Source organism: Azorhizobium sp. AG788, from assembly GCF_943371865.1.
Taxonomy (GTDB): domain Bacteria; phylum Pseudomonadota; class Alphaproteobacteria; order Rhizobiales; family Xanthobacteraceae; genus Azorhizobium.
Genome location: NZ_CALRWL010000001.1, coordinates 287,921 through 344,051, shown reverse-complemented (window position 1 = coordinate 344,051; position 56,131 = coordinate 287,921). Strand labels below are relative to the sequence as shown.

Sequence of the window (56,131 nt, the reverse complement as noted above, 5' to 3'; positions counted from 1 at the left end):
GTGCGCATGTGCCTGGCTCTACGCAACATGCCGGGGGTGGATGTGGCCTTCGCCGAGCGCGCGGACCTGGCGCCCTACGGCATTTCCGGCGTCCGCATTCCGCCGCTGGCCTGGGCCAAGGTGCGCTATGCCATCGATATCGATGGCTTCTCAGCCGCCTGGATGAACTTCTTTTCCCGCCTGCTGCTGGGCTGCTGCGTCATCAAGGTGACGTCGCCCTATGGCTTCCGGCAGTGGTTCTATGATGCCTTGGTGCCGTGGATCCATTATGTACCGGTGAAGGCCGATCTCTCCGACCTCGCGGACAAGATCGCCTGGTGCCGGGCCAATCCCGATGCCTGCCGCCAGATCGCCGAAGAGGGTCAGCGCTTTGCCCTGGCCCGCACGCCCGAAACGGAAACGCCCCTCACGCTCGCCCGCATCGACGCGGCCCTGGGCGCCCGCTCGGTAGTCGGCGCGACGGGCGCGGACCTGCGCGAGCAGCAATCCTGATCTGACGCCGGCCGCGCGGCGCCAGCCGAAGACCGGGAGCGGTCGGGGGGAGACGCGTCAGCCGAAGCTGCCAAGGCCGGGAAAGGTCTCCAGCAGCCAATAGCTCATGCTGGCGATGCCACCCGACAGGAAGCCGATGCCGGTCAGCACCAGCAGGGCACCGAGGATCTTCTCCATCAGCGGCAGCAGGCGGCGCATATGGGCCAGACTGTTGAGGAACGGTCGCACCGCCAGGGCCGCCAGGAGAAAGGGCACCCCAAGGCCGGCGGAATAGACGGCCAGCAGGCCCGCGCCCCGTGCCACCGTGGCCTCCGAGCCGGCGACCGCCAGGATCGCGCCCAGCACCGGCCCCAGGCACGGCGTCCAGCCAAAGGCGAACGCCAGACCCATCAGAAAGGCTCCCCACAGCCCCGTGGGTTCGCTCACGTGTGGCCGCGCCGTGCGCGACAACAGCGAAATCTTGAACACGCCGAGGAAGTTCAGCCCCATCAGGATGATGGCGATGCCGGCAATCACAGACAACGCATCAAGATGGGCGCGCAGCACGTTGCCGATGGCCGACGCCCCCGCCCCCAGCGCCACGAACACCACCGTGAAGCCGGCCACGAACAGCAGCGCGCCGAGAAACGCCCGCCGCGCCACCTTGCGCAGCGGCTGCGCATTGGCCAGATCCTCCAGCGTGGTGCCGCCGATGAAGCACAGATAGGGCGGGACCAGCGGCAACACGCATGGCGACAGGAAGCTGGCGAGGCCGGCGAGGAAGGCGGCGGGAAGGGAAACGTCGGCCATCTTGTCCTTGCAGGCGAGCGGCGGGGCCGGGTGGCCGGGCGAACGGTGCCCGCTTCATGACCCCAGACGGCCAAGCCGGCAAGCCCTGGCCATCATGGCTCCCTGCGTTGTGAAGCCGATCCCCTCCCGCCTCCTGCTCGGCATCCCATTCCCTCCATGGCATTTCCGGGCTAGAGCCGGATGAGAATGATCGGGACGCGCGCCACTATGGCGCTCCCTGGACCGCTCATGACGTCCTTCTGGCCGGGGCGCGTCGGTTCAACGGGCGGTCGCCATCGGCCGGGAGAGACTGGGATGCGCAATCTTCTCACCGATGTTCCCGGCCTCACCGTCGGCCATGCCACCGACCTGGTCCTGGGCTCCGGCGCCACCGTGGTGCTGTGCGATCCCCCCGCCGTGGCAGCGGTGGATGTACGCGGCGGCAGCCCCGGCACGCGGGAGACCGATCTGCTGGATCCATCCGCGTCCGTCGCCCATGTGGACGGCATCGTCCTGTCCGGCGGTTCGGCCTTCGGCCTCGACGCCGCATCGGGGGCCATGGCGTGGCTGGCCGCCCAAGGCCGCGGCTACAAGGTACGCTCCGTGCGGGTGCCCATCGTCCCATCCGCCATCCTGTTCGACCTGCTGAACGGCGGCCAGAAGGACTGGGGCACCGAGCCGCCCTATCGCGCGCTCGGCCTCGCGGCCGCACACGCCGCCAGCCGGGATTTCGCGCTGGGGAGCGTCGGCGCTGGCACCGGGGCCACCACCGCGCGGGTCAAAGGCGGGCTGGGGTCCGCATCGGCCCGATCGCCCTCCGGGCATATGGTGGGGGCGCTGGTAGCGGTGAATGCGGTGGGATGCCCGCTGCTCGGGCGGGGACCACATTTTCGGGCCGCGCCGTTTGAGCGCCACGCAGAGTTCGGCGGCCTCGGGCTGCCGGTGCCGCTGGCGGCGGACGCCGGCGCCATCCACGTCAAGGGCAGCGAGCCGCGCATGGCCACCACGCTCGCCGTCGTCGCCACCGATGCGATGCTCACCGGCGGCCAAGCCCGGCATTTCGCGGTGATGGCGCAGGACGGGCTTGCCATGTCCCTGTTTCCCGTTCACACGCCGCTGGACGGTGATTGCGTCTTCGCCCTCGCGACCGAACGGGTGCCCTTGGCTCACCCGTTGCCGGACCTGCTGGGCATCGGCGCGACGGCCGCACTGGTTCTGGCGCGGGCCGTTGCCCGCGCCATCTATGAAGCGACCACCCTTCCCTATGCCGGGGCGCAGCCGGCCTGGCGCGACGTTTTCGCGCCGCGCTGAGACCAACGTGCCGGCGCCTGCCCTTCCGCTTGACTGGAGCCCACCCATGACCGCCCTGCCCCCCGTTCAGAAACCGCGCCGCCGCACCGCAGAGGAAGGCGCGCTGGGAGGCTTGCTGGCGGTCATCTTCTGGGCAGCCTGCGGAATCACCGCGGTGCCACTGGCGGGCATGTTCACCTTGATCTCCGCCATGGGGACACAGGGTGCCTTCTCGGCCATCGCCGATTCCGTGTCCGGCTCCGCGCTCTCCACCCAGGTGCTGCGCCTCGGCCTGTTGCCGCAGGCGATGCTGTTCCTGTGGGCGGCGAGCTTCGTGGTCTTCACCATCCTGAAGTCCCGCCATGCCCTTCAAGTGGCACCGGGCCTGTTCATGGCCTGGGTGGCGGTGACGGCCTTCTGCCAGTTCTCCATTCGCTCGATGATCACCCCCGACGGGGCCACCTTGATGGATTTCACCGCGCTGCTGCCGGGCATCCTGGCGCAAGTGGTCGGCGCAGCGGCCTTCACGGCTTACATGCGTCAGGGGCACCGGCCGCGCTTCTATTTCGTGCGCTGAAGGGGATCGCGCTCAGGCGCGGGAAAAGCGGGTCGGCGCAAACGGGGCCGGATCAGTGAACGGGGTTGCGCCGGTCACCAGATCGGCCAGCAGCCGGCCCGAGACCGGCCCCAGCGTCAGGCCCCAATGGCTGTGGCCGAAATCCAGGAACACCCCCGGCAGGCCGGGCGCCGCGCCGATCATGGGCTTGGAGTCCGGGAATGCGGGCCGACAGCCGAGCCACGGAGCGGTCGCCACCACATCTCCCACCGGCAGGCGCTTGCGCACATGGGCGATGACGCGCCGGACCTGGATATCGGTCGGCGGATCCTCGCGCCGGGCGAACTCGATGCCGGTGGTGGCACGGATGCCCCCCTTGGTCCATTGCAGCGAAAAGCCCCCCGCCCGATCCACCACGGCGCGGGACAGGCCTTTGCCGGGCAGAGGCGCAAAATGCACGTGATAGCCACGTTTCACCGCCAGCGGCACGGGCGCCGGCAGGCGCAGCGGCTTCAGCACATCCAGGCTCCACGGCCCAAGCGCAACCACCACCACCTTGGCGTCCACCGGCCCTTCGGCGGTCTCCACGCGCCACGCCTCCCCTGAGCGACGCAGGCTGCGGGCATCACCGGTAAGCAGCAGGCCCCCACGGCTCTCGAACAGCGCCGCATAGGCTTTCACCAGGCCACCGGGATCGCTGACATTGTCGCAGTCGTGCCAGTGAACGCCGCCCGCGAGGCCGGGATTGAGCGCCGGCTCCAGCGCCTTGACTCCGGCGGGATCGAGCACCGTGTAGGCCACGCCCAATTCGTCCGCCAACCTGCGTTCCAGCGCCGTCGCGTCGAGATCCGCCTGACGGTCATAGACCTTCACCCATCCCGTGGGTGTAAGCAGCCCCATGGCACCCGCCGGCCCGGCCAGCGCGTGGTGCTCGGCGCGGGACAGCGCCATCAGCGGGCGCAGGTCGCGGCCGATGGACGCCTGCATGGCCGGCGCGGAGGCGCGGAAATAAGCGAGCAGCCAGGGGGCGAGCGCCGGCAGTGCGGCGAGGTTGTAATTGCTCTGGGCGGAAAGCTTGAGCGCGTGGGCGACGAGCGTTCCCAGGTTGCGGGGAAACGACACCGGCAACAGAGCCGAGCCCTCGATGACCCCCGCGTTGCCGAACGAGGTCCCCTCGCCCGGAGCTTGGCGGTCGATCAAGGCAACGGAGAGCCCGCGGGCCCGGAGATGCAGGGCGGCGGACGTTCCGACGATCCCAGCCCCGAGCACGATCGCATCGGTGCGCGCCATGATGTTCTCCCCGAAGGCGTCAGCCTGCCCCTTGGTCCCGGACACCAAGGGGCATTGGCCTCGATTTCAAAGCAATATCGATGCCGCCGCAGCAACGCTCAGGGCGGCAACCCGTCACGATGCGCCCGCACCGCCGCGGCGCCGACGAGAGATCAGTACCGCCACCACCACCGCCAGCATGGTCACTGCGAGGCCATACCAAGTCAGCGCATATTCCAGATGGCGATTGGGAAAGAGCAGGCGGGTCTCGCCCCCCTGGGGAAGGCCGCCGGGATTGGGGGTGGCGTCGGCATCGATCATGAACGGCGCTGCGCGCGACAGGCCACGCGCGGCGGCGATCGCGGCGGGATCGCGGCGATACCAAGCGTTGCGCGCGGCGTCATTGTCCGGCACGAAGCTGCTGGCTTCCTCGGCGAACCGCAGCAGCCCGGTAACGGTGACCTCTCCCGCCACCTGTCCTTCCTGGCGGGCTGCGGGATCGCGCTTGTCGGTGGGCACGAAGCCGCGATTGATCAGCACCGACGCCCCGTCGGGCAGCATCAGCGGGGTGATCACCGTAAAGCCCGGGCCTCGCAGAGGGCCATTGGGCTCGGACAGTACCGTATAGACCAGCGCTTCCTTGCTGTGGTCGAAGGTGCCGGTGACGCGCACATGGGCATATTCGTCACTGGCGCGGGTCAGCGCGGGCCATTGCCCCGACGGCGGCAAGGCGCGCGCGGGCGCATCGGCCCGCGCCTCCACCTGCTGGATCAGGTCCAGCTTCCAGGCACGGCGTTCCATCTGCCAGGACCCGAGCCCGACCAGGGCGGCAAAGGCCAGCAGCAATACGGCGATCGACAGAACCCGGCCCGCACCCAGCCCTCGCTCGCCTGCCGCAGGCGGCGCCGAGGGGCCCGGAGGCGGCACTTTATCCTGGCGTCGACTCATGGCCTGTCGGGGTGCTCAAGCCGGCCTTCAGCAGCCTTGTTGCGATATTGCAGCGCCACCAGGATGCCCTTGAACGGTCGCAGCAGGCCCAGCGTGACGATCAGGATGCCGGGAATCCAGAGCAGGGCGTGCAGCCAGAGCGGCGGTTCGAACTTCACCTCCACCCACAGCGCCAAGCCGACGATCAACGCCCCGCCGATGAGAATGACGAACACCGCGGGCCCGTCACCGGCATCAATAAAGCCATAGTCGAGCCCGCAGACCTCGCATTTGGGCGGCATGCCGAGGAAGCCCTTGAACAGCTTGCCCTTGCCGCAGCGCGGACAGCGGCACGCCAATCCGGCGGCAAACGGCGAGACCGGCGCCATATAGGGATCAAGGCTCATGGCGCCCTCCTGGGCAACTGGCTGCGACGAAGCGCAGATGGAAACGAAAAAGGGGCGGCTCACGCCGCCCCTCGGGTTGAGACCCAGCCCTCAATGCGCCGCGGCGGCGCCGGCGGAGGCCCAGACATAGATGAAGGCGAACAGGAACAGCCACACCACGTCCACGAAGTGCCAGTACCAGGCGGCAGCCTCGAAGCCGAAGTGCTTTTCCACCGTGAAGTCGCCCACATAGGCTCGGATCAGGCAGATGGCGAGGAAGATGGTGCCGACGATCACATGGAAGCCATGGAAGCCCGTCGCCATAAAGAAGGTAGCCCCGTAGATGTTGCCCGAGAAGGCAAAATGCACGTGCATGTATTCGTAGGCTTGGCAGGCGCTGAACAGCACGCCGAGCGCGATGGTGGACCACAAACCCCACTTCAGGCCCTGGCGATCGCCCTCCAGCATCGCATGGTGCGCCCAGGTCAGGGTGGTGGCCGAGGTCAACAGAATCAGGGTGTTGAGCAGAGGCAGGTGCCACGGCGACAGCGATTCGATGCCGCGCGGCGGCCAGGTTCCCCCGGTGAACTCGAATCGCGAGTAGTTGATCACTTCGTTGGCGAACAGGGCCGCGTCGAAGAACGCCCAGAACCAGGCAACGAAGAACATCACTTCCGAGGCGATGAACAGGATCGTCCCGTAGCGGAATGCGATCTGCACCACCTTGGTGTGAAAGCCGGTGCGGCTCTCGCGCACGATGTCCCGCCACCAGCCGAACATGGTGTAGAGGATGCCCAGCAGGCCGGCGGACATGGGCAGGGCAGAGCCGCCATGCATCCACAGCACCGCGCCGGCCGCCGCGATGAAGGCCGCGATGGAGCCGATGATCGGCCACGGGCTCGGATCGACCATATGGTAGTCGTGGTGCTTCGCGTGTCCCTCGGCCATCGCTCGCGGCCTCCCCTTCCAGCTCACAAAGTCCTAACCGGGCCATGCCGCCGCCGCAATGGCGCCAAATGTCCCGGCACGAATGCCTTCGGCCCGCGTCCGATCCGGATCTTCCGGCGCGGACGCGTCGCCTATAACTGTTTGCGTTCCACCGTTCCCGCCGGTTCGGCGGCGCGCGCCTGCGGCGCAGCCGGCGCCTTGGCCGGAAAGAACGTGTAGGACAGCGTAATGGTCTTCACGCCGGCCATCTCCGGGTCATCGGCAATGGCGGGATCAATGTAGAACACCACCGGCATGTCCACTTTCTCGCCGCCCTTCAGGGTCTGCTCGCTGAAACAGAAACACTGAAGCTTGACGAAATAGGCCCCTGCGGTGGACGGCATGACATTGTAGGTGGCGTTGGCAAAGGTGTCGGAGCCGCTGCGGTTTCCGGCAAAGTAATAGACCATCTTGGTCTCGCCGACCTTCACGTCCACCTTGGATTGCTCCGGCCGGAAGTCCCACGGCAAGCCCGGCGCCACATTGGCGTCAAACCGAACGGTGACGGTTCGATCCAGCACCTTGGCGGGCGCCGCTTCCCCAACCCGGGTGGCACCGCCGAAACCGGTCAGGCTGCAGAAGGCCGCATAGAGCGGCACCGCCGCATAAGTGACCCCGACCATGGCGCCGACAAAGGCCACGCAGCCCAGAACGATCAGCCCTTCGGACCGGCGCGACCGGCGCGGACGCGGGCGCGCCCGCCCGCTCAGCCCGTCGCCCTTTTCGCCGGCCGGCGGCTCAGTCTGCGCGCGCTCGTCCATGGGCATCCTCACAGCGGCCGGTTGAGAACGACGCCGGGGCCGAGCTTCACGATGGTGACCACGTAAAACAGGATCACCAGGAAACCAAGCACCGAGGCAATGGCGATGGAGCGCGCCCGGCGGCGGCGCAGTTGCTCCGGCGACAGAACCACGCCCTGGAGAGGGGCAGGCTTGCCCGGTGGGGTGGTCGGCGTGCCGGTGCGGGCGGTCGCCGCAGGCTTCGCCGAGCCGTTGACACGGGGGGCGGCGGGAGTTGCCTGGCGCGCCTTGGCACGGCTGGAACCTTGCGACTTGCGGGCCATGAGATCAGAACCCCGCGATGCCGGCCTGCGCCAGCACGGCTTCCGCCAGCAAGGTCGCAAACAGCACGAACAGATACAAAATAGAGAAGGCGAACAGCTTCTTGGCCGCCCGCACCGCCTCATCGCCGGTGCGGCGACGGTAGACATTGATGGCCAGGGCCAGCATCCCGAGACCCGTCACCGCGGAAATGACGCCGTAGGCGATGCCCGCGAAGCCGAGGAACACCGGCGACATGGCGAGGGGGACGAGCACAAGCGTGTAGAGCAGGATCTGGCGGCGGGTTTCATCCTGACCGGCGGTCACCGGCAACATGGGCACGCCGGCGCGGGCATAGTCATCGGCCCGGTAGAGGGCGAGCGCCCAGAAATGCGGCGGGGTCCAGAAGAAGATGATCGCCACCAGGAGCACGCTCTCCAGGCTCACGGTGCCGGAGGCTGCGGCCCAGGCGACCATGGGCGGCAAAGCGCCGGACAGCCCGCCGATCACGATGTTCTGCGCCGTCGAGCGCTTCAGCCACATGGTGTAGACAACCACGTAGAAGAAGATGGTGAAGGCCAGAAGGGCGCCGGCCAGCACATTCACCAGCAGGCCCAGCACCACCACCGAGAACGCCGCCAGCGTCATGCCGAAGGCGAAGGCCTCCTGCGCCGAGACCCGGCCGGCGGGAACGGGCCGGTTTCGGGTGCGGGTCATCACCGCGTCGATGTCCGCATCCCACCACATGTTCAGCGCGCCCGCCGCACCGGCGCCGACCGCGATGCACAGCAAGGCGGTGAAGGCGATCACCGGATGCACATGATCCGGCGCACGGACCAAGCCCACCAGCGCGGTGAAGATGACCAGCGACATCACCCGCGGCTTCAGCAGGGCAAGATAGTCGCGCGGGGATGCCAGCCCTCCGGGGGCTTCCGACGTCAGGCCCAGGGCCTGAGGCTCGTTCAATCCAACGCTCACATCGCTCACTGTTGCACCTTTGGGCTCTTGTCCTGCCCGTTTTGGGGCCTCTGACCCACCGTCGGGTCCGGCGCCTGCATGGGCCGATCTCGCGGAGGTCGTTCTGGCGGCAGTCGCACCGCTCGAAATGGCGCCGAAGCGGCGGGTGTCGCCGGCCCGGTCTGTGTGCTGCCGTCACCGGCGCGAGGCCGGTCCGCGAGGTGCCCTTGCGGGCTGGCCCTACAGAACCCGATCTCCGCGCCGCCTGAGCCCCCCAAGGCCCCTGTGTCGCTTTATCCTCCGCGGCGCCGTCGGCGTCGCATTAGTCTCACCCTGATCCCGGCCCTGGACCGGAGCGCACCCACACGGCACGAACTCCAGCAGGACCGAAACCAGCTCCGGCGCAACCTGAGCCGGTGAAAAGAGGGCCGGCGCGGAGGCCCGCGCCGGCCTTTAGACCGTCCGACGCCGGCCGATCACTTGATGCGCGGCAGCACCTCGAAGTGGTGGTACGGCGGCGGCGAAGGCAAAGTCCATTCCAGGGTGGTGGCGCCGACGCCCCACGGATTGTCGCCGGCCTTTTCCTTGCGGATGAAGGCGAGCGTCACGCCGGTGAGAAAGATCAGCACCGCGAAGCCGGAGATGTAGGAGCCGATGGACGAGACGTAGTTCCAGTGGGCGAACGCATCCGGATAGTCCGCATAGCGGCGCGGCATGCCGGCAAGGCCCAGGAAGTGCTGCGGGAAGAACACCATGTTCACCCCGATGAAGGTCAGCCAGAAGTGCAGCTTGCCCCAGAATTCCGGGATCATGTAGCCGAACATCTTCGGGAACCAGTAGTACCAGCCGGCGAAGATGGCGAACACGGCGCCCAGGGACAGCACGTAGTGGAAATGGGCCACCACGTAATAGGTGTCCTGCAGCGAGCGATCGATGCCCGCGTTCGACAGCACCACGCCGGTCACGCCGCCGACGGTGAACAGGAAGATGAAGGCGATGGCCCACAGCATGGGCACCTTGAACTGCAGCGAACCGCCCCACATGGTCGCGATCCAGGAGAACACCTTCACGCCCGTGGGAATGGCGATGATCATGGTGGCGGCCACGAAATAGGACTGCGTCGAGGCCGACAGACCCACCGTGTACATGTGATGCGCCCACACCACGAAGCCCAGCACGCCGATGGCGATCATGGCATAGGCCATGCCGAGATAACCGAAGACGGGCTTGCGGGAGAAGGTGGAGATGATGTGCGAGATGATGCCGAAGCCCGGCAGGATCAGGATGTACACCTCGGGGTGACCGAAGAACCAGAACAGGTGCTGGAACAGGATCGGATCGCCGCCGCCGGCGGGGTCGAAGAAGGTGGTGCCGAAATTGCGGTCCGTCAGCAGCATGGTGATGGCGCCAGCCAGGACGGGCAGCGACAGCAGCAGCAGGAAGGCGGTGATCAGCTGCGACCAGGCAAACAGCGGCATCTTGTGCAGCGTCATACCCGGGGCGCGCATGTTGAAAATGGTGGTGATGAGGTTGATGGCGCCAAGGACCGAGGACGCGCCGGCCAGATGCAGCGCGAAGATCAAGAGGTCCATGGCCGGACCGGGATGACCCAGCTTGGACGAGAGCGGCGGATAGATGGTCCAGCCGCCGCCGAAGCCGTTCGAGCCCGCTGCGCCTTCCACGAACAGCGACATGATCGCCAGGGCGAAGGCCGGGATCAGCAGCCAGAAGGCGATGTTGTTGATGCGCGGGAACGCCGTGTCCGGCGCGCCAATCATCAGCGGGATGAAGTAATTGCCGAAGCCGCCGATCAGCGCCGGCATCACCATGAAGAAGATCATGATCAGGCCGTGGCCGGTGGTGAACACGTTGAAGGTCTGCGGATTCTTGAAATACTGCAGGCCGGGTTCCATCAGCTCCATGCGGATGCCGATGGAGAGCGCGCCGCCCACGATCCCCGCCACGATGGCGAAGATCAGGTACATCACGCCGATGTCCTTGTTGTTGGTCGAGAAGACCCAGCGGCGCCAGCCGGTCGGCACGCCCTCTTCGTGGGCCCCGTAGAACGATCCCTCAGTGGCCATGGGTACGATCCTCAATCTCTTGGGCGCCGGCTCGGGGAGCAACGTCGCCTGCTCTTAGCTGTCGTTTCGGTGCGGCCCGCGTTCGGCGAAGCTGCAGGTTCAATGCGGACGCGCGCCCGGCGCGTCCCGTCGAATGGTCTGCGCGCGCTCAGCGAACGCCCGAGGCATCCGCAAGCTTGGCCGGCACCGCGGGAGCGTCGGCGAATTTCTGCTTGGCCTGGGCAATCCAGGCATCGAACTGCTCCTGGCTCACCACACGAACCGCCAGCGGCATGAAAGCGTGGTCACGGCCGCAAAGCTCGGAGCACTGGCCGTAATAGACCCCCTCCTTGGTGGCCTTGAACCAGGACTCGTTCAGGCGGCCGGGAATGGCGTCGATCTTCACGCCGAACGACGGCACGGCGAAGGAGTGGATCACGTCGGCGCCGGTCACATGAATCCGGACGATCTTGCCCACAGGAACGACCATCTCGTTGTCCACCGCCAGCAGGCGCGGCTGGCCGGGCTTCAGATCCTTCTCGCCGACCATCAGCGAATCAAAGCTGAAGCCGCCGTTGTCGGGATATTCATAGGACCAGTACCACTGGTGGCCGGTCACCTTCACGGTGAGCTCGGGCTCGGGAATGTTCAGTTCCAGATGCAGCAGGCGGAACGAGGGGATGGCGATGGCCACCAGGATCATCACCGGCACCACGGTCCACAGCACCTCGATCAGCGTGTTGTGGGTGGTGGTGGAGGGAACCGGGTTGGCCTTCTCGTTGAAGCGCACCATGACGATGGCCAGAAGCACCGTCACGAACAGCACGATCGCGGAGATGATGACCAGAACGAAGGTGTTGAAGGAGTGAATCCCTTCCATCACCGGGGTCGCGGCCTGCTGGAGGCCGATCTGCCAGTCGGAGGGCTGCCCCATGCCGGCATAGGCCGCGGCGCCCGACAGGCTCACGGCCGCCAACGCGACCACGGCGAGAGCTGCAGTGCGAGTGAAGGACATCATGTTAATCATCTCTCCCCGGGGCGGCGCCGCCGCCGGACGTTGTGTTTCAGCCCTTCCGGCCAAGACCGCCTCCATATTGCTGCTGCAGTATCGCGGCCACATGCCGGTCAAAATCCCGGCATCTGCAACGACTGCTGCTCACAAAAGACGCTTCGGCTGCATTCTTGATTTACATCAAACACAATTCCATCTGCCCCGCAATTAGCTCGGGGCCGCCTCCGATGCGACACAAAGTCGGATCGCCAGCGCGCGCCGACACTCACATCGCGGCCTCATTTCGAATCATTCCATAGTTCCCCAGCGTCGCCTGGGGCCTGCAGCCGCGTGCGCGGGGGAACGATATGGCGTCCGCATTCTTGACATGCACGGCGCGCCCCTTAAGCAAAGACCTGACATTCCCGCGCCCGCAGGCTCCCGGTCCTGCGCGCACGGCTGGAGCCTGTTCGATGATGCCCATGCTGTCCTTCTGCCGCTTCGCGACCCTGACCCGGCTGCGGGTGCGCGCCGCGCTGCCATTGGCGAGCCTGCTCGGAATCGTCCTCGGCCTCGGCATGGCGTCCCCGGCCGCAGCCCAGGGCGTGGTGAAGCAGACCTTCGGGGACTGGCAGATTCGCTGTGACACCCCCCCCGGCGCACAGAGTGAGCAGTGCGTGCTGCTGCAGAGCGTGCAGGCGGACGACCGGCCCAACGTCGGGCTCACGGTGATCATCCTGCGGACTGCGGACCAGAAAAGCCGCCTGCTGCGGGTGCTGGCGCCGCTCGGCGTGCTGCTGCCGTCAGGCCTCGGCCTGAAGATCGACGATGTGGATGTGGGCCGCGCCGGTTTCGTCCGCTGCCTGCCCAATGGCTGCGTTGCGGAAGTGGTGATGGACGATGCCCTGGTCAGCAAGCTGCGGACCGGCAAGCAAGCCACCTTCATTATCTTCCAAACCCCGGAGGAAGGGATTGGAATACCGCTTGGCCTCAATGGGTTTGGACCTGGGTTCGATACGCTGAAATAATCGCACCGGTCGGTATCGGCTCCTGCGGACTCAATGTGAAGTCGAGGCTTGGTTTGGCCACGCTTCATCGCCACAAGGCGCAGCATGAGCGGGGCCGCGCGGGGGGACTGGGTGCATGCACGGCGATGAACATACTCTTTTCATGGCTGCCCTCGCCTTCCTTGCCGCCGCGGTCATCTCCGTTCCGGTCGCCAAGCGCCTTGGCCTTTCGCCGGTTGTAGGGTACCTCGCATCAGGAATTGCCATCGGGCCTGCCGGTCTGAATGTGGCTGATCCCTCAACTGTGATCACCGTCGCCGAACTGGGCGTGGTGCTTCTGCTGTTCCTCATCGGCCTGGAACTGCAGCCCTCGCGGCTTCTGTCCATGGGGCGCTACATCTTCGGGCTTGGCACAGCGCAACTGCTGATTACCGGCGCGGTGATTGCCGGCGTCGCCTTTCTGCTCGGGTTTGGCTGGGCCGGTGCGATCGTCTCGGGCATGGCCCTGGCCATGTCGGCGACCTCCATTGCCCTGCAACTCCTATCCGAGCGCGGCGATCTCTCGTCTGGCTATGGCCAGCGCGCCTTCTCCATCCTGCTGTTCCAGGACATTGCCATCGTTCCGCTGCTGGCGCTGGTGCCGCTGCTGGCGCCGCCGAGCCAATCGGCGATCCCGCGCGATTCGACCGCCATCCTGCTCCAGGCCGCCGGCATGCTGGCGGCCGTCGGCGGCATCGTGGTCGCGGGCCGCTTCCTGCTTACACCTCTGTTCCGGCTGCTGGCCCGCTCCGGCGCACGGGAGGCCATGACCGCCGCGGCGCTGCTGGTGGTGCTCGGCGCCGCCGGAATCATGGCCTTCGCCGGCCTGTCCATGGCGCTGGGCGCCTTCCTCGCCGGCCTGCTGCTGTCGGAGAGCACCTTCCGCCATGAGCTGGAAGCCAATATCGACTCGTTCCGCGGCCTGCTGCTGGCGCTGTTCTTCATGGGCGTGGGCATGTCGCTGGATCTGGGCGTGGTGGTTCCGCACCTCGGACCGGTGCTGTCCGGCGCGCTGGTCATCACCCTGATCAAGTTTGCCGTGGTCTTCTTCCTGTACCGCGGCGACCATCGAGACCTGGCCGACGGACTGCGCGCCGGTGCGGTGCTGATGCCCGCGGGCGAGTTCGCCTTCGTGCTGTTCCCGCTGGCCTTCAGCAACGGCATCCTCAATCAGGAGCAGGCGGCGCTGCTGACCGCCACCGCCGCCATCACCATGATGATCGGGCCGCTGGCCTTCGCCGCCATCGAATATCTGCTGCCCCGCTTCAGCAAGGCCGCCCCCGAGCCGGAGCCCGACGATTTCACCGATGCCAACGGCACCGTTCTGGTGATCGGCTTCGGTCGGTTCGGGCAAGTGGTGTCGCAGTGCCTCCTGGCGGAGAATGTCGGCGTCACCATCATCGATAATGACGTGGAGATGATTCAGAGCGCCGGCCGGTTCGGCGTCCATATCTATTATGGCGACGGCACCCGGCTGGACGTCCTGCGCTCGGCTGGCGCGGAAACGGCGGAGATCATCGCCGTTTGTGTGGACGACAAGGACGCCGCCACCCGGATTGTCGAAATCGTGAAGGCCTCGATGCCGCAGGCGCGGCTGTTCGTGCGCAGCTTCGATCGGGTGCATTCCATGGACCTCTTGCGCAAGGGCGTGGACTTCGAGATGCGCGAGACGCTGGAATCGGCCTTTTCCTTCGGCACGCGCACGCTGGAATCCCTCGGCCTCGATCATGAGACCGCCCGCCAGCGGGTCGCCGACGTGCGCGAACGCGATCGCGCCCGCCTGATGCGGCAAATGGAAGAGGGCCTCTATGCGGGCCTGGACCTGGTCACCCCGCGCAAGGTGGAGCCCGAGCCGCTGACCGCGCCCGAAAAGCCGGCCCGCCCGCTCAACCCCGAGGCCCAGGACGTGCTCAGCCACGAGACCGAATTCTCCGGCTGAGAACCGTTTTTCGGTCCTCCGCGCCATCCGACAGTCCTCCCACCCAGCCGGCGCCACGTGTTGCCGGCGCCGTGAAGTCCGCTCCATGACCTCCCCCCAGGCGACGTTCGTTCACGGTTCGATCATGCGGCACGTGGCCGTGATGACGGCGACCGGCTCCATCGGGCTGGTGGCCGTATTTGTGGTGGACCTGCTCAACCTCTTCTACATCTCCCTGCTGGGCGAGGCGGAATTGGCCGCCGCCATCGGCTATGCCGGCTCCATCCTGTTCTTCACCACGTCGGTGACCATCGGCGTCATGATCGCCAGTTCCGCCACCGTCTCCCGCGCCCTTGGGGCAGGGAAATTGCGAACCGCGCGCCAGTTGGCCACCGCGGCGGTGGTGTTCATGACCGGCTGCACCTTGGCCCTGACCTTGGCCACCCTGCCGCTGATCGGCCCGATGCTGCAGCTCCTCGGCGCCACCGGGCGCACCGCGGACATTGCCGCCCGCTTCCTGTTCATCGTGACCCTGTCCACGCCGCTGCTGGGGCTCGGCATGGTGGCCTCGGGCCTTCTGCGGGCCACGGGCGATGCCAACCGTGCCATGTGGGTGACCCTGGGCGGCGGACTTTTGACCGCGGCGCTCGACCCGCTGCTGATCCTGGCGTTGGGGCTGGGCGTGGATGGTGCGGCCATCGTCAGCGTGCTGTCGCGCCTGTTCATGGCGGTGGCGGGGCTCTATTGGTGTGCCCGCCGTCATCGGCTGCTGGTCCGGCCCACCCTTGCGATGCTGGCCGAACAGGTGCGTCCCATCAGCGCCATCGCCATCCCGGCGATCCTGACCAATGTGGCCACCCCGGTGGGCAACGCCTATGTGACCTCGGCGCTGGCGCCCTATGGCGATGGGGCGGTGGCGGCCTGGGCTGTCATCGGGCGGATCATCCCGGTGGCCTTCGGCCCGCTGTTTGCGCTCACCGGCGCGGTCGGCCCGATCTTCGGGCAGAATATCGGTGCCGGGCGTTTTGATCGGCTGCGCACCACGCTGAAGGACAGCCTGCTCCTGACCCTCGCCTATGTGGGCACCGTATGGCTGATCCTCGCGCTGGGGCGCAACGGGATTTCCGCGGTGTTCGGGCTGACCGCCGAAGGCCAGGGGATCGTCGCCTTCTTCTGCCTATTCTCGGCCGGAAGCTTCATGTTTCTCGGCGCGCTGTTCGTCTCCAACGCCGCCTTCAACAATCTCGGGGCGCCTTTGCTCTCCACCGGCTTCAACTGGGGGCGGGCCACGTTGGGCACTTTTCCATTCGTCTGGGCCGGGGGGCGCCTGATGGGTCCGGACGGGGTGATTCTCGGCCAATCCCTGGGGGCGGTGGCGTTCGGGGTCGCCGCCATGGTGTCCGCCTTCGGCTTGATTGAAAAAATCAGCGCGCGGGGGGCCGCGGGGAATCAAGTCCCGGTCCCCCATCCCGGGCCGGCGGAAATGCCGCCTTTGTCCTCGCCGCAGGATGCCAGCGCCATCGATCCGTGATTTCGGCCAGACGATGGCGTACAGTCCGCCAGGGAGGCCATGCATGGATCAGTTCACACAATTGCTTCGAGGCGCACAAGGCGGGCACGGGGTCGAAAATCTCGCCAGCCTTTACGGCATCTCCGCTCAGCAGACACAGCGGGCCATGGAGGCCCTGATGCCCGCCTTCGCGGCGGCGATGCAACGCGCCATGCAGTCCCCCGACGGGATGGCCAATCTGACCGTGCTGATGATGAGCGGCCCCTATGGCGGCCTCTATGAGCACGCGCCCAGTGCGCCCGGCGAGCTGTCCAAGCCCGGCGCCACCGCCATGGATGCGGTCTTCGGCAGCCCGGAAGTGGCGCGCGCCGTCGCCGAGCACGCCGCCACCTCCTCCGGCCTCGCAACCGCCGTGGTCAATCAGGTGATGCCGTCATTCGCCACCTTGCTGCTGGGCGGCATGGCCAAGTCACTGGCCGCCTCCGGCGCCATGAGCCAGTTGCTGGCCGCCTCGCTGGCCCGGGCCAGTGGCCAGCCTTTGCCCACCGGCAATCCCTGGATCGATGCGTTGGGCAACTTCCTCACCCCTTCCAAGTCCAGCGCGCCGCAGAGCACGGGCAATCCCTGGATCGATTCTTTCGCCCAGATGATGGTGCAGTCGCCCTTCGGCCTGCGCGGCGCCGCCAGCAAGCCCGGCGCAAATCCGTGGCAGGCTTTGGCGGAATCCATCAGCGCGTCCATGTCCAACTTCCAGCTGCCGCAGCAGACTTGGGCCCCGCCGCAGCCGGCCCCCAAGCCGGTTCCAATGCCGCCGCCTCAGCCGCAGGCGCAGCTCGGGTTTGCCGGCCCCCTGCCCTTCCAGGACTATTTCGCGCAGTTGTTCGCCCAGGGCTTCCCCCCTGGCTACTCGCCGTTTGAAGCGGCCAAGAGCCAGGCGACGCCCACCGGTTTCTACCCGTTCGACTTCTGGAGCCAGATGCTGGACCGCAGTTCCGGCGGTGGTCGCGGCGGACCCAAGCGCTAGCCGTCGTCTTCAGCCGTCGGCGACAGTGGGCGGCGGGCAATAAAAAAGCCCGCACCGACAAAGCGGTGCGGGCAAGAAGGCGGTCCCGAGGGGCGTGACCGCCGATCAGTGGCGCGACGGCAAGCGCGTGGGGCTCGCCGGGGCCAGAAACCTGGGCCGCTCAGTCCGGCATGCGCCGCGCGGCCGCGCGGCTCCGCAGCAAATGGGCGGCGCGGCGTTCAACCGAGCGCGACACCAGGATCTGGGTCGGATCGGCCCATAAGGGTTGCGATGCGGCGTCCCGCAAATCGCTCCGATCAATGCCGATATCTTTCAGCATGTGATCATTGAGACTCCCCAGCAGGGCCAGCTCACGGCGATGGGCGAAAGCACGGCCGATGTTCATTACGGTACGCACACCAGCGCGCGCGGCATCGGCCACACGGTCGCCGAAGGGCACTGCAAAGACACTGCGGATCTCGCCGTAACTGCTCATATCGCTCTCCATCGCCGGGCGCCGGCCATCAATCCTCCAGGCCGCGGGTGGGGGCCACCCGATATCGCTGCGCCTCAGCTGCAGTTCCTTGTGCGGGATGCGAACAAATCAGACTAGCGAATGTTATTCATCCCAACTATCATCTCTCGTGATGATTTAAGGGAGTGCCCGGCATGACCATTCTGCTGGATACGGACCATCTACGGACCTTCGTGGCCATTGCGGAAACCGGCAGCTTCACCAAAGCCGCCGACGTGGTGCACAAGACGCAATCCGCCGTCTCCATGCAGATGAAGCGGCTGGAGGACCGGGTCGCGCGTCCCCTGTTCGCCCGCGACGGACGGGCGTCCCGCCTCACCCAGGACGGCGAGCGCCTGCTGGATTATGCCCGCCGCATCGTGAAGCTGAATCTGGAAGCGGTTTCGGTGTTCGCCGACGACATGCTGTCGGGCCGGGTGTGCCTCGGCGTTCCCGATGATTATGCCGACCGCTATCTGCCGGACATCATGGCGCGCTTCTCCCGCACCCATCCCTCGGTGGAACTCACCGTGGTGTGCGCGCCCAGCGCCACCTTGAACGAGCAGATCTCCACCGGCGCCATCGACCTGGCCATCATCACCGCCACCGACATCACCGGCCGCAATGCCCAGGTCATCCGCCGCGAGCGCCTGCTCTGGGTGGGATCGCTGCGCCATTCCGCCCATCTGGAGACCCCGACGCCCTTGGCCCTGGGCCAGCCCTCGTGCCAATGGCGCGATGTGGCGGTCACCCGCCTGAACAGCGCCGGACGGCCCCACCGCATCCTCTACTCCAGCCCCAACCACGGTGCGGTCTCGGCGGCGGTGTTGGCGGGTCTTGCGGTGTCGGTCTTTCCTGAATCCGCCCTGCGGCCCGGCATGCGTGTGCTGGGGCCGGCGGACGGTTTCCCACCCTTGCCGCCGTGCGATATCGGCCTGCTGCGCAACCGCCACGAGCCGTCCGTCCTGGCGGACGCCTTGGCCCAGCACATCATCCAGGGGCTCGACAACCTCACCGACGCCGACGCGGCGGAATAGGTCTCGCCTTAAGCAGGCCGGCCGGATGCGGCCGGGCGGCGCGGCGATGAGAGCACCACCAGATTGCCGGCCAGGACCAGCACCACGCCTCCGGCGGCAAGCCAGGTCCATTGATAGCCCTCGAACAGGGTCGAGATGGCGAGCGCAACGATGGGGAACATCACCGTGCCATAGCCCGCGCGGCTGGCGCCGATGCGGCGAATGAGCTGCAGATAGACGGCAAAACCCAGCAGCGTCGGAACGGCCACCAGATAGCCCAGGGCAGCGAGATAGCGCACCTCCCACTCCACCTGGAACTGTGCACCGCTGACCAGCGCCGCGGTCACCAGGATCACCAGGCCGTAAGCCATGCCCCAGGCCGTGGCGGAGGTGAGCGGCAAGCCCCGCGCCGCCACCACTGCGGTGGTGAGGCTCCCCAGGGAAAACAGCAGCGTCCCCGCAAAGGCCAACGCCAGGCCGACGCCAATCTCCGAGCCGAGGCCGGCCCGCACCACCTGTGGGCCAAAGATCAGCGCCACCCCGGCAATGCCCAGGACGGCACCGCACAGCACCCGGGTGCTGATCCGCGTGCCCAGCAGCACGGCGGAGCACAGAGGGATGAATACCGACGCCAGGGAGAACAGCACCGACATCACGCCGGACTGGAGGTAGTAGCCCACATGGTAGAAGGCGAGAAAGTTCAGCGAAAACAACGTCGCGCCAAGGATCACGAAGAGCAGGTGCGCGCGGACCGGAAAGCGCAGGCGTCCCCCGCTGATGGCTACGGCGGCGAACATCAGCGTCGCGCCCAAGGCAAACCGCCACACCGCCGACACCTCCGGCGCGACGACGCCCAATTGCAGGCGCATGGGAAGCCAGCCGCTGCCCCAGATCAGAACCGTGGCCGCATAGAGCGCGCCGTCCATCGGCCCGAGCGCCGTAGCGGAAGTGGAAGCAGGCTGGGCCATGGGGGAATCCGAACGGGAAGGCCCCCGTCAGTGCCCCCTGCGGCGCGCCGCGTCCATGGCGGGCACCGCAGACGCGCGGCGCGAGCCATGCACATGGCACATGGCGCGAAAGCCGCGCCGGAGCTCCCGCTTTTCAGCCTCGCGCAGCAGGGCAGGCGCGCAGGCCCCTGCCCCATTGCGCCGGTGAGACTCAGTAAGCGAGCTCTTCGAACGCCGGCTCCACCGAGCCTTCCCAGGCGCCGTGGAAGCGCTCCAGCAGGCATTCGGCCGGTGTCCGGCCGCTGGCCACCACCTCGTCGATGGGGGCGAGGAAACGGGTCTCGTCGCGTCCCTGGCTGTCGAGGCGGCGGCGGCGGGCCAGACCCGCACGGGACAAGGCCAGCACATCCCGCGCGATCTCATGCACGCTGCGCCCGGCGATCTGCGCCTTGAGGCCGAGACGGGGCACATCGTCCCGCAAGGCCTGGCGCTGTTCGGCGGTCCAATCCTTGGCCAATTGCCACGCGTCATCCATGCTCTGGCGGTCGTAGAGCAAGCCGACCCAGAATGCCGGCAGCGCACAGAGCTTGGCCCACGGGCCGGCGTCGGCGCCGCGCATCTCCAGATAGCGCTTCAGCCGCACTTCCGGGAAGATGGTGGAGAGGTGGTTGATCCAGTCTGCCAAAGTGGCGGTCTCGCCCGGCGCTGCCGGATGGCGGCCGGCCATCAAGTCGCGGAACGAGGAGCCGGAGACATCGATATAGCCCTCGCCGCGCTTGAGGAAATACATCGGCACATCCAGCGCATAGTCCACATAGCGCTCGAAGCCCATGCCGTCTTCGAAGGCAAAGGGCAGCATGCCGGACCGGGCGTTGTCGGTGTCGCGCCAGATCTCCGAGCGGAACGAGAGAAAGCCGTTGGGCTTGCCCTCGGTGAAGGGGGAGTTGGCAAACAGCGCGGTGGCAATGGGCTGGAGCGCGAGGCTGACCCGCAGCTTCTCCACCATGTCCGCCTCGGATGAGAAATCCAGGTTCACCTGCACGGTGCAGGTGCGGAACATCATGTCGAGGCCCAGCTTGCCGACCTTGGGCATGTAGCCGGACATGATCTTGTAGCGGCCCTTCGGCATCACCGGGGTTTCCGCCCGGGTCCACTTCGGACTCATGCCGATGCCCAGGAAGCCGATGCCCAAGGGCTCGGCCACATTGCGCACCTGCGTCAGATGGGTGTTCAGCTCGGAACAGGTCTCGTGGATCGAGGCCAGAGGTGCACCGGACAATTCGAATTGCCCACCGGGCTCCAGCGAGATGGCGCCGCCGCCGCGCGGATCGGACAGGCCGATGATGGTCGTGCCTTCGAGAATCGGCTCCCAGGCCAGCACGTCGCGCATGCCTTCCAGGATGGCGCGGATGCCCTTGTCGCCATCATAGGGAACCGGCTCGTGCCGCCCCAAGGTGAAGGGAATCTTCTCGTGTTCCGTGCCGATGAGAAAGGCTGAGTCCGGCTTGTTGCCGGCCTCCAGATAGGCAACCAATTCATCGCGCGAGCGAATGGGAGTGGCGTCCGTGGTATCGCGGGCCATGCAAGCGTAATCCCCGTGCCCATCGGCAGGCGGGCAAGGCCACGGCCCGCCCCTCCCTGCCGAACTCCTGATGTATAAGCAGGCTTGGCTAGCGCCCACTCACCGGCCAGCCTCCCGCCAGCCAAGACAGCGGCCCCGCGCTGAAGGGAGGGCCGCACCTGGGAGAGGATCGGGCGATCCCTCCCGGCGCGGTTCGGCGCAAGGCGCGAGAACATACACGCCGCGCGGGCGACCGCAAACTGAACCCGCCAGCCCCTGCAATGATACCATCAACGCGCGCAATGGGACTTCGGCCGGGCGAGCGCGAACACCAGCACCGTCAACGGGGTTGCCAGCAGGAGCCCGATGGGGCCCAGCAAGGTTCCAAACGCCACCACGGCAAACAGCGTGACCGCCGCGGGGAGCGACACCATCTCCTGCTGCAACATGGGGGAGATGAAATTGCTCTCCACCTGCTGCACCACCACGAACAGGATCAAGGTGTACAGGGTCTGATCGAGGCCGACCGTCAGCGCCAGCAACAGCGCCGGGATCGCGGCCATCACCGGACCGACCATGGGCACGAATTCCGCCAGCCCCGCAAACAGGCCCAGCGCCAACGCCGCCGGAATGCCCAAGAAGGCAAGGCCGATGCCGCTCAACAGACCCACCACCACCATGGCGATGAGCTGCGCCTTGAGGAAGCAGCGCAGGGCCTCGGCCACATCGTCCAGCCGGGCGGAGGCGTCAGCCCGACGCTCTTCGGGAAAGAGCGAGAGCAGCCCGTCGCGATACATGTGCGGCTGGACGGCGAAATAGAGCCCCCCCACCACCACCAGGAACACCCCAAGCAGCGCGTTGGCGACATTGGCCGTGACGCCCCGCACCGCCGACAACACCGTGGCGCCGGACGGTGCCGAGGCTTCAGCCCGACGCATCAGGTCGTCCATCATCCCGCGCAGGTGGAATTCATCCTGGAAGGTCTGCCAAGCGGAGGGCAAGCGATGGAACAGCTCGGTCACCTGGGCGGAGATGATGTTGCCGAACAGATAGAACACCGCCCCGAGCAATCCGGCGACGGACAGGCAGACGATGACCAGGGCCGCCTTGGGCGGGCATCCGGTATAGCGCACCACCGCGCTCGCGGCCCCATGCAGGCCCACGGCCACCAGGATCGCGGCAAACACCAGCAACAATACGTCGGAAATCACCCACGCTGCCGCGAACAGCGCCACGACAGCGCAGGCGATGGCAACGATGCGGGCCACGGTCCTGTCAGTGAGCATGAATGGCATCCCGGTCTGCGGCCAGGTCCCGGCACCTGACGCGCTGTCCCGCATAGCATGCCCATTCCCGGCGGACACCCGCCCCTCTTGCCACGCAGGGCGCAAGAACCGGACGCCCGCGGCGAACATACGCCTGCTGTGACGCCCCCACTGCCCTGCGGGAGCGGAAGCTGGGCCGAGCGGCAAGATGCCGCCGGACCGCCTGCTTCTAGCGCTCTGCCGCCTTCTTCTTCTCTTCTTCCACCAGTTCCTTCTTCGACAGCTTGCCCACCAGGGTGCGAGGCAACTGGTCGCGGATCTCCACCTCTTTGGGCATCTCCACCTTGGAGACCTGGGTGGTGAGGAAGCTGCGCAGTTCCTCCGGCGTCGCCTTGATGCCCACCTTCAGCGTCACGAACGCTTTCGGCGCTTGGCCGCGATAAGGATCGGGCACGGCGATCACCACCGCCTCCGCCACGGCGGGATGCTGGTACAAGGCCTCCTCGATCACCCGCGGATAGACATTGTAGCCGCCGCACAGGATCACGTCCTTGATGCGATCCACCAGGAACAGATAGCCGTCCGCATCCAGATAGCCGACGTCGCCGGTGCGGAATGCGCCGTCCACGAAGGTGGCGGCGGTGTCCTCCGGCCGCTGCCAATAGCCCGCCATGACCTGGGGGCCGCGGGCACAGACCTCGCCCTTCTGCCCTTGGGGCATGATCTGGCGAGGATCGTCAAGGCTGCGGATCTCCAAGATGGTGCCGGGAACCGCGGTGCCCACCGACCCATCCTTGATCACCCCCATCGGCGGATTTGCGGTCAGCACCGGCGAGGTTTCGCTGAGGCCGTAGCCTTCCACCAGCTTGCAGCCGGTCAGGATCTCGAACTGATGGCGCACCTCCATGGGCAGCGGGGCGCCGCCGGAGATGCACAGCTTGAGCGACGACAAATCATGCTTGGCGGTCTCGGGGGAATTGTTGATGGCGCCATAGATGGTCGGCACGCCGGGGAACATGGTGGCGCGGGTGCTGGCCACGGTCTTCAGCACGTCGTTGAGCTGGAACCGCGGCACCAGGATGATCTCGCCGCCGATGGCGATGGGAATGTTCATCACTGTGGTCATGGCAAACACATGGAACAGCGGCAGCACGCCGATCACCCGCTCCTGCCCGATGGCGAGGCAGTGGACATGGTCGATCACCTGATGGGCATTGGCCGCCAGATTCGCATGGCTCAGCATCGCCCCCTTGGGAACGCCGGTGGTGCCGCCGGTATATTGCAGCACCGCAATGTCCCGCTCCGGGTCCACCGCCACCGGGCGCAGGGCGGGCGCATCGGCCAGCAGGGCCTTGAAGGTGATGTGGCGGCCGTCCGCGGCGTCATAGACCGCTTGGTCCTTGCGCTTGAACAGCGTGAACAGCAGCCCCTTCAGCGGCGAGAGAATGCCGGCGAACGGGCACACGATGATGCGGGACAGGCCGGCGTCCGCGGCCACCGCCGCCACGCGTGAATGGATGATCTTGAGATCGGGCACCACCATGATGGTGGTGCCGGAATCGCGGATCTGATGGCTCAGCTCCCGCTCCACATAGAGCGGCGAGAAGTTCACCACCGTGCCGCCCGCCTTCAGGATGGCGAAGTAGAAGATGACGGAATACGGCGTATTGGGCAGGCAGAGGCCCACGCGGGTGCCCTTGGTGACGCCCAGGCGCTGCAGCCCGGCGGCGCTACGCGCCACCAGGTCGCCCAATTGGGCGTAAGTCCAGCGCCGGCCGAGGAAATTCATCGCCGGCAAGGCACCGTGCGCGATGACGCTGGTGTCCAAGAGATCGGTCAAGGGGCCGGTGGAGACGGCCGTCGTGTCGACGCGATGCAGCATCGAAATCCTCCCTTGCCAGCGCGTCGAGGCGCCGGCGTTCCGGGTCGGCCACTCTTTGGCAGCTCGCCCTTTGACGGCGTACGCCCGCATGCGCGCAGGCGGGCATTCCGTCGTGTCCCGTGGCGCACCTGAGGGGCGCCACGGCGCGATCATGGGCGCGGATTGTGCCGAAACCCCGGCGGCGGTCGGCGCCGCCGGGTTGAGCTTTACTTCACGATGAGCGCGGTCTTGGGCAGGGGCGCGTCGAACTTGTAGCGCACCGCCATGGAGACGATGTCCACATAGCCATTGTTCACTTCCGCCACCAGGGTGCCGCGCAGCGCATTGGCCGGATCGGCCGGGCTCAAGTTGATGCTGCCACTCTGGCCGAAGATGTGCGTATAAGCGAAGTCCAGGCTCAGCTGTTCGGTCCAGGCGTAAGTCGCGCCCACCGAGAGCCAAGTCCGGTTGGTGTCCGGCAGGCGGGGATTACGCACTTCGTCGGTGACCGGCGAGATTTCGTAGCCAAGACCGGCGCGCAGGGCCAGCTTGGCATCCCATTGATACTCGACGCCGCCGGAGAAGAACCAGCCGTCGCGCCAGCCCAGATCCAGCACCGAGGCGTTCGCCCCGGTGGGCACCACCACCAATTGCTGCAATTGCGACCAGTTGGTCCATTCCACCGTGCCCAGCAAGGTCCACTGCGGGGTGAGCTTGGAGCGGAAGGAGGCGGTGACCTGATCGGGCAGCGTGATGCCCGCATTGGCCGGCAGCAACTGGATGGCGGTGGCCGAGGAATTCAGGATGGTGACCTGACCCTTCAGATTCTGGTCGATGGAGGTGCGATAGCCGACGCCGACCGTGGTGCCCGGCATCAGCGTGAACAGGGCGCCAACGCTGAATCCCAGGCCGATGTCGTCGCCATCCACCTGGCCGCTGCCATAGGCGATGCCCTGGGTGCTGACGCCATTGATCTGGCCCTGGGTCAGGCGGGCATCCATATAGTTGACGGAGACGCCGCCGCCAATGGTCAGCCAGTCATTGACCTTATAGGCCACGTTGCCCTGGACGTTGACGTCATAGATCCGGCTATAGCAGCCATAATAGCGGCCGGACCAGTTGCAGGGCGCATCCGTCACCAGGCCGAAGGGGGCGTTGACCGACACGCCCACGGCGATCCGATCCCACGCATAGCTCACGTAAGCCGCTGGCACCGCAGCATTATCCACGATATCGGAAACGCCGTAGGTGCCGAGGTTGGCGCCGGTGATCGGGCCGGTCGCCCGCTGCACGTCGATGGAAGCATGGGGGGCGATGTAAGTGACATTGCCTTCCACCTGCATGCCCGGCACGAAGCTGAGGGCGGCCGGGTTCCAGTACATGGAAGCGAGGCCCGCGCCGCCGGCGGCGGAGCCGGCGAACGAGGAGCCTTGGTAGTAGGCACTTTGCTCGCGCAGGCCGAAACCGCCCGCCTGGGCGCTTCCGGCACAGGCAAGGGCCAGAGCGGGCAGAACGAGTGCCGGCGCAGTTCGCCGCAGACCATGGCGCAGGATCATCAAAAGCCCCCCCCAACAAGCGTTTCCCGGGCATCCATTATTGTGCATTGCACCTAATGGTGTGGCAGATGCCCTATACGTCATCTAGCATGCTGATCCTGTGACGTCGGTCAACCACCCAGCCGCATCTGCGCCACAGTTTATACTGCAAATTTCCCTCTGTTGCGCGAATGCAACGCATTTTAGTACAAATCCCGGACCCAGCAACCACACCGGCCGGCGCTCCCATAGGTTTTGTATCAGACATGATACGACACTTCGTCCCAACTGTTCTCCGATAGCTGGCCATTGAGTCTATTATTGCATCGCACAAACCCTAGGTGCCCTGCAGCACTAAATAGTCGGCAATGCGATTAGTGCCATGACGCACCCCGCCGCCCCCTTGAAGGCGAGGGCAAAGCATGTATCCTAAGAGCCGAGACATGACGTATAGGTCAACAGATGGCACTCGACAGCGACCCGGCCCACCACGGACTCACCGACACCTTCTTCTCGGTGACCGAACTGGCTCGCGATCTCGCGATCACCCCGCGCACCATTCGCTTCTATGAGGACAAGGGGCTGATCGCGCCGCGCCGGGCGGGCAACATCCGCGTCTACACCAAGCGCGACCGCGCCCGCATGGTGCTGATCCTGCGCGGCAAGCGCCTGGGCTTCAGCCTGCGCGAGATCAAGGAATATCTCGATCTCTACGATGTGGACCCCACCCAGGCCGAGCAGATCCGCCTGCTGCTGAAGAAGGTGCGCACCCGCCTCGACATGCTGGAGGACCAGCGCCTCGCCTTGGAGGAGAGCCTCCTGGAACTGAAGGAGATCGAGGAGCAGACCCTCGCCGCTCTGGCCCTGGCGGAGGCCAGCCTGGCCCCCGAGAAGAAGGCCGCCGGCAAGAAAGGCGCCCGCTAGCACGCGCTCGCTGAACCGGCCCCGGCCCCCGCCCGCCTTGGCGCGGTCCCCATGCGGGGCCGGCGCAGGGGCAGCGGCAGGCTCCAGGGGCCGCCCCGGCAGGCAAGGCCTCCCAACCGGCTCCGCGTCACCGGCGCGGAGACCGACCTCACAAGAACACCGACCCAACAAGAACAACACCGACGGAAATCGCAGGAGAGCCCATGTCCAACGTCGTCATCGCGGGCTACGCCCGTTCGCCCTTCACCCCCGCCAAGAAGGGCGATCTCGCCCGGGTGCGGCCCGATGATCTGGCCGCCCAGGTGGTGCGCGATCTGATCGCCCGCACCAAGGTGGCCCCTGAGGACATCGAAGACCTCATCGTCGGCTGCGCCTTTCCCGAAGCTGAGCAGGGGTTCAACGTCGCCCGCCTCATCGGCATGATCGCCGAGCTGCCGAACTCGGTGGCCGGCGTCACGGTGAACCGCTTCTGCGGCTCCTCCATGCAGGCCGTCCACATGGCCGCCGGGCAGATCCTGCTTGGCGCCGGCGATGTGTTCGTGTGCGCCGGCATCGAGAGCATGAGCCGCGTGCCCATGACCGGCTTCAATCCGATGCCGAACCCGGCCCTCTACGCCGCCAACAAGGCCGCCTATATGGGCATGGGCGACACCGCTGAGAATGTCGCCAGCAAATGGCAGATCACCCGCGCCGATCAGGAAGCCTTTGCGCTGGAGAGCCATCGCAAGGCCGCCAAGGCGCAGGCGGACGGCAAGTTCACGGATGAGATCGTGCCGATCCGCATCAATGGCAAGAGCGTCAGCGCCGACGGCTGCATCCGGCCTGAGACCACCGCCGCCGACCTCGCCGGCCTGAAGCCCGCCTTCGACCAGAACGGCACCGTGACCGCCGGCACCTCCTCCCCGCTCACCGACGGCGCCTCCGCCGTGCTGGTGTGCTCGGAAGCCTATGCGGAAAAGCATGGGCTTGAGGTGCTCGCCCGCCTGCGCGGCGTGGCGGTGGCCGGCTGCGCGCCGGAGATCATGGGCATCGGCCCGGTGGAAGCCACCCGCAAGGCGCTGGCCCGCGCCGGCATCACCATCGACGACATCGACGTGGTGGAACTGAACGAGGCCTTCTCCTCCCAGGCGCTGGCCTGCGCCCGCGACCTCAACATCCGCACCGAGACCCTGAACATCGACGGCGGCGCTTTGGCGCTGGGCCATCCGCTCGGCGCCACCGGCGCGCGCATCGTCGGCAAGGCCGCGAGCCTGCTGAAGCGCGAGGGCGGGCGCTATGCGCTGGCCACCCAGTGCATCGGCGGCGGCCAGGGCATCGCCACCATCCTCGAGCGCGTCTGAGCGGAGGCCGTCATGACTGAGATCAAGAAGGCCGCCGTCATCGGCGCCGGCGTCATGGGCGCGGGCATCGCCGCCCACATCGCCAATGCGGGCGTGGAGGTGCTGCTGCTGGACATCGTGCCGGAGGCCGCCAAGGCCAATGGCGCCGGCCGCAGTGTCATCGCCCAGACCGCGGTGGAGAAGCTGTTGAAGGCGGATCCCGCCGCCTTCATGTCGAAGCGCGCCGCCAAGCTGGTGACGCCGGGCAATATCGAGGACGACCTCGAAAAACTGGCCGACTGCGACTGGATCGTGGAAGCGGTCGTCGAGCGCCTCGACATCAAGCAGGCGCTCTATGCCAAGATCGACGCCGTGCGCAAGCCGGGCACGGCGGTGTCGTCCAACACCTCCACCATCCCGCTGGCGGACCTGACCAAGGGCCTGTCCGACGCCTTCCGCCGCGATTTCCTCATCACCCATTTCTTCAATCCGCCCCGCTACATGCGGCTGCTGGAAATCGTCTCCAGCCCGGAGACCGACGCCGCCACAGTGGACCGGGTGGCGCGCTTCGCCGATGTGAAGCTGGGCAAGACCGTGGTGCGCTGCAAGGACACGCCGGGCTTCATCGCCAATCGCCTCGGCACCTATTGGATGCAATTGGCGGTGGGTCAGGCGTTCGAGCAGGGCCTCACCGTGGAAGAAGCCGATGCGGTGATGGGACGCCCGTTCGGCATTCCCAAGACCGGCGTGTTCGGCCTGTTGGATCTGGTGGGCCTTGACCTCATGCCCCACGTCCAGGGCAGCCTGGAACGGGCCCTGCCCAAGGACGACCCGTTCCACGCCACCGTGCGCGATGTGCCCCTGATCAAGACCATGATCGAGACCGGCTATACCGGGCGCAAGGGCAAGGGCGGCTTCTATCGCCTCAACCGCGACCATGGCGGCAAGGTGAAGGAGAGCATCGACCTTTCCACCGGCCAGTATCGGGCGCAGGAAAAGGCGGTTCTGCCGGAGGTGGATGCCGCCTCCAAGCATCCCAAGGCCCTGCTGGCCGCCAACACCCCGGCCGGGCGCTATGCCGCCAACGTCGTCGCCCGCACCTTGGCCTATGCGGCAGTGCTGGTGCCCGATGCGGCGGACGACGTGGTGGCCATCGATGAGGCCATGCGCCTCGGCTACAATTGGAAGTGGGGTCCGTTCGAGCTGATCGACCGCATCGGCGCCGGGGCGGTGGTGGAGATCCTCACCGCGGCGGGCGAGGCGGTGCCGCCGTTCCTGGCCCAGGGCAAGCCGTTCTACCGGGTGGAGAATGGCCGCCGGCAGTATCTGGACCTGGACGGCACCTATCGCGACATCGTCCGCCCCGAGGGCGTGCTGCTGCTGTCCGACATCAAGCTCGCCTCCGAGCCGGTGCTGAAGAATGGTTCCGCTGCGGTGTGGGACATTGGCGACGGCGTGCTGTGCTTCGAGTTCACCTCCAAGTCCAATTCCCTGGACGAGGGCATCATCTCGCTCTTGGGCAAGACCTCGAAGCTGGTGAAGGACAAGTACAAGGCCCTCGTCATCTATAATGAGGGCAGCAACTTCTCCGTGGGTGCCAATCTCGGCCTCGCGCTGTTCGCCTGCAACATCGCCGCGTTCGGCGAGGTGGAGAAACTGGTGGCCGGCGGCCAGCAGGCCTATCAGGCGCTCAAATACGCCCCCTTCCCCGTGGTGTCGGCGCCCGCCGGCATGGCGCTGGGCGGCGGCTGCGAGATCCTGCTGCACTCCTCCGCCGTGCAGGCCCATGCGGAAAGCTATATCGGCCTGGTGGAATGCGGCGTCGGCGTGCTGCCCGGCTGGGGCGGCTGCAAGGAAATGCTCACCCGCTGGCAGACCGATCCCAGTCTGCCCAAGGGGCCGATGCCGGCCCCTTCCAAGGTGTTCGAGACCGTGAGCACCGCCACCGTGTCGAAATCCGCCGCCGAGGCCAAGGAACTGCACTTCCTGCGCCCCACCGACGGCATCACCATGAACCGCGACCGCCTGCTGGCGGATGCCAAGGCGAAAGCCCTGGCGCTGGTGGAGAACTACGCCCCGCCCAAGCCGCAGGATCTCACTTTGCCCGGCCCGTCCGGCCGGGTGGCGCTGGAGATGGCGGCGGAGAGCTTCGCCAAGCGCGGCATCGCCACCAAGCATGATCTGGTGGTGGCGGCGGCCTTGGCGGAAGTGCTCACCGGCGGCGGCGCCGACCATACGGTGCCGGTGACGGAAGCGCAGGTGCTGGAGCTGGAACGGGCTGGCTTCATGAAGCTCATCCGCACCAACGCCACCTTGGCCCGGATCGAAGCGATCCTGGAAACCGGACGGCCATTGCGGAACTAGCACGACGCTCCCCCTCCCCCCCTTGCGGGGGAGGGTTGGGGTGGGGGGTGAAACGCCCTCCCCCCAGACCGCGGACAGGATGACGAGACCGGCGGCAGGCACCGCCCACCACAGACCGGGCACCGGGCGGCGGCCGTTTCACCCCCCTCCCTGCCCTCCCCCGCAAGGGGGGAGGGTCGCGAACGGTGAACTTGGCGCTTCATCGGTCGGCGGGAGAGGGAAACCGCCGCGCAAAGAATATCCTCCCCCGGGCGCGGGAGAGGATCGGGAGGGAAACGGCGCAGCGGGCCTGCCCGCGAACCGGGGGCGGTTCGTCGTTTCTCTCCCAGCCCTCTTCCCCGTGCGGGGGAGAGGGGCGATACCGAGGCATAGGATTCGGCCTGCGCGCTCCCAAAGACGCCTGGCCCTAGAGGGATTATTCTGGCGAACGCCAGGCGATCAAGATCAAGACGACACGGGAGACGACCATGCAGACCTATCAGCCGCCGCTGCGCGACATGCGCTTCGTGCTCCACGAACTGCACGGCAGCGACAATCTCAAGGACATGAAGGGCCTGGAGGAGATTACCCCGGACCTCATCGACGCCGTGCTGGAAGAAGCCGGCAAGCTGGTCACCGAGGTGCTGGCGCCGCTCAATGCGGTAGGCGACAGCGAAGGCTGCAAATATGAGAATGGCGTTGTGCGCACGCCCACCGGCTTCAAGGACGCCTATGCCACCTATGTGGAGGGCGGCTGGAACGGCATCGCCTGCGATCCCGAATGGGGCGGCCAGGGCCTGCCCGCCAGCGTGACCAAGTTCGTCGAAGAGATGATGTGCTCGGCCAATCTCTCGTTCGGCCTCTATCCCGGCCTCACCCATGGCGCCTATCAGGCCCTCAACAGCCATGCGCCGCAGGAGCTGAAGGAGCGCTTCCTGCCCAAGATGGTGGAGGGCATCTGGTCCGGCACCATGTGCCTCACCGAGCCCCATTGCGGCACGGATCTCGGCCTGTTGCGCACCAAGGCCGAGCCCCAGGGCGACGGCAGCTACAAGATCACCGGCTCGAAGATCTTCATCTCCGCCGGCGAGCATGATCTGACCGAGAACATCATCCATCTGGTGCTCGCCCGCCTGCCGGACGCGCCCAAGGGGGTGAAGGGCATCTCCTTGTTCCTGGTGCCGAAATTCCTGCCGAAGGAAGACGGCACCCCCGGCGCGCGCAATGGCGTGCTGTGCACCGGCATTGAGCACAAGATGGGCCTGAACGGTTCGGCCACCTGCCAGCTCTCGCTGGAAGAGGCCACCGGCTGGCTGGTGGGCGAGCCCCACAAGGGCATGCGCGCCATGTTCACCATGATGAATTCCGAGCGCCTGTCGGTGGGCACGCAGGGCCTCGGCATCGGCGAAGCGGCCTATCAGAGCGCGGTGTCTTACGCCAAGGAGCGGCTGCAGGGCCGGGCGCTGACCGGGGCGAAATATCCCGACAAGCCCGCCGATCCCATCATCGTCCATCCGGACGTGCGGCGCTCGCTCATGACCATGCGGGCTTATAACGAAGGCTGCCGGGCGCTGTCGGGCTGGGTGGCGCGCAATCTGGATCTGATGGAGCGCTCCAACGATCCCGACGAGCGGCAGAATGCGGAGGACTTCACCGCGCTGATGACCCCCATCGTCAAATCGCTGTTCACGGATCTCGGCTTCACCAACGCCTCGCTGGGGGTGCAGGTCTATGGCGGCCATGGCTACATCCGCGACCATGGGGTGGAGCAATATGTGCGCGATGCCCGCATCGCCATGATCTATGAGGGCACCAACGGCGTGCAGGCCCTCGATCTGGTGGGCCGCAAACTGCCCGCCCACATGGGCCGCTATCTGCGCAGCTTCTTCCATCCGGTGCTGGCCTATATCGATGCCAAGCTCGATGACGAGAATCTCGGGCCTTTGGTCGGCCCGCTGGGCAAGGCGTTCGGCGCCCTGCAACTGGCCACCGGCCATATCGCCGAGAAGGGGATGAAGGACCCGGACGAGGCCGGTGCCGCGGCCACCGATTATCTGCGCCTGTTCGGCCTGGTGGCCCTTGGCTACATGTGGGTGCGCATGGCCGAGATCGCTTATGCCAAGCGGGCGGAGGCCAATGGGGACGCGGCCTTCTACGAGGCCAAGATCGTCACCGCCCGCTTCTTCATCGATCGCCTGCTGCCGGAAGTCGCCGGCCTGTGGGGCTCCATCAAGGCCGGCAAGTCGGCCATGATGGCGCTCGACGACGCGGCCTTCTGAGGCCGCAGGCGCCACGGCGCGCATGTCCCCCGCCGCGCCCGGCGATCCGGGCGCGGCTTCTCCTTTACGCGGATTGATCCATGGCCGACCTCGCCACCCTGATCGACAATCTCACCGATCGCGCCGACACGCTCGCCAGCCTCGGCCACACGGTGCGGTTCGAACTGACCGACACCAAGGAAGCCATCCTGCTGGACGCCACCGGCCCCGCCGTCACCGTCACCGAAAGCAGCGCCGAGGCCGATGCGGTGCTCAAGCTCTCCACAGACACGCTGGACAAGCTGATCTCCGGCAAGATCGGGCCGATGCTGGCCTTCTCCACCGGCCGGCTGCGCATCGAAGGCTCCCAGGGCGTGGCGCTGAAGCTGGCGGGCCTGCTGGACCAATAGCCCAGCGATCCGCGGCGGCACTTATATTATCTGCGATGACGATCGCCTTGAGAAGAAGGCGGGATGCCCGGCGCCACCTCATCGTGGGTCGGCTTGACGCACGACCCGCCGAGCCCGCAGCGCCCACGGTCAAGGCAATCCGCGCGACGTTTCTCCTTCCGACGGCCATGGACTGTGCTCCCGGAAGGGCCAAAATGTGCAGATCGTCGAACGGCAGGTGGGGGTGAGCTGCGGGCGGCGCGTGGGGCATTTCTCCGCCCGCAGCTCGGGTTCCCCGTCCGTCCCGAGCTTGACGATGCACCCGGGAAAGACGGAGCCGTGTATTCGGCGACCAGGTGGCCTGCCCGCCGGGCGTGTGATCGATCTGCTGTTAATCCTTCGGCTTATTCAGATAAGCCAGCGTGAATTGCTGAAGATATTGGCCTTCACGACCCAGCCTTGCCGCTGAAGTTGGCGTTTTGCCAGATCAGAAATTCCTCCAGATACCCATATTTCCCGATTGGGCGCCCCTCCGCCATTGCCACGCGGTGCCTCACCGAGACTTGAGAGCTGACTTGCATTCGGCGGGGTCCAGAAGAGTTGGTCCGACGTCAGGAGAGCAATCTTCTTGCTATCACCGAACGAAAAAATCGGAATGCCGTGAACGATTTCTGCATGGGCAACAGGCCCACTCCCAAACGGCTGCGCCGACAGATAGCTCAAAGTCTGCAATGCGAAGAACGCATCGTGCCTCGTTGGACTCTCTGCGATGAAGGCGACAATATTTTCAAGACCAGCCACACCGGACAAGCCGGTGAGGTATCCAACGGCGAGCGTTCTTTCGGTTGGAGTCAGTTTATCGCTCAAGAGGAATTTCTTGATTGTCGAATCAGAAATGTTCAGCTTTTGGAGCCTCTCCCGATTGACTGCCGAGATTTCGTCCGGCGCCATATCGATGGTCTGCGTCGTAAAGGAATCGACAAATCCAATACCGGAAATGACTGTGCCGGCCCCGCCGGAAACAAAGCCCAAGGCGCGTTTGACACTGAATGTGCCGGTCGCGGAATAGGACGCCATTTTGGTCAGCTCATTGGAGAGCGGGACAAAATGTGTGTAGGGGTCGACGTTGAGCGCCTGCGCAAGACGCCGTTTCTCTTTTTGTCTATCGACAAGTTTGTCAATCAGATCCTCGTCTTCCCGGCTCGGCTGCCATTTCTCCGGTTTGCCTAGGGTCGTGACGAATTCGCCCGCTTTCGAAAAGCCGCGTTGCACGGATTTGGCTTGACGTTCGACATTTGCGTAGGTTGCCTTCGAGGCTCCGGCGGGATTCGTGACCGCCGTAAAGACGCCCTTTACCGGACCGGTAACGGCATCGCCGGCTCCATGCACGAATTCCGCTGTCGGCGAATATGCCTTGAGGGCCTCCAGAGCGGTCAATTCCTGAATGTGTTTGCGTGCGAGAGCATCGCCGGTTACCGTATAATTGCCGCGCTCCGTTTCAAACGTGTAGATATTATACCGCCCGTTGCTTACTACGGTTGGATTTACCTTATAATTTGGTCCGACTTGAGAGTTCCCCAGCAGGGCGGAGGCGCTCCCGTCTTTCGGTTGCTCGCCCCTGGAGCCTGCCTTGGCAGATGTCGATTCCGCACCTTGCGCCGCTTCGGATTGATAGTCGAAGAACGGCTCCTGGCTGCCCTTGCTGGCACACCCCGCGAGAAAAAGCAGAAATGCAATCGATCCGAACATTCTGGGTCTTGTCACCCCAACAGACGGTCTCGGACCAAACCCAGCAAAAGCTCTCTCATGCGTCAGTTCTGTCACGCTGAATCTCCGTTGGTGTCGAGACGAGCACATTGCCCCCCCCCCCGCAGCGACACGGATGAACTCGCTTGAAGGCGAAGGTCTCGCTCGGAACTTGCGCCGGGTGCGAAACGCTATTGGCTGGCAGCAACGACGTCGCGCGGCTCGAAATGTCCTCGGCGAACGCGCAAGCGCGCCCGGCGTAGAGATGTTGCCGCGTCGTCGCGTACGAGGTTCATGCACCCTCGGATGTTCGAACACTGCCAAGCCTTGTCTGCGAGCCCATTGCAGCGCGGCTCATTCCGCGCTGAGGTGTCGTGCACCTTGCGCAACAAGATGCAATACCGCATCTTATATGCAGGGGCGACTGCCCGCGTCAATAAGATTCACGTCCGCATCTTATTGAAGAGGATAGAGACGAACGTCATGGAAATGCAGAGGCGATGACGAAGGCCGAACGACGTCGTGGCGCCGAGCTCGAAGAGGCGGTGCTCGACGCTGCCTGGACGGAACTCGCGGAATTCGGGTACACCGGCTTCACCCTGGAAGGGGTCGCCAAGCGGGCCGGTACAAGCCGACCCGTCCTGGCTCGACGCTGGCCCAGCCGAATTGCGTTGGCCACGGCCGCGATGGCGCACTGCATCGCGGCCAATGCGATCAGCGTACCTGATCTGAAGAGTGTTCGAGACGAGTTCGCCTATCTGCTCCGGCAATGGTCGAACCGGGGCGTACCGCTGCTGCTGCGTCTCTTTCTCGAGATGAACGCGGAACTTTCGAAAAATGATTGCAGCCTCGCCAATGTCCGAGAGGAGATTCGCAGACGTGTCGCTGGCAGGGACCTCGTCGCCCAAATCCTGGAGCGGGGGGTCGCGCGAGGCGAAATCGATGCAAAAAAGATCACGCCACGCATCGCAGCTTTGCCGGCAGACCTGATGCGACACGAGGTCATCATGACATCCAAGCCAATCTCGGACCCCGTCATCGCCGAGATCCTGGACGAGATCTTCCTGCCTCTCGTGACCGCGCGGAGGTAGTCGTGAGATACTATGCTTCCGACACGGGCAGCGGCTGCTGGGCCTTGTGCGCGGCGATCCATTTGTGGATCTCGCGCACATGCTCGCTTTCTTCCTCCACGAACTCCTTGGCCAGGACCTTGATTTCCGGGTCCGTCGTGGTGTCCAGAATGCCGCGATAATAGTCCAGGCTGGCCTGCTCGGCGTCGCGGGCGATCTCCAGCGCCTGCTCGCGGCCGATGAACGGATCGGCGGCCCAGATCGCCGCCGCCTCCGGGCTCTCCAGATCCGGCCACAGATACTCGTCCGCCTTCAGGGCGGGAATGTCGCGATACTGGGAGCGCGCCCGGGCATCGGCCAGATGCAGGCGGGAGTAATGCGACAGCCGCCGGAACAGCGACGCCACCTCGCGATTGCCGCAGCTCTGCATCACATCGGCCAGCTCGCCGAAGCGCAGCGCTGCCTCCTCCTCAAGCTTGACCGCATAGGCCAGGAAGTATTCGACCGTATCCACGCGTCACCTTGCCAGATCGAGTGAGGTTGAATGCGCCGGGCGAGGACGAGACCTCCCGCGGCGCGCCATGGGGATCCATGCGGCCAGATCCATGCGGTCGGGCCGCGCCGGGGCTCAGGCGTCGGCGCCGGCCTCTTCATAGTGGATGATCATTTCCTCTTCCCGCACGATGAACTGGCAGGCAAGGCGGAACGGCGGCGCAACGTCGTTGACCTCCGCATCCTTGATCTGGTCGCGGGTGATCTTGCCGAGATCGCGCAGCTTCGACTTCTCCCGGTCGGTCAGGGCAATGGCCATGCGCGGCTGGCCGACCACATATTCGATCTGGATCAGGCACGAGCCGCATTCGCCTTCCTGGCACTCATAGGCGATCTTCACGCCATTGGCGCGCGCCACGGCCAATACCGTACTTGTATCGCCCGCGACGGCATAGACACGCTTATCTTTCACCGTCGGCGACCTGAATGTCACGATGGGCATCTCTCTTCTCCGTATACTTGTCGATATCTCTTCGAAACACTTCGGTTTCGAACACGACCGTTGCCATCGCAACAGAATTCTACATTCATGTCTGGTTAGAGACATGCGATGTCGGATCGTTTTGCGACATTATTACTTGAGCAAAAAGCGTGCCACTGCATACATCTCCCCGGCCCCACCCGCCAATGCGGCGGCACGCGGGCAGGCAAGGATCGGTGAGGTTGTGCTCCAACGATGGCAGCGCGGCAGATACCGACGCCTCATCATGGCACTGCTCAGGCTTTTCTGTAACAGACCCCAAGTCCGGTGACACAAAATCTCAATATATGGAAGCTATGCTTACGCTAAGATCATGTTACCAGCGGCATCAGCATCTGCACATCTGCCTTCCCTTGAGTTGCCGTGATCCAACCCTGTTTGTTAATGTGTGCAATCGCGCACGGGGGCCTGGAAAATGGACGGCAGGATGATACAGTGCCGCCGTGGTGACGAACCCCAATGTCCCCTTTGGAGAGTTCTATGAGATCAGCGATTTTCGGGGCGCTTTTGGCGGCGGTTTGCGCCGTCGGCGGCGCCAGCGCCCAGACGGCCAAGCCGGCTGGAAACATGGAAGAAATGAAGCCGGCCAACTGGCTGTTCGTCCAGGTGGCGGATTCCGTGGTGGTGGATGAGAAGACCATCACCCTGAAGGGCGTCGCCCCGCAGACCCTGATGTTCGCCGACCGCCCCGAGCGCATGACGGGCGATGCCCCGACCGCGAACTTCGTGAAGTTCTGGAACACCGGCAAGGACAGCTTCCAGAAGGACGCCCCCAACGCCACCCTGGCGGTGACTGTGGACGGCAAGCCGGCGACCGCGGTGGTCGAGCTGACCAATCCGGTGATCACCGGCGACACGCTGACCTACAATTACAAGGTGCTGAGCGACGACAAGCCCATGTCCGGCACCAATGCCAGCCTGTTCATCGACTGGTGGTACGGCTACGGCCCCTATTGGCATCCGGGTGGATGCTGGCGCGGCCCCTACGGTGGCCTGCACTGCCGTCCCGGCTGGTGATCACCGGCTGATCTCACCGCGGCCTTCGCTGCGGTCCCAAACAAAAAGCCCCGCCCGGCTGAGCCGTGGCGGGGTTTTCTTTGCCCTGGCCAGTGTACCGGCCCGGTCAAGCCGGACCGGACGCGAGCCGCCCTCAGGCGACGGTCAGGCCCACGTCCACATTGCCGCGGGTGGCGTTGGAATAGGGGCACACCTGATGCGCCTTGGCCACCAGCTCTTCCGCCTGCGCCCGCTCGATGCCGGGCAGCGAGATCTGAAGCGCCGCGGTGATGCCGAAGCCGCCCTCGGCGCGGGGGCCGATGCCGATGGTGGCGGTGACGGTGGTCTCGGCCGGGATGCGGACCTTTTCCTGGCCGCCCACGAACTTCAGCGCGCCGAGGAAGCAGGCGGAATAGCCCGCCGCGAACAGCTGCTCGGGATTGGTGCCCTCGCCGCCGGCGCCGCCGAGTTCCTTCGGGGTGGCCAGCTTGACGTCCAGAACCCCGTCCTGGGTGACGGAGCGGCCATCGCGGCCCCCGGTGGCAGTGGCCTGGGTGGTGTATTTCACATCAACGGACATCTCGAACTTCCTCCGTTTGAACCGGCTTGCGCAGCCCTTGTCGCCGCGCTCGCACCGGCCTCGCTCCGTGGCGAGTGACGCTCTTTTAGCGCGCAATTAAATTGTGTCAAATCTTTTTATCGAACGCCTTGTCCGGAGGCGGTCGGCGGGGCGCGGCGGCCGAAACGGGGGGCAGGCCCACAGACCCCGCTGGCGTCCCGCGCCCACGAGCTTGTAAAGATACCTCCATGGGAGGAGCGATCATGGATGCACCGGTTCTTATCGTTGGCGCCGGCCCTGTCGGGCTGGCATTGGCCGCCGAACTGGCGCGCCATGGGGTTCGCGCCCGCATCATCGACAAATTGCCGGCGCCGTCGCCCTACTGCCGCGCCATCGGCGTCACCCCGCGCTCGCTCGAACTGTTCGAGGACATGGGCGTGGCGCGGGAGATGATCGATGCCGGCCTGTGGATCGAGGGCATGCGGATGCTGCTGCCGGGACAGCCGCCCCGCGACCTGCGGCGCGACCTGTCCGATCTGCCCTATGCCGCGCTCGGCGTGCCCCAAAACGAGACCGAGCGCGTCCTGACCGCCCATCTCGCCCAGTTCGGCGTGACGCCGGAACGGGGCGTCACGCTGCTGGATCTGGCGGAGAGTGAAAGCGGGCTGAAGGTCGTGCTCGAAGGGCCGGACGGCCGGGAAACGGTATTCCCCCGCTTCGTGGTCGGATGCGATGGGGCGCACAGCGCGGTGCGCAAGGCCGTGGGCATCGCCTTTGAAGGGGAGGCGTGGCCTTATGACTTCATGCTCGGCGACGTGTCCATCGCCTGGGACGTGCCGCGCGGCCTTGCGGTGTTCGCGGTGCATCCGATGGACGATGCGCCACCGGATCTGTTCGTGGCCGTGCCCCTGCCCGAACGGGGGCGCTACCGCGTCTCCGCCATGGCGCCCGCGCACCTGGCGTCACCCGCCGGCGGCGGCACCGGTCACGGCATCCAGGAGGACCGGGCCGGCGCCGGGCTTGCGGACCTTCAGGCGGTGGCCGACCGGCTGCTGCCGGAGCCGGCACCGCTCAGCGACATGCGGTGGTCGTCCATCTTCCGGATCTCCATGCGGCTGGCCGCGCGCTATCGAGCCGGCGCTGTGTTCATCGCCGGCGACGCCTGCCACATCCACCCGCCGACCGGCGGCCAGGGCATGAATACCGGCGTACAGGACGCCTATAATCTCGCCTGGAAGCTGGCCCTGGTGGTGAAAGGCGCCGCGGAGCCGGGCCTGCTGGACAGCTATGAGGCCGAGCGGCGCCCGATCGCGGAGGCGGTCATCGCCCGCACCACCGAGGAGAGCCTGAATTTCGGCAAGCGCGGCGCCGGCGACCGCCTGGCCGATACCCAGATCCGCGTGACCTATCGCGGCGGGCCGCTCTCGCCCGCAGCCGAGGGCGCGCTTTGCGCCGGCGACCGGGTGCCGGACGTCCAGGGCCTGCGCCGGCATGGGCTGGGCTTCGATGTCCGGCTCTTCGACGTGCTCAAGGGTACGGGCTTCGTGCTGCTGGTGCCCGTGCGGGAGACGACGGCCGCCGTGGAAGCCCTGGCCGGCGACCTGCACCGGCGCTGGCCGCACCAGATCCGCGTCGTGGCCGTGGTCTCGGACGGCGCGCCGGAGGATGAACCGCCGGGCGTCGAAGTGCTGATCGACACCACCGGCGCCTTTGGCAAAGCGTTCGGCGATGCGCAGGCGTGGCTTGTGCGACCGGACAATTATCTGGGCTGGAGCGGTCCCGCCGCGGACGCGGCGACGTCCGTGCCACACTATCTCCGTGAGGCGATCGGACTGATATAAGCCGCGCCCCGCCGCGCGGGGACAGGCGCCGACGTCGCAATCGACCATGCGCAATGGGCAATGCGCAATCGGCGATATGCCGTTCGATGTCCTTGCCGGTGCGCCGGTCCTCGAAGTGGATCCCGATCGGCCCGAAACCGGCTCGCAGCCCCTGCGCTCGTCTCGCGAACGAGGTCGTGCGCCGGGTCACCCCCTTCCCTATGGAGAGAGGCGTCCGCGAGGCCTGCGCCACCGCCGCCGAACTATTCGCGCCCGCAATTTCTCGCCCCCAAGGGCCGGCTCCCCCAACGTGACCCCCTTGCCTCGCAAATTGTTTCGGCACACCAGTTTGCCATCGCCCTGCGCCACCGCCCGTCGGCCAGGACAATCGAGAGGCCAACAATGCCCCCAGCCCAATCCAAAGCCCTGACCGTGCTGCGCGTGACCAGCGGCAATTTCATCGAGATGTTCGATTTCTTCCTGTTCGGCTTCTACGCCACCTATATCGCCGCAGCCTTCTTCCCCGTGGCCAATCCCTTCGCCTCTTTGATGCTCACCTTCGGCACCTTCGGCGCCGGCTTCCTCATGCGCCCGCTGGGGGCGCTGGTGCTGGGGGCCTATGTGGACCGGATCGGCCGGCGCAAGGGCCTGATCCTGACGCTCGCCATCATGTCCTGCGGCACCCTGCTCATCGCCTTCGTGCCCGGCTATGCCACCATCGGGCTGGCGGCGCCGATCCTGGTATTGATCGGCCGCTTGCTGCAGGGCTTTTCCGCCGGCGTGGAGTTGGGCGGGGTCTCGGTCTATCTGGCAGAGATGGCCACCCCCGGCCACAAGGGCTTCTATGTGAGCTGGCAGTCCGGCAGCCAGCAGGTGGCGATCATCGTCGCCGCCGCCCTCGGCTTTTTCCTCAGCGAGTGGATGGCGCCCTCGGTGGTGGCCGCCTGGGGCTGGCGCATCCCCTTCTTCATCGGTTGCGCGATCGTGCCGCTGCTGTTCATCCTGCGCCGCTCGCTGGAGGAAACCCCGGAATTCCTGGCCCGCGCCCATCGCCCCAGCACCGGCGAGATCTTCCGCTCCATGGCCACCAACTGGCGGCTGGTGGGTGCCGGCATGCTGCTGGTGGTGATGACCACCGTGTCCTTCTACATGATCACGGTCTACACCCCCACCTTCGGCCGCGCGGTGCTCAAGCTCTCCTCCGCCGATGCGCTGATCGTCACCTTCTGCGTCGGCGTGTCCAATCTGTTCTGGCTGCCGGTGATGGGGGCGGTCTCAGACCGCATCGGCCGTCGCCCGGTGCTGCTCACCTTCGCCGCTCTGACCCTGCTGACCTCCTACCCGGCCCTGGCCTGGCTGGTGGTGGACCCCACCTTCGGCAAGATGCTGGCGGTGCTGCTGTGGCTGTCCTTCCTCTATGCCAGCTACAATGGCGCCATGGTGGTGGCCCTCACCGAGATCATGCCCGCCAGCGTGCGCACCTCCGGCTTCTCTTTGGCCTATAGCCTCGCCACCGCTTTGTTCGGCGGCTTCACCCCGGCGGTGTCCACCTGGCTGATCGAAGCCACCGGCGACAAGGCGGCGCCGGGCTTCTGGCTCAGCTTCGCCGCCGCCTGCGGCCTGCTGGCCACGCTCATTCTCTACGCCCGCCATCGGGACGGCACCGCCATGGCCACCGAGCACTGAGCTTCGGTTCAAAATGGCCGGCCGCGCGTCACGCCGCGCGGTCGGCGCCTGCCAAAGCATCGGTGCGCACCGGGCGATTGGTGGCGATGGACTGGCACACCGCCTCCAGCACCGCGATGTTCCCCACCCTTTGCGCATCGGTGAACATATAGGGCGCCCCGGTCGCGATGGCGGCGGCGAACGCCTCCAGATTGGCGCGCACGGTATCGACCCAGGCATAGGTCTGAACGTCGCAGCGGCCATCGCGATATTGCACGGTGAGCGTGGTAGGCCCTGGCGTATCCGGATGGGTCTCGTTGCGCATCTCCACGAACGCCTCCGAGCCGAACACCCGCATGGCGATATAGAGCGGCGTCACCAGCACCGCATTGAGAAATCCCGTCGCCCCCGAGGCGAAGCGGGTGTTCACCGACACCACATCCCCATTGGCCCGGCCCGAGACCCCGTGCACCGTGGTGGCATAGACCTCGTCGATGGGACCGAACAGATCAAGGAAGCCGTCGGTCAAGTGAATGCCCATGGCGGTCATGCCGGCGGCGGGGGCATCCACCGGCGAGGCCCGCCAGTCGTTCAGCGGCACCGCCGCCAGCTTGTCATGGCTGAAATTGGCTTCCACATGCAGGAAGGTGCCCAGCGCCCCGGCCTGGAGCAGGCGGCGCACCTCGCCCATGGCCGGCTCATAGCGCCGCTCATGGCCGATGCCCAGCACCACGCCCGCCGCCCGGCAGGCGGCCACCGAGCGTTCCGCATCCGCCCGGTTGAGCGCCAGCGGCTTCTCGCAGAACACGTGCTTGCCCGCCGCCGCCAGCTCCAGCACCTGCCGGGTGTGCAGCGAATGGGGGGTGCACAGGATCACCGCATCGATGGCGGGATCCTTCACCACATCCGCCCAATGGGTGGTGAAGGCCAGCCCGTGCTCGGCGGCGAAGGCGGCATGGGCGTCCGATGTCTCCACCGCCGTGACGATCTGCAGGGCGTGTGCGCCCTGCATCCGTCGCACCATGTGTTTTCCCCACCAGCCCAGGCCGGCGATTGCGGCGCGCACCATGCGTTGTCCTCCTGTTCGGCCCTGTGCCGGGCCTTGGGTTCCAGGGACACGCCCCCGCGCGACCAGCGCGTCAGGCGTGTCCCGGATCGATGCCGGCCGAAGGCGCGGGCGTGGCAACGGTCTCCGGCAGCGCCGCCGGAGCCCAGAAGGCGCCGGTGCTGAAAATCAGCGGCTCACCGTCGCGATGGGTCACCCGCATCACCCGGCCGAGGAAGATCATGTGATCGCCCGCCGCGATCACCTGCTCGGTGCGGCATTCGAACCGGGCCAGCGCGTCGGCGATGAGCGGGCAGCCATCGAGGCCCGGGGTGTGGGCGATGGGCGCGAACTTGTCCGCGGCCGGGGTGGCGAAGTGGCGGCACAGCGGGGCCTGGTGCGTGCCCAGCACATTCACCGCGAACACGCCGGAGGCCACGAAGCTCTCCAGCGACGGCGCATTGCCCTTCAGGCTCCACAGCACCAAAGGCGGATCCAGCGATACCGAGGAGAAGGAATTGGCGGTCAGCCCCTCCAGCTTGCCGCCGGGGCCGCGGGTGGTGATGATGGTGACGCCGGTGGCGAACCGGCCCAGCGCGCGGCGAAAGTGTCGAGGATCCTCGGGCTGGTCGAAGTCGATCACATGCTCGCTCATGACCGCACTTTAGGGTGCCGGCCCCTGCGGCAGAAATGATATGATCTGCTCATCGGCATCAGGATTCATGATTGCGCCCCATGCATGATCTCGCCCCATGATCGAAAGCCTGCGCGATATTCGCCTGTTCGTGGCCGCCTATGAGGCGCGGTCCTTCACCGCCGCGGCGGAGCGCGAGAATGCCACCCAGTCCGGCGTCTCCCAGCACATCCGCAAGATCGAGGACCGCTTCGGCGTGCGCCTGTTCGCCCGCAGCGGCGGCGCCGTCTCGCCCACCCCTGCGGGCGACAGCTATTACCGCGCCTGCATCGAAGTCTTGCGGGTCAATGAGGCCGCCAATCGGGCGGTGATGAGCTATGGCACCGGCCTCGATGGCGAGATGGTGGTGGGCCTCATGCCCACCATGACCCGCAGCGTGCTCGCCCCGGCCTTGGCCACCTTCGTCGCCGCCCATCCCAATGTGGTGGTACGGATCGTGGAATCCTTCTCCGGCCCCCTCACCCAGCAGGTGCAGGCGGGGGATCTGGATTTTGCCATCGTGCCGCTCACCGCCGGCACCATCGGCCTGCGCAGCCGGCGCTTTGCCCGCACGCCCGAAGTGCTGGTGGCCGATGCGGCCCGCGGCCTGCCGCACATGATGCCGCTGCGCCTCGCCGATCTCGGCCCGCTGAAGATCGTGGTGCCCAGCCGCCAGAACGCCCGCCGCGCCCATCTGGAGGGCTATTTCGCCGCCAATGGGGTGCAGGTGGAGCGCTTGCTGGAGCTGGACGCCATGCTGGGCGCCCTGGACTTCGTGGCCCGCACCGACTTCGTGGCGGTGGTGCCCGGCCTGATGATGGCCACGGACGCCGCTTTGCCCGCCCCGCGCCGCCTGACCATCCACCCCCTGGCTGATCCGCCCCTGGCCATCGATCTGGTGTTGATCGAGCCCGCCCGCCGCACGCTCTCCCCCGCCGCCGCCGCGTTCCTGAGCGTGCTGGAGCAGGAGGCCCACGCCCATGACGCGGTGTGGCCGGTGCTGGAACAGCCGGCGGCCTGAGCCGCGGCTCAGCCGGGCGGCGGCGCCAGTGCCAGCACCGCGTCGAACAGCGCCTGCACCTGCGCCGCGCTCACATTGCGGGTGATGAACACCAGCCGGCTGCGCCGGTCGGCATCGGGCCAGGCGGTCAATTCCTCGGGCCGGGCGGCCAGATGGCGCACGAAATGCGCCGCCACCGGGCCGGCGCAGCCTTCCACATGCACCAGCCCCTTGACCCGCAGCACGTCGTCGCCGCGCAGGGCCAGCAGCGTCTCCATCACCTGGAGGAACACTTCCCAGCGGAACGGCGTATCAAAGCTCAGCACGAAGCTCTGGCACGACACGGCATCGGGACCAACGGCGGCCGGCGCGGCGCGAAACCCACGCGCACCGCCCGCGGCCACGGGCGCCAGCCAGGCCAATGGATCGGCGCGGAGATTTGAGGCCTCCAGAATCTCCGCGCCGGGATTGAGCGCGGCCACGTGCGCGCGCACCCGCGCCACCTGGGCCTCGGAGGCCAGCTCGGTCTTCGACAGCACGATGCGGTCGGCCAGCACCACCTGCTCGATCCATTCCGGCGGGGCCTGGCCATCCAGCGCCAGCACGCAATCCACCACCGTGACCAAAGCGCTGACCGCATAATGGCCACTGAGCGCGCGATCACCGGCCAGGAGCTGCAACACCGGGCCGGGATCGGACAGGCCGGAGGTCTCCACGATCACCCGATCGAACGGCGGCACCGCGCCGGTCTCGCGCTCCGCATAGAGATTGCGCAGCACCCGCTGCAGGTCGCTGCGGGCGGCGCAGCACATGCAGCCATTGCCGATGAGGCGCACATCCTCCGCGCTGGTGCGCAGCAGCACGTCATCCACGCCCAGTTCGGCAAATTCATTGACGATGACCGCGGTGCGCGCCGCATCGGGAGAGGCGAGCGCGGCGCGGATCAGGCCGGTCTTGCCGGCGCCGAGAAAGCCGGTGACCACCGTGACCGGCACCCGCCCGGCCCCCGGCCGGCGCACCCGCCGGCCGAACGGGCTGCCGCCGAACAGATCCGAGGGGCGCATGTCAGAGCCCGATGACGGGCGAGGACGGGCCTGCCCGATCCAGATCGGCGCACGTCGGGAGCAAGATCATCTCAAAAGTCCATTTCGAGGATGTAGACCCCGCCCACATGGCGATCCACCGTATAGACGATGCCGCGCTCGTCCACGAACACGTCATTGAGCTGGATGGCGCCGGTGGGGGCCAATGGCGGGGCCGGCGGCACGAAGGAGGCGATCTCCACCGGCTGGTACGGATTGGAGATATCGAACGCCCGCAGGCCGCCGTTGAAGAAGGTGCCGATGATCACCTGGTCGGAGAACCAGGAGGTGGGCAGCGGCAAATTCTCATGCAGATTGTGCGCGCCCACGCGACCGCCGCGCTTGGCGAACACCGCGCGGCTGGGCATCGGGCAGGTGGCGATGGGGATCGGGTTGGTCTCGTCGCGAGCATCGAGAATCCACACCAGCTTCGGCCAGTCGGCGCCGTCATCCACCACCGATTCATCGGTGACCACCAGCAAATTGCGCTCGAACAGCGGCAGCACGGTGTGGGTGAAGCCGGCGTAAGGCGGGGAATTGTCCCAGCGGCAAATGGGCTTGGGTGCCGACTTGTCGGAGATGTCGAGCACGATCATCCCCGCATCCAGATAGCCGAGATACGCCCGGTCCGGCCGCTGGGGATAGACATTGGTGTTGTGGGCGCGGAAGCCGAGATCGAACTCCGGCGTGTGCCGCACGGGGGCCGGAGCGCTGTCGCCCTCGCGGGTGCCCGGCAGCCACCAGCGGCCCACTTCGGTGGGCTTGGTGGGATCGCGCACGTCGATGATGCGATAGAACTGGTCATCCTTGGCATCGCGCGGGGTGAAGTCCGGCGCACCGGCGGCCATGTGGACATACTCGCCGTCGCAGAACCACAATTGGTGCACGCCGCGCGAATGCGGGCCGGAGCAATCGAAGAAGGACAGCGACTTCGGCTGTTCCGGCACCGAGATGTCGAAGATCTCCATGCCCGCCGGCTGCTGTCCGGCCTTCTGGGTCTGATAGGCCACCACCATGATGTCGCCGGTCACCTCCAGCGAGTTGGAGCGCATGTGCGCCTGCGGCAGCTCGGTCTGCACCACCATGCGCGGGCTCTTCGGATCGGTCACATCCAGCGCGGTGAAGTTCTTCGGCGCGCTCTCGTGCGCCAGCCACAGGATGCGGCGGCCGTCCTTGGCGATCTGGATCGACATGCCCTCCCCCAGCCCGCCGAAGCCGCCGAGATCATGATGGGCGATCAGCTTGAAGTTGCGGGTCTGGCTGTCGTCAGCGCCCTGGTCGGTGGTGGTCAGCATGTGAAAGGGTCTCCCAACCGGCACTTGGCGTTGGCCGTGGCTGCCCCGCATGAACGGCGGCGCCCGATAATCTCTGTCAAATTGCCCGCGTTCTATCAAGACGCATTTGTTATAAATTTTTGCGCACGCTCGACGAAGGGCCGCGTCATGCTATGCTGGCGAACATTCCACCCGCTCCGCGTGAGGGTGCCGCACGACCATGCCGACCAAGACCAAACCAAGCCCGTCCGACCCGAGCCTGTCGAAGCCGCGCCCCGCCAAGCCGCGCCTATCGGCCCCGCGCCCGTCGAACCTGCGTGCCGCGACTGCGGCAGAGACGCCGACAACGACCAAGAGCGCCCGCAAAACCAAGGCCCCGCGCCGCACCGCATCGCCCTCCATGGTGCTGGCGGAGCCGCCCCCGGCGCCCGCCGGGGCGGATCCCAAGACATTGGGAGAAGGCATTTATCTGCGCCTGCGCGCGGATCTCATCGCCGGCCGCATCGCGCCGGGCACCCGCCTGCCGTTTCGCCAGTTGAGCGCCCGCTATGCGGTGGGCATCGGCCCGCTGCGCGAGGCGCTGGTGCGGCTCTCCTCCGAGCAATTGGTGGCCTTCGAGGGCCAGCGCGGCTTCGTGGCCGCCCCCCTGTCCATCAGGGAATTGAAGGATCTGTGCGGTCTGCGCGTCGACCTCACCTGCCGGGCGCTGCGCGAAGCCATGGCGCTGGGCGGCGAGGATTGGGAGGACGAGATATTGGTGGCGCTGCACCGGCTGGAGCGCAGCCCCATGCCGGCCTCGTTCGATGACGATGCCGCCATGGACGAGTGGGAGCGCCGGCACGATCGCTTCCACACCAGCCTGATCGCCGCCTGCGATTCCAAATGGCTGCTGCACTTCTGCGCCACCTTGTCGGACCAGTTCCAGCGCTATCGCCGGGTCTCGGTGGTGTGCATGGCGCAGTCGCACACCTTGTTCGATACCGTGCGCAGCCAGCACCGCGCCATGGCCGAGGCCGTCCTGGCACGCCAGGCCGATGAGGCGGTGGCGATCCTGCGCTCCCATTTCGAAGGCAGCGTGGCGCGGGTGATCGACCAGATCGAGACCTTCGTGGGCAAGATCAGCGCGGCTTAAAGAGGTTTGCGCCCCAAGATTGGTTGACACATCGGCGTTCGAACATGACAATAATTTTCGAACGTTGACTCAGATCTGCAACATCGCGCCGCCAGCGAACGCCAAATAGCGGCGGCAGCGATCCGGACTTCAGGCGCCGCAGGCGCCGGGACGACCAGCCCGACCTCCGATCAACGGCGGCGGGCATGACGATCATAAATAGGGAGGACACCATGGGTCTGCACACGCGGCGACGCATAAGCCTTGGGCTGGCCGCATGCGGCTTTGCCGCAGCCTTCGGAACATTGGCGGCTTCGGGAACGGCGGCAAAGGCCGATCCGGTCAACATCCGCATCGGCTGGTCCACCATGCCGGGCCATCTCATCCCTGTGCTCTATTCCAAGCCCGAGATCCTGAAGTATTACGGCAAGAGCTATGTGGTGGAGCCGATATTGTTCCGCGGCTCATCTCCGCAGATCCAGGCCATGGCCGCCGGCGAGATCGACATGGCCGCCTTCTCCCCCGCCGTGCTGGCGCTGGCGGTGAACAACGCCCGCCAGGATGTGAAGGTGGTGGCCGACATCATCCAGGACGGCGTGGACGGCTATCACTCCGACACCTTCCTGGTGAAGACCGACAGCGGCATCAACACGATCACCGACCTGAAGGGCAAGCGGGTCGGCACCAACGCCATCGGCTCGGCCTCCGACACCGGCATGCGCACCGGCCTGCGCAAGGCCGGCCTCCAGGACAAGCGCGACTATACCGCCATCGAGGTGGCCTTCTCCAACATGCCGGCCATGCTTCGCGAGGGCAAGATCGACATGGGCACGGTGCTCCAGCCCTTCTCCGACCAGATGGTCGCCACCGGGAAATTCAAGGTGCTGTATGACGTAAAGGATGCGGTTGGCCCCTCCCAACTGGTGTTCCTTGCCGCCCGCGCCGACTTCCTGGCCAAGAACAAGGCAGCGTTGATGGACTTCTTCGAGGACCATGTGCGCGCCGTGCGCTGGTTCACTGATCCGAAGAACAAGAAGGAAGCCACCGAGATCATCGCCAAGTTCATGAAGCAGAAGCCGGAAGACCTGGAATATCTGTTCACGAAGGCGGATTATTACCGCGACCCCTTCATGTTCCCCAATGTCCCGAACATCCAGACCATGGTGGATGCCTCCATCGCCGTGGGTGCTCTGCCCTCCGGCACCGCCGGGGCGCTGCAGGGCGCGTTTACGGTGGCGCCCGCTTATGTGGACATCAGCTTCGTGGAGGAAGCCAAGAAGCGCATCCAGGCCTCGGAGGCGGCGACGCGATGAACGCCCCGGTCGCCCAGGCCATCGTCGGAGCGCCCGTCGGCATCGAGATCCGCGATGTCACCCACCGCTACGGCTCCAATGGCGTGTCCGGGGGCGTGGTTGCCCTCGACCACATCAACCTGACCATCCGGCCGAACGAGTTCCACGCTTTGCTCGGCCCCTCCGGCTGCGGCAAGAGCACCTTGCTCTATCTCATCGGCGGCTTCATCCCGGTGCAGGAGGGGAGCATCGAGACGCCGCGCGGTGTGGTCGCCGGGCCGGGGCCGGAGCGAGGCATCGTGTTCCAGAACTTCGCTTTGTTCCCGTGGAAGACCGTGCGCGAGAACGTGCTCTACGGCATGGAAAAGCAGCGCCTGCCCAAGGCGGAGCGGATGGATCGGGCGCAGGCCATGATCGATCTGGTGCACCTCACCGGGTTCGAGAATGCCTTTCCCTCGCAATTGTCGGGCGGCATGCAGCAGCGCGCCGCCATCGCCCGCACCTTGGCGGTGGAGCCGGAAATCCTGCTCATGGACGAACCGTTCGGCGCCCTGGATGCGCAGACGCGGCGGGTGATGCAGGAAGAACTGCGCGCCATTTTCGAGCGCACCCGCAAGACCGTGGTGTTCGTCACCCATGACGTGCACGAGGCGGTGTTCCTGGCCGACCGCATCTCCATCATGAGCGCCCGGCCGGGCCGCATCCAGCATGTCATCGACGTGGACCTGGAGCGGGGCGTCTCCGAGGAGGTGATGAAGCGCCCGGCCTTCATGGACCTCAGCGAGCAGATCTGGGGCCTGGTGCGCGAGCAGGCGATCGCGGCCACGCGGGGGGCGCATTGATGAGCACCACCAACATCTTCGTGCGCTATCTGCCGATCCTCATTGTGGTGGTGATCTGGCAGATCCTGGCCACCGCCGGGCCGCTGTCCAACGAGCTTCTGCCCAGCGTCCCTGCGGTCGTCACCGCATTCTGGGACCTTGTGCGTGATGGCGAGATCCTCCGCCACGGCCTGCGCTCGCTGTTCCGCGCATCGCTGGGCCTTGGCGCGGCGATCGCGGTAGGCGTGGCGGCGGGACTGGCCATGGCCGCATTCCGGCCGGCGCGGCTGCTGATCAACCCCATCGTGCAATTGTTCTACCCGATGCCGAAATCGGCCCTGATCCCGGTGATGATGATCTGGTTCGGCCTCGGCGACATGTCCAAGATCCTGTTGATCTTCCTCGGCTGCCTGCTGCCGGTGGTGGTGAGCACCTATAATGGCGCCAAGGGCGTCAATCCGTTCCTGCAATGGTCGGCCCGCAGCCTGGGCGCCTCGCGGTTCGAAACCCTGCTGCAGGTGACGCTGCCGGCGGCGATGCCGGAGCTGCTGAACGGCATCCGCACCGCTTTGGCCTTCTCCTTCATCCTGATGGTGAGTTCGGAATTCGTCATCGCCAAGGACGGGGTCGGCTATCTCATCAGCCAATTGGGCGATGGCGGGGCCTATGCGGCCATGTTCGCGGTGATCCTGTGCGTGGCGGCGGTGGGCTTTGCCGCCGACCGGGCCTATGGCGCCCTGGTGCGCCGGCAATTGCGCTGGAGGGACAATTGAGCATCCGTATGGCCTCCTCCGCCTCCAGCCGCACCCCGGCGCCCGCACGGCCCGCGGCTGCCCCCTTGCGCCGCGCTGCGCCCGCCGGCGGGCCATCCTATCCGCGGCTGCGGGCCATCGCCCATTTCTGGGGCGACACGCTGATCCAGCTGTCGGTGGTCGCGGCGCTGCTGATCACCTGGGAAGCGGTGGCGCGCCTCAGCGCCATCAATCCCTTCCTGCTGCCGCCGCTCTCCACCGTTCTGGCCCGCGTGGCGCAGGATGCCATCTCCGGCACCATGGTCCTGGATCTGGGGCTGACGCTCTACCGCGCCGCCTCGGGCTTCGCCCTGGGGCTGGTGGTGGCCATCCCGCTGGGCGTGCTGATGGCGCGCAACAGCGCCGTGCGCTGGTTCTTCGATCCCTTGATCTCGGTGGGCTTTCCCATGCCGAAGATCTCGTTTCTGCCCATCTTCATCCTGTGGTTCGGCATCTTCGATACCTCGAAGATCGTGATGATCGCCTTCTCCTGCTTCTTCCCCATCGTCTCCGCCACCTATGCGGGCACGCTGGGGGTGGACAAATGGGTGATCTGGTCCGCCCGCTCGTTCGGCGCCACGCCGCGGGAGGTGCTGCGCGAGGTGGTGCTGCCCATGGCATTGCCGCAGATCCTCACCGGCATCCAGATCGCGGTGCCGGTGGGCCTCATCACCACGGTGGTGACGGAAATGCTCATGGGCGGACCGGGCATCGGCGGCTCCATGATGCAGGCGGGGCGGTTCGCCGACTCGCCGGGCGTGTTCGCCGGCATCGTCGAGATCGCCCTGCTGGGCGCACTGGTGGTGAAGAGCGTGGAGCTGACCCGCAAGCGCCTGCTGCGCTGGCACCCGGAAACCCGCCCTTAGGCCGCCTGCCGTCCGGCCGGGAGGACGTTCCATCGGCGCACGTTCAAGGCGCGGCCAACACGGATCGCGTCAGGACGGCATAGAGACTGCCGATCACATCTTCCCCGGATGTGATCGGCTATTCTTTGCTAGCAATGTTGTTTTGCAGCGGAGGTAAAATAGCCAGCCCTATCCTGCATCATGATACCTCCTTTAGCGCTTTAATCACGGGCCTTGAAATCCCCTGAAAACTGCGCACCTTAGGAAGATGATTGAGAGTCGACTATTCTACTTCCACAATCCGAAGGCAGGCGGAACCTCTGTTCGGCATGCCATCGAGGCTTTGTTCAGCGATGGCGACATTGCGCCCTTGGTCGAGAACACCGAGCCCGGCTTTCGGCGCAATGGCGGAGATTACAGTGCGTTTCGCGGCTACCGTTATTATGGCGGCCACTATGGCAGCAATATCTTTGACGCCGTCAATGACGGGCACGATTGCGTAACCAATCTGCGAAAGTCCGATTCGCGGCTGCTATCCTTGTATAACTACTTCATGGTCGACGTGGAAATCCCGGACGACCCCAGCCTCTACGAACAGTTCCACGCGGTGCGTTTCGCGCAGACTGTGGATTTTCACACCTTCGTTGCCAGTGAAGACCCGCTGGTGGAGGTGTACACGCGCAATCACCTGGTGCGGCAATTGTCGGGCTCGGCGTGGGACGTCAGAAGCACCGGCGATCTCTCCCAGGCCGCCGCCATGATCGATCGCATGCGCTGGTTCTATGTCTGTGAGGAGCCCGCCCTCTCCTGGCGTTGGGCGCAGGATGCATTTGGCGGTCTGTTGCCCCCGATCGCTCGCGACAACGTCACCAGCCGCGCCAAGGGCGGGCGAGTGGCGGTCACGTCCATGTCCGATGAGACCCGGGCCGTGATCCTGGCCAAGAATACGCTTGATACCGCCCTCTATGATTATGCCCTCCGACGCCTGCATGAGGGGCGGGCAGCGGCCTGACCTCGCTTCGTGCCGCATGGCGCGCGGGGGGTCGTTCTGGTCCCGCTGCGCCATGAGGTTTCAGGCTCAGCCGGCGGTCCAGCCGCCGTCCACCAGCAAGGAGGCGCCGGTCATCAGCCCGCCGGCATCGCTGGCCAGCAGCAGCAGCGGGCCGGTGAGGTCGTCCACCTGGCCCAGGCGGCCCAATTTGATCTTGGCGATCACGCTGGCGCGGAAGGTGGGCTCGGTCAGATAGGGCCGGGTCATCTGGGTTTCGATGAAAGTGGGGCACAGCGTGTTGGAGCGGATATTGTGCGGTCCCAGTTCCACCGCCATGGCCTTGCTCAGGCCCTCGATGGCCCATTTGGAGGCGCAATAGAGCGTGCGGTTGGCGCCGCCCACATGGCCCATCTGCGACGACATGTGGATGATGGAACCGGCCTTCTTCTCCGCCAGCATGCGGGCCGCCACCGTCTGCGCCACGAAGAAGGCGGCGCGGACATTGAGGTTCATCACCACATCATAGGCGTCCAGGCTCACCTCGGTGAAGGGACCGGGGCGATTGGTGCCGGCATTGTTGACCAGGATGTCATAGGCCGGTCCCGCCTCCAGCGTCGCCTTGGTGGCGGCGATGTCGGTCACATCCAGCACCAGGGCCTGGGCCTTGCCGCCGGCGGCTCGGATCTCGGCGGCGCCGGCCTCGATTTCATCGCGGGTGCGGGCGGCCAGGGTCACGTCGGCACCGTGCTGGGCGAGGACGACGGCCGCGGCAAGGCCGATGCCGCGGCCGGCGCCGGTCACCAAAGCAGATTTGCCGGACAGATCGAAGGACGGCGGCTTGGGCAGGCTCATGGGTGAACTCCATTGCAGGCGCCGCAGGGGACGCTCATGCGTCATAGGCGACGGCCGCCGGCACCGCCGCAAAAATGCGCGCGGGCCGGCAGACCGACACGGAGAAAATGACGGCGCCGGAGCCCGGCGCCGGGATCATTCGGCGGCGGTGGCGTAGGGGATGTTGCGCCCGCCATAGCGCCGCACGCGGATGTTGGCCTGCTCCGCATGGCCGGCAAAGCCCTCAAGCATGCACAGGCGCGAGCAATATTCGCCGATCATGGCCGAGGCTTCGTCGGTGAGCACCTTCTGGTAGGTCACGGTTTTCAGAAACTTGCCCACCCACAGGCCGCCGGTATATTTCGCCGCTTTCTTGGTGGGCAAGGTGTGATTGGTGCCGATCACCTTGTCGCCGAACGCCACATTGGTGCGCGGCCCGAGGAACAGCGCACCATAGTTGCGCATATGGGTGAGGAAATAGTCCGGGTCGCGGGTCATCACCTGCACATGCTCGGAGGCGATGCGGTCGGCTTCCACCACCATCTCCTCATAGCTGTCGCAGACGATCACCGCGCCATAGTCCTCCCACGCCTGCCGGGCGATGGCGGCGGTGGGCAGGATGGTCAAAAGCCGCTCCACCTCCGCCATCACCTCCAGCGCCAGCTTGCGGGAAGTGGTGAGCAGAATGGCCGGCGAGTTCGGCCCGTGCTCCGCCTGCCCCAGGAGATCGGTGGCGCACATCTCCGCATCGACGCTGTCGTCGGCGATCACCAGGGTCTCGGTCGGGCCGGCGAACAGATCGATGCCGACGCGGCCGAACAATTGCCGCTTGGCCTCCGCCACGAAGGCATTGCCCGGCCCCACCAGCATGTCCACCGGGGCGATGGACGCGGTGCCCAGCGCCATGGCGCCCACCGCCTGGACCCCGCCCAGGCAATAGATCTCATCCGCCCCCGCCAGATATTGGGCGGCGACGATGGCCGGGGCCGGCTTGCCATGATAGGGCGGCGCGCAGGTGACGATGCGGTCGACGCCCGCCACCTTGGCGGTGATGACCGACATGTGCGCCGAGGCCAGCAGCGGATATTTGCCGCCGGGCACATAGCAGCCCACCGACCCCACCGGGATGTTCTTGTGCCCGAGCACGATGCCGGGCAGCGTCTCCACCTCGATATCGACCATGCTGGCGCGCTGGTGCTGGGCGAAATTGCGCACCTGCTCTTGCGCGAACTTGATGTCCTCGATGTCCCGCGCGGAGAGTTCCGCCATGCAGTCGCGGATCTCCTGGTCGGTGAGGCGGTAGTCGGTGCGGTCCCAGCCATCGAACTTGATGGAGAGCGCCCGCACCGCCGCGTCGCCATCCTTGGCGATGTCACCGAGGATGCCCTCGACGATGGCCCTCACCTTGGTGTCGGCGGCCTCCGCATCGCTGGCGCTGATGCCGGTCTTCAGATGTTCAGCCATTTCACTCTTCCTCCTTGCCGCTCATGCTCCCGCGCTCACTTGATGGCTTGCGGGTTGATGGGCGAACCGCAGCCGCCGGGAATATGCATGGGCGGCGCGCAGAAGAAGAATTCATACACTTTGTCGGCGGCGCAATCCTCCGCCAGCTCCTTCAAAAAGAAGATCTCGCCCATGGTGATGCCGATCTTGGGGATCACCACCCAATGCCAGGGCTGGTTGGCCTCGGTGGTCTCGTTGGGGCGCACCTCGCAGCCCCAGGTGTCGGTGCAGATGGCCGCCAGATCGTGCTGGTGGATCCAATAGGCGGTCTCGAACGCCAGGCCCGGCGCATCGCCGCCCGCATAGGTGCCCCAGTCGCCGGCCTTGATGCAGGCTTCCTGCTGGCCGGTGCGAACGATGACGAAATCGCCCTTGCGGATCTCCACCCCCTGCGCGGCGGCGGTGGCGTCCAGATCCGCATTGGTGATGGCATAGCCGTCCGGCAGCGCGTCCTGGCCCTTGAAGCGGGCCACATCCAGCAGCACGCCGCGGCCGACCATCTTGTTGCGGGTGTGCTCGATGCCGTTCTTCTTGGCCCCGTTTGAATCCACCAGCGTGGCGTCAAAGCCGTTGTACATCTTGTCGTCGAGGAAGATGTGGGCGAGCGCGTCCCATTGGGTGGAGCATTGCAGCGGTAGGTTGATGGCGTCGTCCGCATAGCGCAGACGCACCGTTTCGTCCTGGGTGCCGGCGACCGCATCGGTACCGGTGGCGAGCATGGTGTGGATGGGATTCCAGCGTCCGCCGAACAGCCCGCTCTGCAGCTTCTGGTCCAGCGGCAGGCCGAGCGCGAACACCTTGCCCTTGCGGATCAAACCCGCCGCCGCGACGATGTCCTCCGCCGCCAC

Annotated in this window: 52 protein-coding genes (2 of these 52 cut by a window edge); 25 read left to right on the top strand and 27 right to left on the bottom strand. The window is 66.2% G+C overall.

The genetic code is table 11. The features are described 5' to 3' along the window. A protein-coding gene (locus AAG816_RS01485; protein ID WP_341987543.1) for a glycosyl transferase family 90 crosses the window boundary here: on the top strand, positions 1–492 show its end. Its footprint begins 525 nt before the window's first position; the window shows 492 of its 1,017 coding nt (coding positions 526–1,017); its start codon lies off the left edge, out of view; it ends in the stop codon at positions 490–492. A gap of 57 nt (positions 493–549) precedes the next feature. Here AAG816_RS01485 and AAG816_RS01480 read toward each other — a convergent pair whose 3' ends face one another. Continuing rightward, the gene (locus AAG816_RS01480) at positions 550–1,281 is read right to left on the bottom strand and encodes a cytochrome c biogenesis protein CcdA (RefSeq protein WP_341987542.1); all 732 of its coding nucleotides are present in this window, start codon (positions 1,279–1,281) and stop codon (positions 550–552) included. Positions 1,282–1,575: 294 nt separating this feature from the next. Here AAG816_RS01480 and AAG816_RS01475 point away from each other — a divergent pair, with 294 nt between their 5' ends. Both AAG816_RS01475 and AAG816_RS01470 read left to right on the top strand, forming a co-directional pair. Further along, a complete protein-coding gene (locus tag AAG816_RS01475; RefSeq protein WP_341987541.1) occupies positions 1,576–2,571 on the top strand; it encodes a P1 family peptidase in 996 nt (331 codons plus the stop codon). A gap of 46 nt (positions 2,572–2,617) precedes the next feature. After that, positions 2,618–3,127, top strand: coding sequence for a hypothetical protein (locus tag AAG816_RS01470; protein WP_341987539.1), 510 nt, complete (start codon positions 2,618–2,620; stop codon positions 3,125–3,127). Between the two features lie 12 nt (positions 3,128–3,139). Here the strand turns inward: AAG816_RS01470 and AAG816_RS01465 are convergent, their stop codons facing one another. The 9 genes from AAG816_RS01465 to coxB all read right to left on the bottom strand — a co-directional run bounded on the left by AAG816_RS01465 (position 3,140) and on the right by coxB (position 11,753). Next, a complete protein-coding gene (locus AAG816_RS01465) occupies positions 3,140–4,396 on the bottom strand; it encodes an FAD-binding oxidoreductase (protein WP_341987538.1) in 1,257 nt (418 codons plus the stop codon). Between the two features lie 114 nt (positions 4,397–4,510). Beyond that, positions 4,511–5,323 carry an SURF1 family protein gene (locus AAG816_RS01460; RefSeq protein ID WP_341987536.1) on the bottom strand — a complete coding sequence of 271 codons (813 nt, stop codon included), beginning with the start codon at positions 5,321–5,323 and terminating at the stop codon, positions 4,511–4,513. Beyond that, positions 5,320–5,709 carry a DUF983 domain-containing protein gene (locus tag AAG816_RS01455; RefSeq protein WP_341987535.1) on the bottom strand — a complete coding sequence of 130 codons (390 nt, stop codon included), beginning with the start codon at positions 5,707–5,709 and terminating at the stop codon, positions 5,320–5,322. Before AAG816_RS01455 ends, AAG816_RS01460 begins: the two co-directional genes overlap by 4 nt. A 90-nt stretch (positions 5,710–5,799) precedes the next feature. Continuing rightward, complete coding sequence (locus AAG816_RS01450; RefSeq protein WP_341987534.1) at positions 5,800–6,636, bottom strand: cytochrome c oxidase subunit 3; 837 nt, start codon at positions 6,634–6,636, stop codon at positions 5,800–5,802. Between the two features lie 131 nt (positions 6,637–6,767). Beyond that, positions 6,768–7,436, bottom strand: a complete 669-nt coding sequence (locus AAG816_RS01445) for a cytochrome c oxidase assembly protein (RefSeq protein ID WP_341987533.1) — start codon at positions 7,434–7,436, stop codon at positions 6,768–6,770. A gap of 8 nt (positions 7,437–7,444) precedes the next feature. Next, positions 7,445–7,738, bottom strand: coding sequence for a hypothetical protein (locus tag AAG816_RS01440; RefSeq protein ID WP_341987567.1), 294 nt, complete (start codon positions 7,736–7,738; stop codon positions 7,445–7,447). Between the two features lie 4 nt (positions 7,739–7,742). Next, entirely contained in the window at positions 7,743–8,663 is a 921-nt protein-coding gene (cyoE, locus tag AAG816_RS01435; RefSeq protein ID WP_341987566.1) for a heme o synthase, read from the bottom strand. Between the two features lie 485 nt (positions 8,664–9,148). Then, positions 9,149–10,756 (bottom strand): cytochrome c oxidase subunit I, encoded by a 1,608-nt coding sequence (gene ctaD / locus AAG816_RS01430; protein ID WP_341987531.1) that lies wholly within the window; start codon positions 10,754–10,756, stop codon positions 9,149–9,151. 148 nt (positions 10,757–10,904) lie between these two features. Further along, positions 10,905–11,753, bottom strand: coding sequence for a cytochrome c oxidase subunit II (coxB, locus tag AAG816_RS01425; RefSeq protein ID WP_341987528.1), 849 nt, complete (start codon positions 11,751–11,753; stop codon positions 10,905–10,907). Here coxB and AAG816_RS01420 point away from each other — a divergent pair. The 5 genes from AAG816_RS01420 (at position 11,752) to AAG816_RS01400 (ending at position 17,224) form a co-directional block, all read left to right on the top strand. Then, complete coding sequence (locus AAG816_RS01420) at positions 11,752–11,958, top strand: hypothetical protein (RefSeq protein WP_341987525.1); 207 nt, start codon at positions 11,752–11,754, stop codon at positions 11,956–11,958. The genes coxB and AAG816_RS01420 overlap by 2 nt on opposite strands. Before the next feature lie 346 nt (positions 11,959–12,304). After that, positions 12,305–12,754, top strand: a complete 450-nt coding sequence (locus AAG816_RS01415) for an invasion associated locus B family protein (protein ID WP_341987565.1) — start codon at positions 12,305–12,307, stop codon at positions 12,752–12,754. A gap of 142 nt (positions 12,755–12,896) precedes the next feature. Beyond that, positions 12,897–14,711 (top strand): monovalent cation:proton antiporter-2 (CPA2) family protein, encoded by a 1,815-nt coding sequence (locus AAG816_RS01410; RefSeq protein WP_341987523.1) that lies wholly within the window; start codon positions 12,897–12,899, stop codon positions 14,709–14,711. An 85-nt stretch (positions 14,712–14,796) separates the two neighbouring features. Beyond that, positions 14,797–16,221, top strand: a complete 1,425-nt coding sequence (locus tag AAG816_RS01405) for an MATE family efflux transporter (RefSeq protein ID WP_341987522.1) — start codon at positions 14,797–14,799, stop codon at positions 16,219–16,221. A gap of 43 nt (positions 16,222–16,264) precedes the next feature. Next, complete coding sequence (locus AAG816_RS01400; protein WP_341987521.1) at positions 16,265–17,224, top strand: DUF937 domain-containing protein; 960 nt, start codon at positions 16,265–16,267, stop codon at positions 17,222–17,224. A 160-nt stretch (positions 17,225–17,384) separates the two neighbouring features. On the opposite strand, the gene AAG816_RS01395 is transcribed toward AAG816_RS01400, so the two are convergent. Further along, positions 17,385–17,699, bottom strand: coding sequence for a DUF1127 domain-containing protein (locus tag AAG816_RS01395; RefSeq protein ID WP_341987520.1), 315 nt, complete (start codon positions 17,697–17,699; stop codon positions 17,385–17,387). A gap of 173 nt (positions 17,700–17,872) precedes the next feature. Here AAG816_RS01395 and AAG816_RS01390 point away from each other — a divergent pair, with 173 nt between their 5' ends. Continuing rightward, positions 17,873–18,754: a LysR substrate-binding domain-containing protein gene (locus AAG816_RS01390; RefSeq protein ID WP_341987518.1), complete on the top strand. Its 882-nt coding sequence runs from the start codon at positions 17,873–17,875 to the stop codon at positions 18,752–18,754. An 8-nt stretch (positions 18,755–18,762) separates the two neighbouring features. On the opposite strand, the gene AAG816_RS01385 is transcribed toward AAG816_RS01390, so the two are convergent. The 5 genes from AAG816_RS01385 to AAG816_RS01365 form a co-directional block, all read right to left on the bottom strand. Then, entirely contained in the window at positions 18,763–19,701 is a 939-nt protein-coding gene (locus tag AAG816_RS01385) for a DMT family transporter (RefSeq protein WP_341987516.1), read from the bottom strand. A gap of 190 nt (positions 19,702–19,891) precedes the next feature. Continuing rightward, positions 19,892–21,262 carry a glutamate--cysteine ligase gene (locus tag AAG816_RS01380; RefSeq protein WP_341987515.1) on the bottom strand — a complete coding sequence of 457 codons (1,371 nt, stop codon included), beginning with the start codon at positions 21,260–21,262 and terminating at the stop codon, positions 19,892–19,894. 269 nt (positions 21,263–21,531) lie between these two features. Beyond that, positions 21,532–22,527, bottom strand: a complete 996-nt coding sequence (locus AAG816_RS01375; protein WP_341987514.1) for an AI-2E family transporter — start codon at positions 22,525–22,527, stop codon at positions 21,532–21,534. A gap of 208 nt (positions 22,528–22,735) precedes the next feature. Next, entirely contained in the window at positions 22,736–24,388 is a 1,653-nt protein-coding gene (locus AAG816_RS01370; RefSeq protein ID WP_341987513.1) for a long-chain fatty acid--CoA ligase, read from the bottom strand. 206 nt (positions 24,389–24,594) lie between these two features. Beyond that, positions 24,595–25,923 carry an outer membrane protein transport protein gene (locus AAG816_RS01365; protein WP_341987512.1) on the bottom strand — a complete coding sequence of 443 codons (1,329 nt, stop codon included), beginning with the start codon at positions 25,921–25,923 and terminating at the stop codon, positions 24,595–24,597. Between the two features lie 441 nt (positions 25,924–26,364). Here AAG816_RS01365 and AAG816_RS01360 point away from each other — a divergent pair, with 441 nt between their 5' ends. The 5 genes from AAG816_RS01360 (at position 26,365) to AAG816_RS01340 (ending at position 33,156) form a co-directional block, all read left to right on the top strand. Then, the gene (locus AAG816_RS01360; RefSeq protein WP_341987511.1) at positions 26,365–26,826 is read left to right on the top strand and encodes a MerR family DNA-binding transcriptional regulator; all 462 of its coding nucleotides are present in this window, start codon (positions 26,365–26,367) and stop codon (positions 26,824–26,826) included. 203 nt (positions 26,827–27,029) lie between these two features. Then, a complete protein-coding gene (locus AAG816_RS01355) occupies positions 27,030–28,166 on the top strand; it encodes a thiolase family protein (protein ID WP_341987510.1) in 1,137 nt (378 codons plus the stop codon). Positions 28,167–28,178: 12 nt separating this feature from the next. After that, positions 28,179–30,509 (top strand): 3-hydroxyacyl-CoA dehydrogenase NAD-binding domain-containing protein, encoded by a 2,331-nt coding sequence (locus tag AAG816_RS01350; RefSeq protein WP_341987509.1) that lies wholly within the window; start codon positions 28,179–28,181, stop codon positions 30,507–30,509. Between the two features lie 467 nt (positions 30,510–30,976). After that, positions 30,977–32,767: an acyl-CoA dehydrogenase C-terminal domain-containing protein gene (locus AAG816_RS01345; protein ID WP_341987508.1), complete on the top strand. Its 1,791-nt coding sequence runs from the start codon at positions 30,977–30,979 to the stop codon at positions 32,765–32,767. Between the two features lie 80 nt (positions 32,768–32,847). Next, complete coding sequence (locus tag AAG816_RS01340; protein ID WP_341987507.1) at positions 32,848–33,156, top strand: SCP2 sterol-binding domain-containing protein; 309 nt, start codon at positions 32,848–32,850, stop codon at positions 33,154–33,156. Between the two features lie 387 nt (positions 33,157–33,543). On the opposite strand, the gene AAG816_RS01335 is transcribed toward AAG816_RS01340, so the two are convergent. Next, positions 33,544–34,884, bottom strand: coding sequence for a hypothetical protein (locus AAG816_RS01335; RefSeq protein WP_341987506.1), 1,341 nt, complete (start codon positions 34,882–34,884; stop codon positions 33,544–33,546). Positions 34,885–35,381: 497 nt separating this feature from the next. On the opposite strand from AAG816_RS01335, the gene AAG816_RS01330 reads away from it, so the two are divergent. Further along, complete coding sequence (locus AAG816_RS01330; RefSeq protein ID WP_341987505.1) at positions 35,382–35,972, top strand: TetR/AcrR family transcriptional regulator C-terminal ligand-binding domain-containing protein; 591 nt, start codon at positions 35,382–35,384, stop codon at positions 35,970–35,972. A gap of 10 nt (positions 35,973–35,982) precedes the next feature. Here AAG816_RS01330 and AAG816_RS01325 read toward each other — a convergent pair whose 3' ends face one another. Then, positions 35,983–36,465, bottom strand: a complete 483-nt coding sequence (locus tag AAG816_RS01325) for a ferritin family protein (RefSeq protein WP_341987504.1) — start codon at positions 36,463–36,465, stop codon at positions 35,983–35,985. A gap of 114 nt (positions 36,466–36,579) precedes the next feature. Next, entirely contained in the window at positions 36,580–36,945 is a 366-nt protein-coding gene (locus AAG816_RS01320; protein WP_341987503.1) for a 2Fe-2S iron-sulfur cluster-binding protein, read from the bottom strand. A 519-nt stretch (positions 36,946–37,464) separates the two neighbouring features. Between AAG816_RS01320 and AAG816_RS01315 the strand changes: the two genes are divergently transcribed. Continuing rightward, complete coding sequence (locus AAG816_RS01315) at positions 37,465–38,001, top strand: hypothetical protein (RefSeq protein WP_341987502.1); 537 nt, start codon at positions 37,465–37,467, stop codon at positions 37,999–38,001. Between the two features lie 133 nt (positions 38,002–38,134). On the opposite strand, the gene AAG816_RS01310 is transcribed toward AAG816_RS01315, so the two are convergent. After that, entirely contained in the window at positions 38,135–38,560 is a 426-nt protein-coding gene (locus AAG816_RS01310) for an organic hydroperoxide resistance protein (RefSeq protein WP_341987501.1), read from the bottom strand. A gap of 242 nt (positions 38,561–38,802) precedes the next feature. Here AAG816_RS01310 and AAG816_RS01305 point away from each other — a divergent pair, with 242 nt between their 5' ends. Both AAG816_RS01305 and AAG816_RS01300 read left to right on the top strand, forming a co-directional pair. Continuing rightward, entirely contained in the window at positions 38,803–40,380 is a 1,578-nt protein-coding gene (locus AAG816_RS01305; RefSeq protein ID WP_341987500.1) for an FAD-dependent monooxygenase, read from the top strand. Positions 40,381–40,761: 381 nt separating this feature from the next. Then, on the top strand, positions 40,762–42,045 hold the full coding sequence (locus AAG816_RS01300) for an MFS transporter (RefSeq protein WP_341987499.1): 1,284 nt from the start codon (positions 40,762–40,764) through the stop codon (positions 42,043–42,045). A gap of 28 nt (positions 42,046–42,073) precedes the next feature. Here the strand turns inward: AAG816_RS01300 and AAG816_RS01295 are convergent, their stop codons facing one another. Both AAG816_RS01295 and AAG816_RS01290 read right to left on the bottom strand, forming a co-directional pair. Continuing rightward, positions 42,074–43,093 (bottom strand): Gfo/Idh/MocA family oxidoreductase, encoded by a 1,020-nt coding sequence (locus tag AAG816_RS01295; protein ID WP_341987498.1) that lies wholly within the window; start codon positions 43,091–43,093, stop codon positions 42,074–42,076. 70 nt (positions 43,094–43,163) lie between these two features. Next, on the bottom strand, positions 43,164–43,724 hold the full coding sequence (locus AAG816_RS01290) for a flavin reductase family protein (protein ID WP_341987497.1): 561 nt from the start codon (positions 43,722–43,724) through the stop codon (positions 43,164–43,166). A 97-nt stretch (positions 43,725–43,821) separates the two neighbouring features. Between AAG816_RS01290 and AAG816_RS01285 the strand changes: the two genes are divergently transcribed. Further along, positions 43,822–44,763: a LysR family transcriptional regulator gene (locus AAG816_RS01285; RefSeq protein ID WP_341987496.1), complete on the top strand. Its 942-nt coding sequence runs from the start codon at positions 43,822–43,824 to the stop codon at positions 44,761–44,763. An 8-nt stretch (positions 44,764–44,771) separates the two neighbouring features. Here the strand turns inward: AAG816_RS01285 and AAG816_RS01280 are convergent, their stop codons facing one another. Then, entirely contained in the window at positions 44,772–45,806 is a 1,035-nt protein-coding gene (locus AAG816_RS01280; RefSeq protein WP_341987495.1) for a GTP-binding protein, read from the bottom strand. Between the two features lie 71 nt (positions 45,807–45,877). After that, the gene (locus AAG816_RS01275) at positions 45,878–47,119 is read right to left on the bottom strand and encodes a hypothetical protein (protein WP_341987494.1); all 1,242 of its coding nucleotides are present in this window, start codon (positions 47,117–47,119) and stop codon (positions 45,878–45,880) included. 199 nt (positions 47,120–47,318) lie between these two features. Between AAG816_RS01275 and AAG816_RS01270 the strand changes: the two genes are divergently transcribed. The 6 genes from AAG816_RS01270 (at position 47,319) to AAG816_RS01245 (ending at position 52,970) form a co-directional block, all read left to right on the top strand. Further along, positions 47,319–48,230 (top strand): FCD domain-containing protein, encoded by a 912-nt coding sequence (locus AAG816_RS01270; protein WP_341987493.1) that lies wholly within the window; start codon positions 47,319–47,321, stop codon positions 48,228–48,230. Positions 48,231–48,442: 212 nt separating this feature from the next. Beyond that, positions 48,443–49,522, top strand: coding sequence for an ABC transporter substrate-binding protein (locus AAG816_RS01265; RefSeq protein WP_341987492.1), 1,080 nt, complete (start codon positions 48,443–48,445; stop codon positions 49,520–49,522). Next, complete coding sequence (locus tag AAG816_RS01260) at positions 49,519–50,343, top strand: ABC transporter ATP-binding protein (protein ID WP_341987491.1); 825 nt, start codon at positions 49,519–49,521, stop codon at positions 50,341–50,343. The genes AAG816_RS01265 and AAG816_RS01260 overlap by 4 nt, the downstream gene beginning before the upstream one ends. Then, positions 50,343–51,095 (top strand): ABC transporter permease, encoded by a 753-nt coding sequence (locus AAG816_RS01255; RefSeq protein WP_341987489.1) that lies wholly within the window; start codon positions 50,343–50,345, stop codon positions 51,093–51,095. The genes AAG816_RS01260 and AAG816_RS01255 overlap by 1 nt, the downstream gene beginning before the upstream one ends. Then, positions 51,092–51,979: an ABC transporter permease gene (locus AAG816_RS01250; RefSeq protein ID WP_341987488.1), complete on the top strand. Its 888-nt coding sequence runs from the start codon at positions 51,092–51,094 to the stop codon at positions 51,977–51,979. The genes AAG816_RS01255 and AAG816_RS01250 overlap by 4 nt, the downstream gene beginning before the upstream one ends. Positions 51,980–52,226: 247 nt before the next feature. Further along, the gene (locus AAG816_RS01245; protein ID WP_341987487.1) at positions 52,227–52,970 is read left to right on the top strand and encodes a hypothetical protein; all 744 of its coding nucleotides are present in this window, start codon (positions 52,227–52,229) and stop codon (positions 52,968–52,970) included. Positions 52,971–53,036: 66 nt separating this feature from the next. Here AAG816_RS01245 and AAG816_RS01240 read toward each other — a convergent pair whose 3' ends face one another. The 3 genes from AAG816_RS01240 to AAG816_RS01230 form a co-directional block, all read right to left on the bottom strand. Further along, on the bottom strand, positions 53,037–53,801 hold the full coding sequence (locus AAG816_RS01240) for an SDR family NAD(P)-dependent oxidoreductase (protein ID WP_341987486.1): 765 nt from the start codon (positions 53,799–53,801) through the stop codon (positions 53,037–53,039). Positions 53,802–53,936: 135 nt separating this feature from the next. Beyond that, positions 53,937–55,244, bottom strand: coding sequence for a histidinol dehydrogenase (gene hisD / locus AAG816_RS01235; protein ID WP_341987485.1), 1,308 nt, complete (start codon positions 55,242–55,244; stop codon positions 53,937–53,939). 35 nt (positions 55,245–55,279) lie between these two features. Next, positions 55,280–56,131, bottom strand: partial view of a cyclase family protein gene (locus AAG816_RS01230; protein WP_341987483.1) — the 3' portion only. Its footprint extends 96 nt past the window's final position; the window shows 852 of its 948 coding nt (coding positions 97–948); its start codon lies beyond the right edge, outside the window; its stop codon occupies positions 55,280–55,282.

Excerpts from the sequence above, each read along its gene's own strand:
- AAG816_RS01370 (WP_341987513.1), bottom strand. The coding sequence starts at position 24,388 with ATGCTGCATCGCGTCGACACGACGGCCGTCTCCACCGGCCCCTTGACC.
- AAG816_RS01420 (WP_341987525.1), top strand. The coding sequence starts at position 11,752 with ATGTTAATCATCTCTCCCCGGGGCGGCGCCGCCGCCGGACGTTGTGTT.
- AAG816_RS01470 (WP_341987539.1), top strand. The coding sequence starts at position 2,618 with ATGACCGCCCTGCCCCCCGTTCAGAAACCGCGCCGCCGCACCGCAGAG.
- AAG816_RS01375 (WP_341987514.1), bottom strand. The coding sequence starts at position 22,527 with ATGCTCACTGACAGGACCGTGGCCCGCATCGTTGCCATCGCCTGCGCT.
- AAG816_RS01335 (WP_341987506.1), bottom strand. The coding sequence starts at position 34,884 with ATGTTCGGATCGATTGCATTTCTGCTTTTTCTCGCGGGGTGTGCCAGC.
- AAG816_RS01245 (WP_341987487.1), top strand. The coding sequence starts at position 52,227 with ATGATTGAGAGTCGACTATTCTACTTCCACAATCCGAAGGCAGGCGGA.
- AAG816_RS01350 (WP_341987509.1), top strand. The coding sequence starts at position 28,179 with ATGACTGAGATCAAGAAGGCCGCCGTCATCGGCGCCGGCGTCATGGGC.
- AAG816_RS01260 (WP_341987491.1), top strand. The coding sequence starts at position 49,519 with ATGAACGCCCCGGTCGCCCAGGCCATCGTCGGAGCGCCCGTCGGCATC.
- AAG816_RS01365 (WP_341987512.1), bottom strand. The coding sequence starts at position 25,923 with ATGATCCTGCGCCATGGTCTGCGGCGAACTGCGCCGGCACTCGTTCTG.
- AAG816_RS01330 (WP_341987505.1), top strand. The coding sequence starts at position 35,382 with ATGACGAAGGCCGAACGACGTCGTGGCGCCGAGCTCGAAGAGGCGGTG.
- AAG816_RS01295 (WP_341987498.1), bottom strand. The coding sequence starts at position 43,093 with ATGGTGCGCGCCGCAATCGCCGGCCTGGGCTGGTGGGGAAAACACATG.
- AAG816_RS01255 (WP_341987489.1), top strand. The coding sequence starts at position 50,343 with ATGAGCACCACCAACATCTTCGTGCGCTATCTGCCGATCCTCATTGTG.
- AAG816_RS01415 (WP_341987565.1), top strand. The coding sequence starts at position 12,305 with ATGGCGTCCCCGGCCGCAGCCCAGGGCGTGGTGAAGCAGACCTTCGGG.
- AAG816_RS01360 (WP_341987511.1), top strand. The coding sequence starts at position 26,365 with ATGGCACTCGACAGCGACCCGGCCCACCACGGACTCACCGACACCTTC.
- AAG816_RS01475 (WP_341987541.1), top strand. The coding sequence starts at position 1,576 with ATGCGCAATCTTCTCACCGATGTTCCCGGCCTCACCGTCGGCCATGCC.
- AAG816_RS01290 (WP_341987497.1), bottom strand. The coding sequence starts at position 43,724 with ATGAGCGAGCATGTGATCGACTTCGACCAGCCCGAGGATCCTCGACAC.
- AAG816_RS01400 (WP_341987521.1), top strand. The coding sequence starts at position 16,265 with ATGGATCAGTTCACACAATTGCTTCGAGGCGCACAAGGCGGGCACGGG.
- AAG816_RS01405 (WP_341987522.1), top strand. The coding sequence starts at position 14,797 with ATGACCTCCCCCCAGGCGACGTTCGTTCACGGTTCGATCATGCGGCAC.
- AAG816_RS01450 (WP_341987534.1), bottom strand. The coding sequence starts at position 6,636 with ATGGCCGAGGGACACGCGAAGCACCACGACTACCATATGGTCGATCCG.
- AAG816_RS01305 (WP_341987500.1), top strand. The coding sequence starts at position 38,803 with ATGGATGCACCGGTTCTTATCGTTGGCGCCGGCCCTGTCGGGCTGGCA.
- AAG816_RS01280 (WP_341987495.1), bottom strand. The coding sequence starts at position 45,806 with ATGCGCCCCTCGGATCTGTTCGGCGGCAGCCCGTTCGGCCGGCGGGTG.
- AAG816_RS01270 (WP_341987493.1), top strand. The coding sequence starts at position 47,319 with ATGCCGACCAAGACCAAACCAAGCCCGTCCGACCCGAGCCTGTCGAAG.
- AAG816_RS01440 (WP_341987567.1), bottom strand. The coding sequence starts at position 7,738 with ATGGCCCGCAAGTCGCAAGGTTCCAGCCGTGCCAAGGCGCGCCAGGCA.
- AAG816_RS01315 (WP_341987502.1), top strand. The coding sequence starts at position 37,465 with ATGAGATCAGCGATTTTCGGGGCGCTTTTGGCGGCGGTTTGCGCCGTC.
- AAG816_RS01275 (WP_341987494.1), bottom strand. The coding sequence starts at position 47,119 with ATGCTGACCACCACCGACCAGGGCGCTGACGACAGCCAGACCCGCAAC.
- AAG816_RS01380 (WP_341987515.1), bottom strand. The coding sequence starts at position 21,262 with ATGGCCCGCGATACCACGGACGCCACTCCCATTCGCTCGCGCGATGAA.
- AAG816_RS01395 (WP_341987520.1), bottom strand. The coding sequence starts at position 17,699 with ATGAGCAGTTACGGCGAGATCCGCAGTGTCTTTGCAGTGCCCTTCGGC.
- AAG816_RS01390 (WP_341987518.1), top strand. The coding sequence starts at position 17,873 with ATGACCATTCTGCTGGATACGGACCATCTACGGACCTTCGTGGCCATT.
- AAG816_RS01285 (WP_341987496.1), top strand. The coding sequence starts at position 43,822 with ATGATCGAAAGCCTGCGCGATATTCGCCTGTTCGTGGCCGCCTATGAG.
- AAG816_RS01410 (WP_341987523.1), top strand. The coding sequence starts at position 12,897 with ATGGCTGCCCTCGCCTTCCTTGCCGCCGCGGTCATCTCCGTTCCGGTC.
- AAG816_RS01355 (WP_341987510.1), top strand. The coding sequence starts at position 27,030 with ATGTCCAACGTCGTCATCGCGGGCTACGCCCGTTCGCCCTTCACCCCC.
- AAG816_RS01445 (WP_341987533.1), bottom strand. The coding sequence starts at position 7,436 with ATGGACGAGCGCGCGCAGACTGAGCCGCCGGCCGGCGAAAAGGGCGAC.
- AAG816_RS01385 (WP_341987516.1), bottom strand. The coding sequence starts at position 19,701 with ATGGCCCAGCCTGCTTCCACTTCCGCTACGGCGCTCGGGCCGATGGAC.
- AAG816_RS01240 (WP_341987486.1), bottom strand. The coding sequence starts at position 53,801 with ATGAGCCTGCCCAAGCCGCCGTCCTTCGATCTGTCCGGCAAATCTGCT.
- AAG816_RS01345 (WP_341987508.1), top strand. The coding sequence starts at position 30,977 with ATGCAGACCTATCAGCCGCCGCTGCGCGACATGCGCTTCGTGCTCCAC.
- AAG816_RS01465 (WP_341987538.1), bottom strand. The coding sequence starts at position 4,396 with ATGGCGCGCACCGATGCGATCGTGCTCGGGGCTGGGATCGTCGGAACG.
- AAG816_RS01460 (WP_341987536.1), bottom strand. The coding sequence starts at position 5,323 with ATGAGTCGACGCCAGGATAAAGTGCCGCCTCCGGGCCCCTCGGCGCCG.
- AAG816_RS01480 (WP_341987542.1), bottom strand. The coding sequence starts at position 1,281 with ATGGCCGACGTTTCCCTTCCCGCCGCCTTCCTCGCCGGCCTCGCCAGC.
- hisD (WP_341987485.1), bottom strand. The coding sequence starts at position 55,244 with ATGGCTGAACATCTGAAGACCGGCATCAGCGCCAGCGATGCGGAGGCC.
- AAG816_RS01320 (WP_341987503.1), bottom strand. The coding sequence starts at position 36,945 with ATGCCCATCGTGACATTCAGGTCGCCGACGGTGAAAGATAAGCGTGTC.
- ctaD (WP_341987531.1), bottom strand. The coding sequence starts at position 10,756 with ATGGCCACTGAGGGATCGTTCTACGGGGCCCACGAAGAGGGCGTGCCG.
- AAG816_RS01455 (WP_341987535.1), bottom strand. The coding sequence starts at position 5,709 with ATGAGCCTTGATCCCTATATGGCGCCGGTCTCGCCGTTTGCCGCCGGA.
- AAG816_RS01310 (WP_341987501.1), bottom strand. The coding sequence starts at position 38,560 with ATGTCCGTTGATGTGAAATACACCACCCAGGCCACTGCCACCGGGGGC.
- AAG816_RS01300 (WP_341987499.1), top strand. The coding sequence starts at position 40,762 with ATGCCCCCAGCCCAATCCAAAGCCCTGACCGTGCTGCGCGTGACCAGC.
- AAG816_RS01340 (WP_341987507.1), top strand. The coding sequence starts at position 32,848 with ATGGCCGACCTCGCCACCCTGATCGACAATCTCACCGATCGCGCCGAC.
- coxB (WP_341987528.1), bottom strand. The coding sequence starts at position 11,753 with ATGATGTCCTTCACTCGCACTGCAGCTCTCGCCGTGGTCGCGTTGGCG.
- AAG816_RS01265 (WP_341987492.1), top strand. The coding sequence starts at position 48,443 with ATGGGTCTGCACACGCGGCGACGCATAAGCCTTGGGCTGGCCGCATGC.